Origin of the sequence: Varibaculum cambriense (genome assembly GCF_032557235.1) — a bacterium.
In the GTDB taxonomy this organism is placed as follows: Bacteria; Actinomycetota; Actinomycetes; order Actinomycetales; family Actinomycetaceae; genus Varibaculum; species Varibaculum cambriense_C.
Window position 1 is genome coordinate 173015 of the sequence record NZ_JAWGMB010000004.1, and the last position, 57477, is coordinate 230491.

Annotated in this window: 49 protein-coding genes, 1 tRNA gene, 1 other RNA gene and 1 pseudogene (1 of these 52 running past the window's edge); 26 read left to right on the plus strand and 26 right to left on the minus strand. The window is 51.8% G+C overall.

Annotation, left to right across the window (positions count from 1 at the left end; all coding sequences use genetic code 11):
- Together E6072_RS04855 and E6072_RS04860 are read left to right on the plus strand one after the other, a co-directional pair.
- A protein-coding gene (locus E6072_RS04855; RefSeq protein ID WP_316694146.1) for an NADPH-dependent oxidoreductase crosses the window boundary here: on the plus strand, positions 1–229 show its 3' portion. 533 nt of this gene lie to the left of the window's left edge; only the last 229 of its 762 coding nucleotides appear in the window; its start codon lies beyond the left edge, outside the window; it ends in the stop codon at positions 227–229.
- 93 nt (positions 230–322) lie between these two features.
- Positions 323–556 carry a hypothetical protein gene (locus E6072_RS04860; protein ID WP_278605452.1) on the plus strand — a complete coding sequence of 78 codons (234 nt, stop codon included), beginning with the start codon at positions 323–325 and terminating at the stop codon, positions 554–556.
- Positions 557–1421: 865 nt separating this feature from the next.
- Here E6072_RS04860 and E6072_RS04865 read toward each other — a convergent pair.
- The 4 genes from E6072_RS04865 to E6072_RS04880 all read right to left on the minus strand — a co-directional run bounded on the left by E6072_RS04865 (position 1422) and on the right by E6072_RS04880 (position 6722).
- Positions 1422–2015, minus strand: a complete 594-nt coding sequence (locus E6072_RS04865; protein ID WP_316694148.1) for a methylated-DNA--[protein]-cysteine S-methyltransferase — start codon at positions 2013–2015, stop codon at positions 1422–1424.
- 193 nt (positions 2016–2208) lie between these two features.
- Positions 2209–2388, minus strand: coding sequence for a hypothetical protein (locus tag E6072_RS04870; protein WP_288291823.1), 180 nt, complete (start codon positions 2386–2388; stop codon positions 2209–2211).
- A gap of 302 nt (positions 2389–2690) precedes the next feature.
- A complete protein-coding gene (locus E6072_RS04875; protein ID WP_316694150.1) occupies positions 2691–3194 on the minus strand; it encodes a hypothetical protein in 504 nt (167 codons plus the stop codon).
- A 519-nt stretch (positions 3195–3713) separates the two neighbouring features.
- Positions 3714–6722: an InlB B-repeat-containing protein gene (locus E6072_RS04880; protein WP_316694151.1), complete on the minus strand. Its 3009-nt coding sequence runs from the start codon at positions 6720–6722 to the stop codon at positions 3714–3716.
- A gap of 172 nt (positions 6723–6894) precedes the next feature.
- Here E6072_RS04880 and E6072_RS04885 point away from each other — a divergent pair, with 172 nt between their 5' ends.
- Together E6072_RS04885 and E6072_RS04890 are read left to right on the plus strand one after the other, a co-directional pair.
- Complete coding sequence (locus tag E6072_RS04885) at positions 6895–7125, plus strand: PTS glucose/sucrose transporter subunit IIB (protein WP_316694152.1); 231 nt, start codon at positions 6895–6897, stop codon at positions 7123–7125.
- Positions 7126–7138: 13 nt separating this feature from the next.
- Positions 7139–7879: an HAD family phosphatase gene (locus E6072_RS04890; RefSeq protein ID WP_316694153.1), complete on the plus strand. Its 741-nt coding sequence runs from the start codon at positions 7139–7141 to the stop codon at positions 7877–7879.
- A gap of 27 nt (positions 7880–7906) precedes the next feature.
- On the opposite strand, the gene malQ is transcribed toward E6072_RS04890, so the two are convergent.
- The 3 genes from malQ to E6072_RS04905 all read right to left on the minus strand — a co-directional run bounded on the left by malQ (position 7907) and on the right by E6072_RS04905 (position 12599).
- Complete coding sequence (gene malQ / locus E6072_RS04895) at positions 7907–10084, minus strand: 4-alpha-glucanotransferase (RefSeq protein ID WP_316694154.1); 2178 nt, start codon at positions 10082–10084, stop codon at positions 7907–7909.
- Positions 10085–10131: 47 nt separating this feature from the next.
- The gene (gene ettA / locus E6072_RS04900) at positions 10132–11814 is read right to left on the minus strand and encodes an energy-dependent translational throttle protein EttA (RefSeq protein WP_307737288.1); all 1683 of its coding nucleotides are present in this window, start codon (positions 11812–11814) and stop codon (positions 10132–10134) included.
- Positions 11815–11894: 80 nt separating this feature from the next.
- The gene (locus E6072_RS04905; protein ID WP_316694157.1) at positions 11895–12599 is read right to left on the minus strand and encodes a single-stranded DNA-binding protein; all 705 of its coding nucleotides are present in this window, start codon (positions 12597–12599) and stop codon (positions 11895–11897) included.
- Between the two features lie 156 nt (positions 12600–12755).
- Between E6072_RS04905 and E6072_RS04910 the strand changes: the two genes are divergently transcribed.
- Positions 12756–12831 (plus strand) — tRNA-Arg (locus E6072_RS04910).
- 104 nt (positions 12832–12935) lie between these two features.
- Here the strand turns inward: E6072_RS04910 and orn are convergent.
- Positions 12936–13562, minus strand: coding sequence for an oligoribonuclease (gene orn / locus E6072_RS04915; protein WP_316694159.1), 627 nt, complete (start codon positions 13560–13562; stop codon positions 12936–12938).
- Between the two features lie 105 nt (positions 13563–13667).
- On the opposite strand from orn, the gene ilvA reads away from it, so the two are divergent.
- The gene (ilvA, locus tag E6072_RS04920; protein ID WP_316694161.1) at positions 13668–14915 is read left to right on the plus strand and encodes a threonine ammonia-lyase IlvA; all 1248 of its coding nucleotides are present in this window, start codon (positions 13668–13670) and stop codon (positions 14913–14915) included.
- A gap of 167 nt (positions 14916–15082) precedes the next feature.
- Here the strand turns inward: ilvA and E6072_RS04925 are convergent, their stop codons facing one another.
- Positions 15083–18193, minus strand: a complete 3111-nt coding sequence (locus E6072_RS04925) for a UPF0182 family protein (protein WP_316694163.1) — start codon at positions 18191–18193, stop codon at positions 15083–15085.
- Between the two features lie 117 nt (positions 18194–18310).
- Here E6072_RS04925 and E6072_RS04930 point away from each other — a divergent pair, with 117 nt between their 5' ends.
- The gene (locus E6072_RS04930) at positions 18311–18919 is read left to right on the plus strand and encodes a PPA1309 family protein (protein WP_316694164.1); all 609 of its coding nucleotides are present in this window, start codon (positions 18311–18313) and stop codon (positions 18917–18919) included.
- Here E6072_RS04930 and E6072_RS04935 read toward each other — a convergent pair.
- Positions 18888–19979: a S16 family serine protease gene (locus E6072_RS04935; RefSeq protein WP_316694165.1), complete on the minus strand. Its 1092-nt coding sequence runs from the start codon at positions 19977–19979 to the stop codon at positions 18888–18890. The two genes, E6072_RS04930 and E6072_RS04935, sit on opposite strands and share 32 nt — an antisense overlap.
- 125 nt (positions 19980–20104) lie before the next feature.
- On the opposite strand from E6072_RS04935, the gene E6072_RS04940 reads away from it, so the two are divergent.
- Positions 20105–21730, plus strand: a complete 1626-nt coding sequence (locus E6072_RS04940) for a zinc-dependent metalloprotease (protein WP_316694167.1) — start codon at positions 20105–20107, stop codon at positions 21728–21730.
- Between the two features lie 74 nt (positions 21731–21804).
- Positions 21805–22746, plus strand: coding sequence for a hypothetical protein (locus E6072_RS04945; RefSeq protein ID WP_316694169.1), 942 nt, complete (start codon positions 21805–21807; stop codon positions 22744–22746).
- Here the strand turns inward: E6072_RS04945 and E6072_RS04950 are convergent.
- Both E6072_RS04950 and nudC read right to left on the minus strand, forming a co-directional pair.
- Positions 22743–24851 (minus strand): ATP-dependent DNA helicase UvrD2, encoded by a 2109-nt coding sequence (locus tag E6072_RS04950; RefSeq protein WP_316694171.1) that lies wholly within the window; start codon positions 24849–24851, stop codon positions 22743–22745. The genes E6072_RS04945 and E6072_RS04950 overlap by 4 nt on opposite strands.
- Positions 24799–25818 carry an NAD(+) diphosphatase gene (nudC, locus tag E6072_RS04955; protein WP_316694173.1) on the minus strand — a complete coding sequence of 340 codons (1020 nt, stop codon included), beginning with the start codon at positions 25816–25818 and terminating at the stop codon, positions 24799–24801. Before nudC ends, E6072_RS04950 begins: the two co-directional genes overlap by 53 nt.
- Before the next feature lie 270 nt (positions 25819–26088).
- Between nudC and rph the strand changes: the two genes are divergently transcribed.
- Together rph and rdgB are read left to right on the plus strand one after the other, a co-directional pair.
- Positions 26089–26823, plus strand: coding sequence for a ribonuclease PH (gene rph / locus E6072_RS04960; protein WP_316694175.1), 735 nt, complete (start codon positions 26089–26091; stop codon positions 26821–26823).
- The gene (gene rdgB / locus E6072_RS04965) at positions 26820–27479 is read left to right on the plus strand and encodes an RdgB/HAM1 family non-canonical purine NTP pyrophosphatase (RefSeq protein WP_316694176.1); all 660 of its coding nucleotides are present in this window, start codon (positions 26820–26822) and stop codon (positions 27477–27479) included. Before rph ends, rdgB begins: the two co-directional genes overlap by 4 nt.
- A 25-nt stretch (positions 27480–27504) precedes the next feature.
- Here the strand turns inward: rdgB and E6072_RS04970 are convergent, their stop codons facing one another.
- The 4 genes from E6072_RS04970 to E6072_RS04985 are packed head-to-tail and all read right to left on the minus strand — an operon-like array spanning position 27505 to position 29999.
- Complete coding sequence (locus E6072_RS04970) at positions 27505–28290, minus strand: MBL fold metallo-hydrolase (RefSeq protein ID WP_316694177.1); 786 nt, start codon at positions 28288–28290, stop codon at positions 27505–27507.
- Positions 28287–29102, minus strand: coding sequence for a glutamate racemase (gene murI, locus E6072_RS04975; RefSeq protein ID WP_316694178.1), 816 nt, complete (start codon positions 29100–29102; stop codon positions 28287–28289). The genes E6072_RS04970 and murI overlap by 4 nt, the downstream gene beginning before the upstream one ends.
- A 10-nt stretch (positions 29103–29112) precedes the next feature.
- Positions 29113–29706 carry a DUF2017 family protein gene (locus tag E6072_RS04980; RefSeq protein WP_316694181.1) on the minus strand — a complete coding sequence of 198 codons (594 nt, stop codon included), beginning with the start codon at positions 29704–29706 and terminating at the stop codon, positions 29113–29115.
- Positions 29703–29999, minus strand: a complete 297-nt coding sequence (locus E6072_RS04985; protein ID WP_316694182.1) for an ATP-dependent Clp protease adaptor ClpS — start codon at positions 29997–29999, stop codon at positions 29703–29705. The genes E6072_RS04980 and E6072_RS04985 overlap by 4 nt, the downstream gene beginning before the upstream one ends.
- A gap of 144 nt (positions 30000–30143) precedes the next feature.
- Here E6072_RS04985 and E6072_RS04990 point away from each other — a divergent pair, with 144 nt between their 5' ends.
- Positions 30144–31535: a nicotinate phosphoribosyltransferase gene (locus tag E6072_RS04990; protein WP_316694183.1), complete on the plus strand. Its 1392-nt coding sequence runs from the start codon at positions 30144–30146 to the stop codon at positions 31533–31535.
- Here the strand turns inward: E6072_RS04990 and E6072_RS04995 are convergent.
- Positions 31532–31837, minus strand: a complete 306-nt coding sequence (locus E6072_RS04995) for a DUF3039 domain-containing protein (protein WP_316694184.1) — start codon at positions 31835–31837, stop codon at positions 31532–31534. The two genes, E6072_RS04990 and E6072_RS04995, sit on opposite strands and share 4 nt — an antisense overlap.
- Positions 31838–31947: 110 nt before the next feature.
- The gene (locus tag E6072_RS05000; RefSeq protein WP_316694185.1) at positions 31948–33486 is read right to left on the minus strand and encodes an SLC13 family permease; all 1539 of its coding nucleotides are present in this window, start codon (positions 33484–33486) and stop codon (positions 31948–31950) included.
- A gap of 206 nt (positions 33487–33692) precedes the next feature.
- Between E6072_RS05000 and tcuA the strand changes: the two genes are divergently transcribed.
- The 4 genes from tcuA (at position 33693) to ssrA (ending at position 38076) form a co-directional block, all read left to right on the plus strand.
- The gene (tcuA, locus tag E6072_RS05005) at positions 33693–35114 is read left to right on the plus strand and encodes an FAD-dependent tricarballylate dehydrogenase TcuA (RefSeq protein WP_316694187.1); all 1422 of its coding nucleotides are present in this window, start codon (positions 33693–33695) and stop codon (positions 35112–35114) included.
- Positions 35104–36240, plus strand: coding sequence for a tricarballylate utilization 4Fe-4S protein TcuB (tcuB, locus tag E6072_RS05010; RefSeq protein WP_316694188.1), 1137 nt, complete (start codon positions 35104–35106; stop codon positions 36238–36240). The genes tcuA and tcuB overlap by 11 nt, the downstream gene beginning before the upstream one ends.
- Before the next feature lie 469 nt (positions 36241–36709).
- Positions 36710–37555: a sulfite exporter TauE/SafE family protein gene (locus E6072_RS05015; RefSeq protein WP_316694189.1), complete on the plus strand. Its 846-nt coding sequence runs from the start codon at positions 36710–36712 to the stop codon at positions 37553–37555.
- Between the two features lie 142 nt (positions 37556–37697).
- Positions 37698–38076, plus strand: a transfer-messenger RNA (tmRNA) gene (gene ssrA, locus E6072_RS05020).
- A 318-nt stretch (positions 38077–38394) separates the two neighbouring features.
- Here the strand turns inward: ssrA and arsA are convergent.
- Complete coding sequence (gene arsA / locus E6072_RS05025) at positions 38395–40161, minus strand: arsenical pump-driving ATPase (RefSeq protein ID WP_316694190.1); 1767 nt, start codon at positions 40159–40161, stop codon at positions 38395–38397.
- Positions 40161–40529 (minus strand): arsenite efflux transporter metallochaperone ArsD, encoded by a 369-nt coding sequence (gene arsD, locus E6072_RS05030; protein WP_316694192.1) that lies wholly within the window; start codon positions 40527–40529, stop codon positions 40161–40163. Before arsD ends, arsA begins: the two co-directional genes overlap by 1 nt.
- Before the next feature lie 91 nt (positions 40530–40620).
- On the opposite strand from arsD, the gene E6072_RS05035 reads away from it, so the two are divergent.
- Complete coding sequence (locus E6072_RS05035) at positions 40621–41367, plus strand: metalloregulator ArsR/SmtB family transcription factor (RefSeq protein WP_316694194.1); 747 nt, start codon at positions 40621–40623, stop codon at positions 41365–41367.
- Positions 41368–41749: 382 nt separating this feature from the next.
- Here E6072_RS05035 and E6072_RS05040 read toward each other — a convergent pair whose 3' ends face one another.
- From E6072_RS05040 to E6072_RS05050, 4 genes and pseudogenes are all read right to left on the minus strand, one after another.
- The gene (locus tag E6072_RS05040; RefSeq protein WP_316694196.1) at positions 41750–41956 is read right to left on the minus strand and encodes a transcriptional regulator; all 207 of its coding nucleotides are present in this window, start codon (positions 41954–41956) and stop codon (positions 41750–41752) included.
- A complete protein-coding gene (locus tag E6072_RS05045) occupies positions 41949–42137 on the minus strand; it encodes a hypothetical protein (RefSeq protein WP_316694197.1) in 189 nt (62 codons plus the stop codon). Before E6072_RS05045 ends, E6072_RS05040 begins: the two co-directional genes overlap by 8 nt.
- An 88-nt stretch (positions 42138–42225) precedes the next feature.
- A pseudogene (locus E6072_RS08855) lies at positions 42226–42321 on the minus strand (hypothetical protein); the annotation flags it as partial.
- Positions 42322–42603: 282 nt separating this feature from the next.
- The gene (locus tag E6072_RS05050) at positions 42604–43419 is read right to left on the minus strand and encodes a reverse transcriptase domain-containing protein (RefSeq protein ID WP_316694222.1); all 816 of its coding nucleotides are present in this window, start codon (positions 43417–43419) and stop codon (positions 42604–42606) included.
- A 153-nt stretch (positions 43420–43572) separates the two neighbouring features.
- Here E6072_RS05050 and E6072_RS05055 point away from each other — a divergent pair, with 153 nt between their 5' ends.
- Complete coding sequence (locus tag E6072_RS05055) at positions 43573–43809, plus strand: hypothetical protein (protein WP_316694198.1); 237 nt, start codon at positions 43573–43575, stop codon at positions 43807–43809.
- Positions 43810–43874: 65 nt separating this feature from the next.
- Here the strand turns inward: E6072_RS05055 and E6072_RS05060 are convergent, their stop codons facing one another.
- Entirely contained in the window at positions 43875–45029 is a 1155-nt protein-coding gene (locus E6072_RS05060; RefSeq protein ID WP_316694199.1) for a pyridoxal phosphate-dependent aminotransferase, read from the minus strand.
- A gap of 268 nt (positions 45030–45297) precedes the next feature.
- Here E6072_RS05060 and E6072_RS05065 point away from each other — a divergent pair, with 268 nt between their 5' ends.
- The 6 genes from E6072_RS05065 to treZ all read left to right on the plus strand — a co-directional run bounded on the left by E6072_RS05065 (position 45298) and on the right by treZ (position 53850).
- Positions 45298–46155, plus strand: a complete 858-nt coding sequence (locus E6072_RS05065) for an ADP-ribosylglycohydrolase family protein (protein WP_316694200.1) — start codon at positions 45298–45300, stop codon at positions 46153–46155.
- Between the two features lie 51 nt (positions 46156–46206).
- Positions 46207–46398: a hypothetical protein gene (locus E6072_RS05070; RefSeq protein ID WP_316694201.1), complete on the plus strand. Its 192-nt coding sequence runs from the start codon at positions 46207–46209 to the stop codon at positions 46396–46398.
- The gene (locus E6072_RS05075; protein ID WP_316694202.1) at positions 46383–47261 is read left to right on the plus strand and encodes a hypothetical protein; all 879 of its coding nucleotides are present in this window, start codon (positions 46383–46385) and stop codon (positions 47259–47261) included. The genes E6072_RS05070 and E6072_RS05075 overlap by 16 nt, the downstream gene beginning before the upstream one ends.
- 113 nt (positions 47262–47374) lie before the next feature.
- Positions 47375–49519: a glycogen debranching protein GlgX gene (gene glgX, locus E6072_RS05080; protein WP_316694204.1), complete on the plus strand. Its 2145-nt coding sequence runs from the start codon at positions 47375–47377 to the stop codon at positions 49517–49519.
- Between the two features lie 11 nt (positions 49520–49530).
- The gene (treY, locus tag E6072_RS05085; RefSeq protein ID WP_316694206.1) at positions 49531–52050 is read left to right on the plus strand and encodes a malto-oligosyltrehalose synthase; all 2520 of its coding nucleotides are present in this window, start codon (positions 49531–49533) and stop codon (positions 52048–52050) included.
- Entirely contained in the window at positions 52051–53850 is a 1800-nt protein-coding gene (gene treZ / locus E6072_RS05090; protein WP_316694209.1) for a malto-oligosyltrehalose trehalohydrolase, read from the plus strand.
- Positions 53851–53924: 74 nt separating this feature from the next.
- On the opposite strand, the gene E6072_RS05095 is transcribed toward treZ, so the two are convergent.
- Positions 53925–55172: a carboxylate--amine ligase gene (locus tag E6072_RS05095; RefSeq protein WP_316694211.1), complete on the minus strand. Its 1248-nt coding sequence runs from the start codon at positions 55170–55172 to the stop codon at positions 53925–53927.
- 314 nt (positions 55173–55486) lie between these two features.
- Here E6072_RS05095 and E6072_RS05100 point away from each other — a divergent pair, with 314 nt between their 5' ends.
- Together E6072_RS05100 and E6072_RS05105 are read left to right on the plus strand one after the other, a co-directional pair.
- Entirely contained in the window at positions 55487–56062 is a 576-nt protein-coding gene (locus E6072_RS05100) for a DUF3000 family protein (protein ID WP_316694213.1), read from the plus strand.
- The gene (locus tag E6072_RS05105; RefSeq protein ID WP_316694215.1) at positions 56059–57258 is read left to right on the plus strand and encodes an HRDC domain-containing protein; all 1200 of its coding nucleotides are present in this window, start codon (positions 56059–56061) and stop codon (positions 57256–57258) included. Before E6072_RS05100 ends, E6072_RS05105 begins: the two co-directional genes overlap by 4 nt.
- Positions 57259–57477: the final 219 nt, after the last annotated feature.

A 57477-nucleotide genomic window follows, 5' to 3' on the forward strand; every position in this document is an offset into this window, starting at 1 on the left:
GCGCATGTTTGAGGACATCTATCGCTGTTTTGAAGGCTCCTATCTGCAGGAGTTCGCGGATTATGACCAGGAAATGACTACCTACTATGACACTCGGGCACACGGCCAGCGCTCGGATACTTTCACCGATAGCCTCACCCGAATCATGCTACGGGACGCTCCCCTGCGCCGCGGAATGCTAAATGCGGTGCGCGCCCAGGGCTTCGACCTCGCCCTCCAGCCCCGCTAAAGTTTAAATCAGTGATAACGCGTTGCAATTGCAGAACTTCGATAGCAATATCGCGTACCGTTTAAGTCGCCACGTGGAAAAGGAAGGAAGCTCGTGTCCGAACCAGATAGATTTCAAGTAGAGCTTAGAGAATTTACCTTTGAGGTTGAAATATCCTCTCTTGGGTACTCTGTTTTTTGGCTAGATTGCCCTGACGAAACCTACCCCTCTGGCTATAGCGTATTTCAGGGCGGAAGCGAACATGTTTCAAGGAAACCAAATGCTCGTGAGGAGATTATTCGCGACATTGAAGATTGGCTTGAAACCGAGCTTAAAGATAGGTGTTAACCGCATCTGACATTAACTGTGCGAGACCAGCCTTTTCCCGGAAGATCGAATACGCCGTGCACATCGACATCTACCCAAGCGCGAAACTTGTTGAGCGCTACCCCACGGCAGGTGTAGCGCGCTGTGGCACGTTGCCCACGCCCACCCCCTGCTCTATATTTTCCCCTTCCGCGCTTTCCGACATCTACCCACCTTCCATTGATTCTTTTTTGAAGTTGAACAGAAATAGTGGCGATTGTGGCTCTACAGTTCCCTTTGGTCCACCAGCCATGAGCTTGAACCGCTCTAGGCCCTCCGGACGAGGATATATGCGGGTTGTCTACTCTTTGAGTAAAAACACAGGCACCTACTGCCGATTGAGGGGGCGCGGTTTCAACGGTCTCTTTATCATCCTCACGCTCAACAGCACTGGCGGAGTTAATAATGCCGAATGTCATACATGAGGCAATAAAGATTGTTAATGCTATATTAAAGAGTTTTTTCACATTACCCTCCGTTTCCACTTTCGGGCGATAGGTTCGAGTTCCCGATAGATCAAATACGGTTCACATCTATTTTTACATAGATACTCATTTCCTTCTTAAATAATGATCCTGCACATTATGAATATTTCAAATCACATAATCTCACGTATCCGCTATTGGTAGATTCCTGCTGAAAGTGTAAGGCTTCGACCTCGCCCTCCAGCCCCGCTAAAAGTTAGCCGCCAACCGCTACCGAGCATCTAAACAATCATCTACTCTAACTGTAACAATGTTAGAGTACGTTACAGTAGGCGTTCCAGCATCCCCGCTAAAGGCTAAATGTCGATAGTACCCGGGCTTGAAGTAGCTATGTTGGGCTGCCTGCGAGAGACCTGTTTTATTTAGGAACGAGGGCGCGGGTTTTTTGGTAGCGGCTCTTTCTTTGGTAGCGGCTTTCCCCTGGGCACAAATAGATTTTCCATATCAACTTTTTCTAGGGTTAGCAGCTGAATTTTTCGCTCCATGCCGGCGCCATAACCAGTGAGGTTACCGCCCGCACCGATTACCCGGTGACAAGGAACAATTAGCAGAATCGGATTTGCCCCTACTGCTCCCCCAACCGCCTGTGCCGACATGCGGGGAATCCCTCTCTCGCGCGCTATCTGGGCGGCGATCTCCCCATAAGTTATGGTTTCCCCGAACGGGATGGTGAGCATGATTTCGCAAACCCGTTTTTGAAAGTCCGAACCCGTAAGCTTTAGCTTTGGGGTAAACGAGGGCGCGCATCCTCGAAAATAGGTATCTAACCAGCGGCCGGTTTCTTGGAATATGGGCAAAGATTTTTCCTGAGGACGACTGCTCGCTATAGCTACCCCCGCAGCCTGTTGCGACGCCAGCCCCAGCCCGATCAGCGCGTTGCCATCGCTGGACATTACCAGCTCACCCAGCGGGGAATCATAAAACTGGATATAGGTCTCCGTATCCTGCTTCCTCAAAGCCCCTCCTATCGGTCTTGCCGTAGCCGCGCAGAAACCGCTCTCTTACAGTTAGATAAAATCTTCATTGTGAAGACCATAAAGCTAGGAAGAAACGCTCTGTTAGCGGTTATGTCCTGATTTTGACACAAACATGCGAAAGTATGTCCTTATTTTGACATAATTATGAGAAAGTATGTCCTTATTTTCGCATTTATTCGCCGCGGTTTAATAATCTTTGCGGGGATCCATAGTGGAAAACTTCGGTAAGCCCGTCGTCAACGTTTTCGTCTTCAACTTGTTTCGCCTCTGATTCAACCTCATCAAGAGTCATTCCAAATCGGGAATCTTCATCGCTACGGGAACCAGTAAATAGCTCGTCAGGTTTAGCCATTATTTCCTCCGTTGTAGATTCTGAATTTCCCGAGTAAATCTTCATGGTCGGCGGGGTCATAGCCTGGTAAATAAGCACCTCATTACCACTTTATATTGCAGCTGCGCAATCTCTGGCCGTAAAAGGGGTTTTAGAGAAAAGGGTGCTCCCGCCACCGTCTGTCAGGGCGCGGTGGCGGGAGCTGTAAGGGCGGGTGCCAAGCCAGAGCACCCAGGCTTCCAGCGCGGAAAAATGAGAAAAACGCTACTGGAAAGACTTTGCGCGACTCTACCTGCTCGCTTGCTGCGAGCAGGAGGCGAGAGTCAGGAATCTAGGCCTTCTGCTAGGTCACTGAGCGGATCGTAGCCTCCTTCGCAAACCTCGCGAGGACACCCCTGCCAGGTTTTGTAAAAGTAGCCGACAATATCGACTGCCACCGGGTAGGGGTAGGCTGCGGCGACTTCGCCATTTATCTTTTTCGCACTATAGGCCACGTGGTCATAGAAGAATTCGCAAACCTCCACGTAGTTCCACATCTTCTGGCATTCTGCACAGACTGCCAGATGCGGCACCAGATCATCTTCGTAGAAGCCCAGTTCTTCCAGGTCAATTACCGCATCGATGCGCTCTAGCTCGTGGTCTTCCCCGCAGTCACACCACTGGATACCGGTGCGTTCCATTTCCCAGGGATCGGCAAGTGAAGGTTCCTCTGCGGGGACTTCTAGCGGAGTAGGTGCCTGAGTGGGAGCCTCGGTAGCAAACAGATCGCGAGATGCCTCGGCGCGCGCGAGAATCTCAGTTACAGTGTTATTCGTATGAAAAGCCATGATGGCCTCCTAAAAATCGTAGTTCCCAACCCGGCATTCCCGAGAGGGCGAATCTTCCTTCGAGGGCACCGACTTACGATTGATCCGGTTGCCTGGAGACCTGTCGAAGGACATTTTGCTTAAAGCGTGGTCATCCATCTGGATTCAGGAATCACTGTACATGATGAATACTTTTTAAGCAAGTGTTTTTTGAAAATTCCCGAAAATTTGAAGCAATTTTAAGGTTTGACCAGCGTTAATAAAAAAATAAATAGTTTTTTTAGCGCGTCGATACCGCGTGTAAAACTTAAAAAATGAAAGATTCTAACCCGCATCCCTGCATATCCTTCTACCCTACGGTGCAGCTGTTGACCTAGGAAAGCCGCGGGATCAGCGGCGAGGGCGCAGATCAAAGCAATAGTAAGAGAGTACGGCACAAGGGCCAGTTTGCGCATAGGGCTATGGAAACTAAAGGCCGCTCATAAGCAGAATGCTTATGAGCGGCCTTTATAGTTATTTAGTTATCTTTTTTCGCTGGGATTAGCGCTGATTACGCCGCCTGCGGCTGATTACAAATAACCCGCCGGTTGCTAGCAGTAGCAGCGAGGCGTAGAGGGAATACATCCCATTAGCCCCGGTCTTTGACAGGTTCGCGCCTGCTGTTGGGTTCTGTTTCTGCGGTTTAGGCTGCGGTTTCGCCTGGTTTCCAGATTTGTCTTTGCCTGGAGTGGTCGAGGGCGGAACCGGCTTGTTCTTCCAGAGGGCTTTCACCGTTACATCACCATTAATGGTGATGCTGTCGCCCACCTTGTATGTTTTACCGTCGATTTGCCAGCCATTGAATTCCTTGCCGCTTGGCGGGGTAAAGCCGCTCGCAGGCAGCGGGAAAGTGCTGCCTTTCTTGACAGTCGCCTGGCCCATTTTTCCGCTTCCGCCATTCCCATCGAAAGAAACCTTGTATTCGGTAATTTTCTTCCAGATAGCTTTGATAACGGTATTCTTGTCAGCCTTGATCTTGGTTCCAGGCGCAACCTTCTCACCATTAACTTCCCAAGTATCAAACTCTTGAGTGTCATCCGGGGCGGTGAAAGCGTTAGGCAACACCGTGTAGTCACTGCCCTTATCAACAGTTGCAGCAGTCATGCTGCCGCCACCGCCGTTGCCATCGTAGGTGATGTTTACTTGGATCTTCTTCCAGACGGCTTTCACTTCGGTGTCCTTGTCAACGGTGATTTCGGTACCCGCAGGAACCTCTTTGCCGTCGACTTCCCAGGCTTTAAACTCGTGGTTTTCATCCGGAGCCTTGAAAGTACTTTCAAGCAGGGTATATTTACTGCCCTTCTTCATGGTCCTGCCCGTCATATCGCCACTTCCACCATTGGCGTCATAGGAAACCGTCACCTCGATGTCCTGCCAAATGGCTTTTATAGTGGTGTTTTCCTTAACCCGGATTTTATCTCCTGCTTTGGGCTCGGCAGTGCCAATCTGCCAAGTCCTAAACTTCTCGTTCTCGGGAGCCTTGAACGCATTTGCCAGAATCTCATACTCAGCGCCCTTATTTACGGTCTTGCCTTTGATTTCGCCGGTACCGCCGTTACGGTCGTAACTAACAGTGGCAGTTTCCAGCTTCTTGTTTACCGGATCTGAATCGAGCTTATCGGTATCTCCTTCGAGGCCGCCATTATCTTTTGCGATTGCCTTGATGGTTCCAGCGAGTTCGATCTTTTCCACACTCAGAGTGATCACACCGGATTCTTCATTAACACCCGGTCCGCTCCATTTATTGGTTTTCAAATCTCTCGTTGCAGTTATGGTTTTCGCGTTACCCGCAGCATCTTTATAGGTAATCGTGTAGGACGCCAAGTCGGTATCATCACCTGCTTTTTCATAGGCAGGCGGGGTAATAGTTACTTCACCTTTATCCGTATCTACCGCAATCGCAGGGGACTCTGGTGCGATATTCTTCACCAGATCTTTAGCCGGGATTTTAATTACGTTATTTTCTTTACCGCTCTGTAGTTTATAGGTTCCATCAGGATTTTTTTGATATACCGGTTCGTAGTTACTATCCCATTCAACTTCCACATCATTAGGACTGATTATTGTAACGTTTCCATCTTTATCAAATTCAATAAATGCAGGATCGTCAATAAAACCAGTTCCATCGGGGAGTTTAGACTTACCATTTACCGTATTGGCATCTCGAATAGCTTTATCGATGACGCTTTTATCTGCATCAGTTAGCTTTTTGGGATCTCGAACTTCTGTTTTTTTGGGGTTAGCCAGTTTAACAGTAGAGGTTCCACACGATACAAACTTGTTCTTTTCTTTTACAGAAACACCAACTATTTGATCTAGGGGGAGGCCATAAGCACTAGGAATGGGGTATGTGAACTCGCCGGTATCGCTATTTACAATTGCATCTACGGGGTCAGAAGAGTTTTTATCAGTAGTACATTTCTGCTTTTTATTTTCGTCTTCGTGACCAAAACCTGGGGTACCAACTTTAAGAATTATTTGAACCTTTATATCCCCAAAAGGTCCGTCTCCCTCAAGCTTCCCCTTAATTACATTGTCAACAACGGTAATATCGCTAATATTAGCGCCCCGTGAAGTGTCGGTTACTTGTTTTATTTCCAAATTTGGAGCAGGAATTTTATCCGTTTTTGACCCATCTTTATAAGTTACTTCATAATAAGCTGTTTTATCTCCCACTCCGCCGATAGAAAAATCAATCGTTTTAATATCTGCTGCTATTGCAGGATTTACTGCTTTCAACATTGCAGCAGCTTCAGCTTTTTCTTCATCATTAACTATGTTAGCTACCGTTTGCTCAATCCAAATTTCGCCTTCTGGCATAGTAAGTTTGATCTGGTCTGCCTTTGATGGCTCCGCATCAGCGGTTACTTCAGGAGATTTTACATTATTTAATTCCTGATAGGCAGTGACGGTGTCACCTTCTGCAACTTCAACACCCGCAGGCAATTCTACCGACCAAGTGCTCCCAGTTTTAGGGGTAACGGAAACAGTGGCTTTTACTGTACCATCCTTATCCTTTAGGGTCACATGTACAGTTGCTCTTAGAACCTTTCCATTAATTCTCTCCCGGTGTAATTTTTTGCCAGAAATAGTTTTGGCTTTGTAAAACACGTTATTAATTGTCGGTGCCTCTATATTTCCTTCACCTACACCCTGCCCAATAATCTCCGGGCTGATCTCTAGCCCATCGGCCGCCTGGGTATTCGCTTTGGCATCCGGCTTGTTTTCTGTTACTGCACTGGTTTTAGGCTCGGCAGGGTCTGCGGCGCTTGCTGGCTGCACATTAGCGCTTGGTTGCTCCGCCGGCGTCCCCTCCTGCAAATCCTCTGCCTGTACCAATGAAGGAGTCGATAGCATAAAACCCAAGGCACAAAATAGGGTGATAAGCACCGCTCTCTTAAGGAAATTGGCGGACTTGCGCACCGCGCCGCCAGATCCCTCCGTCAAAAAAGTGCCAGGTTCATTATTAAACATCAGCATAAGGCCTTCCCGTAATTTACTTTTACACATGGCTACTACCTAATAATCTTATGATTGTTATTGAAAATCCACTAGACACATATTTGTCGTTAGCACAGGTCAGAGCAATGCTCACCCAGATTCCCTCTAAGGTACTTACAGATTGATGGTAATCTCACTATTAATACAGTAGGGTTTTTATTTTTACAGCGGGGAGGAAACCGTGGAGCAGGCAGAGCAACTGGTAGCAGGGCTGGGGGGAGCCGAGAATATCACCGAGGTTGAAGCCTGCACCACCTGCCTGCGAGTAGCGGTAAAAGACCCACTAAAGGTAGACGAGGAAGCGTTAACTACCTGCGGAGCCTTTGGGATCGTAAAAATCGGTCATACTGTTCAGGTAGTCGTGGGACCGGTAGCCGATGAGCTAGCGGCCGACATTGAAAAACTGCGTTAAACAGCCAGACTTTATGTATCCTCTCGAAAGCGCTTGCGCCCCCAACTCCCCTAAAGCCTTAACCTCGTCCTCCCCCGTTGAGGACGCGCCAAGCCCTAACTCCTGCAAAAACAAATCTTTTAAGGGTCTACTGCTTGACCTAGACGGCACCCTAATCGACTCCGAACACACGCATCTAGCCGCCTATCGCAGAATGTTTACCGCCAAAGGATGGCAGATAGCAGCATCCGAAATGGAGATATTTAAAGGACGCCCCGGCCCGGAAGTATTCCAAAGCGAACCCGGCCCTTGGCGCGGCCTCGACCCCGAAAGACTGGGGGTAGAAGCCCGCTCCTATGTGGATATTCGCCGCGATCCCCCGCGGATCTTTGCTGGTGCCCGCGAAATCATGCAGTTAAAGCTGCCGAAATGTTTAGTTACTTCCGCCTGGAGGCAATGGGCGCAGTTAGCCGCGCGGCTACTAGAGGCCCCCGCTAACCTCAAAGTGATTAGCCAAGAAGATATTCGTGCCGGCAAACCCGACCCGGAACCCTACCTGGTGGGAGCACAAACCCTGAGGCTACCCGCGTCCTCCTGCATCGTCATCGAAGACACTACCAGCGGAGTTATCTCGGCGCGCGCAGCCGGAGCCGGCAGAATCTATGGGGTGGCTACCAGCCACAGTCCAACCGCATTAGCACAGGCCGGAGCCGACCTAGTAACCGACAGTTTGCAAGAACTCCTGCCCTACCTCGGCGAAGAAATCGCCTGCTAACTGCCCGGCGAACGTGGCCGGGACGCCCTAGCTAGGGTGAACTGCTTTCTCTAGCATCTCCAAGAGCTGATTAGCGAACTGGTCAGCGGTAACGTTCTCTAAGAACCGGGTGTTGCCCTCTTGATCACGCAGAGGAACACACCAATTGGGGTATTCAAACTTGGTGCCGGGTTGATTCTCGGTTAGCTGCTCTTGCACCGCATCTGCCAGGGTCAACACCACCAGCTGAGCGGGAGTAGCCGCTACATAGCGGTAGAGGGCGCGAATAATCTCGCCCATATCGTGTTCATCTTCGGCGAGACCCGCATATTCAACCAACGCGCGGCGCACTGCCCCAAAAACACGCTCTTGATTGGCTTCTGCTTCCTCACGAGTCGAATCCAAAAGATCCAAAGATTCTCGTATCCGCAGGTCCTCGCCGGTAAGGTAACCGGCCACCGGCGGCATATCGTGGGTATTCACCGCCGCCAATTGTTCGCGTCGGTAATCTTCCGGCGGTACCAAATGGTCGGGGGCATCGAATTCAAAGAAGAACACCCCGGTACCCAGAATCCCCCGGTAACGCAGGTAGTCGCGTACCCAAGGCTCTACGGTACCCAAATCTTCGCCCACTACCACTAGGTTATTTCGGTATGCCTCTAGCAGCAGTACTCCCACCATCGCTTGATGGTTATAGCGCACATAGGTGCCATCTTTCGGCAGCATTCCTTCGGGAATCCACCATAGGCGCAGCAACCCCATAATATGGTCAATGCGCAGCGCACCCCCCATTTTAGCGGCGGCCTCCACCGTGCGCCGCAGGGGCTCGTAGGCTTGCTGTTCCAGACGATCTGGGCGCCAAGGGGGCTGTGTCCAGTTCTGTCCCAACTGGTTATACATATCGGCGGGTGCTCCCACCGAGATCCCCTGCGCATAAACTTCCGGGTCGCTCCAGTGGTCGGCGCCCAATTGGTGTACCCCCACCGCCAGATCGTGCATGACCCCAATCTTCATACCCGCATCGGCAGCCACCTGGTGCGCCTGTCTAAGCTGACGATAACAAACCCACTGCAACCATTTAAAGAGATCGCGCCGCTGTAGCAGCTCTCCTCCGCATTTTTCAAACTGGGTAGTATCGGGGGTCTGCCACTTTTCGGGTAGCTCTAAACCATATTTTTCGGTTAAGGCACACCAGGTGGCAAACTGTTCCAAAGCCGGCCCTTGTTCCTCTAAGAACTCCTGATAGTCGGCTTCGCGTACCTTTGAGCGCGGAACCTCATAAATAATCTCGAGGGCGCGCAGTTTCTGTTTCCAGACCGGATCGCGTTTGATTAAATCGCCGCTAAAGAAATCAGCACCGGAACCGGAAACTCCCGGATGAGTTTCCGGCATCGCTTCGCTAAGCGAAGATTGCGCCTTGGCTTGCAGCTCCGCAATTGTTTTACGCTTCTTTTCAGAGAGTTTATGGTACTCTGCAATCGCATCGGGACGAATGTAGATCGGATTCCAAAAACGACGCGAACACGGCAAATACGGAGAATTCTCTAAGGGGAATAATACTTGCGAGGCATGTACCGGGTTAATCAGTAAGAAATCCGCCCCCTTGGAAGCCACCCATTTACAGATAGTAGCCAAATCTGCCGCATCCCCAATGCCCCAAGAATCATCAGAAGGGTTAGCGTAGAACTGGCTCATGACTCCCCAGGCACGTCCCCCACGCAGATTAGGCATCCCTAGCCGCGCCGGCGTTACCGCTACCGGACAGGTATAGGGGCGTTCATCCCCTTCCACTTTCGCGGTTAACCGATGCCACCCCAGAGGTTGCCCGGGGGGAATATTGAAAGTTGCTTCCCCAGTTAACACCCCGTTGATTTCCCGGGGCGCAACTAGCACATCCAGCTGGGGCAGATCCCAAGATCCGCCCTCCTCAAAATGCATAGTTACGGTTACCGCTTTACCATGCGGAACGTGTACCCGTACCCAATAGTTGTCATCGTTGCGGGTAACTATACATTCGGGCAGAACCCGCCGCCAGGGACGCTCCTCAATCATTTTTAGCGAGGCCGCCACTTGCGCAGGCGTATCCGCGTCAATATCCATCGCCTTGAGGACTGCACGTAAAGTGTCATCGGAAACTACGCGGTGGACTCCGGAGTAATCCCAGTAGTCAATCGCGACTCCACAGGCGCACGCCAGTTCTTGCAGCGGATCTCGGTTCTCGCTCATTTGCTGTCCCTGTTCTCCTAGGTGATTTATCGGCGACTTTACTTCCGCTAGGCGCGGCGCAAACGGCGGTGAGTTACTCGATGCGGTCGCGCTGCTTCCGCCCCTAGCCGATCAACTTTATTCTTTTCGTAGGATTCGAAGTTACCTTCGAACCAGTACCAGTTCGCAGGATTATCCTCAGTCCCCTCCCAGGCTAAAATATGCGTCGCTACTCGATCGAGGAACCAGCGGTCGTGGGTAATCACTACCGCACAACCCGGGAACTCTAGCAGCGCATTTTCCAAGCTGGCCAAGGTTTCCACATCAAGGTCGTTGGTAGGCTCATCCAGCAGCAGCAGGTTTCCGCCCTGCTTTAGGGTAAGCGCCAGGTTTAACCGGTTACGCTCCCCACCGGAGAGCACTCCGGCAGGTTTCTGCTGATCCGGGCCTTTAAAACCAAAGGATGCTACATAGGCACGCGAAGGAATCGTCACTCCCCCCACGTCCAAGAAATCCAGACCATCCGAGACGACTTCCCATAGGGTCTTATCAGGATCAATCCCCGCGCGGTTTTGATCCACGTAACTGACTTTTACGGTTTCACCAATATCAAGAGTTCCCGAATCGAGTTCCTCTAACCCCACAATCGTTTTGAACAAAGTGGTTTTACCCACCCCGTTCGGCCCAATAATCCCCACGATTCCATTCGGCGGCAGACTGAAAGACAGATCCTTGATCAACTCACGATCCCCAAAACCTTTACAGAGGTTCTCAGCGCGCAACACCACGGTTCCCAGACGGGGCCCGGGCGGAATCTGAATCTCTTCAAAGTCCAGTTTCTTGGTGCGCTTGGCCTCTGCCTGCATTTCCTCGTAGCGCTGCAAACGTGCCTTAGATTTAGCTTGCCGCCCCTTCGCTGAAGAACGCACCCACTGCAGTTCTTCTTTTAGACGCTTCGCTAGTTTCGCATCCTTGCGTCCCTGGATTTCCAGACGTTCCCGTTTCTTTTCCAGATAGGTAGAATAGTTACCTTCGTAAGGGTACAGACGCCCACGGTCAACTTCCGCTATCCATTCCGCCACGTGATCTAGGAAATAACGGTCGTGAGTAATCGCGATTACTGCTCCCTTATAAGAGTGCAGGTGCTTTTCTAGCCACAGGATGGATTCGGCATCCAAATGGTTAGTAGGTTCGTCAAGCAGTAGCAGGTCAGGGGCTTTTAATAGCAGCTGGCAGAGGGCAACCCGGCGGCGCTCCCCGCCCGAAAGCACCGAAACCGGAGTCTCCGGGGGTGGGCAGCGCAAGGCATCCATCGCCTGTTCTAGTTGAGAATCCACATCCCAACCATCGGCAGCGTCGATCTCGGTCTGCAGGGTGCCCATTTCTTCCATTAGGGCATCAAAATCTGCATCCGGGTCAGCCATCTGCGCGGAGATCTCATTGAAACGATCGAGTTTGGCCTTTAGCGGACCTACTCCTTGCTCCACGTTTTCCTTAACCGTGAGGTCATCATCCAATTCGGGCTCTTGCATCAAGATCCCTACGGTATAGCCGGGAGAAAGCCGCGCCTCCCCATTGGAAGGCTCATCTAGCCCCGCCATAATTTTGAGGATCGAGGATTTACCGGCACCGTTAGGACCGACCATGCCAATTTTGGCTCCCGGAAGGAAAGCCATAGTCACATCGTCCAAAATGACCTTGTCACCTAAAGATTTGCGGGTGTGGATCATTTGGTAAATGAATTCTGCCACTGCTGCCACTTTCTGCCAGACGGTATTGTTCTAATACCCAGAATAGTGGAGTTAAAAACGCAAAGCGAACCCCCGCGCGACTAGGCGGCCTCTCCGCTAAAAGTAGTCTCTAAAATATATTCCCCTTCCGAGTCAAGGGCATTTTCACCGGCGCTTTCTTCCGCGGGCGCGGGCGGGTTGCTCCCGTGGGTACTTTTTGTCTCCGCCTCGAGAATTTCCCCGGTGTTAGGATCAGCAATCACCTGATCACCAGCGGCTGGTGCCGGTTTTATTCCCGCAGGGTCTGCCCCTGTTGCTTCTGTTCCCGCGGGCTCTGCTGCCGGGGTGGTCTCAAACTCGCCCTCGGGATCAGCCAGGGAGCCTTCCCCTTCCTTACTGGGGGTAGCGAAATTCCCCCGTTTAGGAAGCGCGCCTACCATCCGCACAAAGTTAGACTCCCCCATAGTCAGGTCATGTCCCAGGGAAGATGCGGTTAACTCTAACCCATAGTGGGTAACCTGTTCCTTATCCTGCCATTTAGAGCGGATCAACCGCCCACAAACAATAATCGGATCCCCGACTCGAATCGAGCGGGACACATAGTGCGCGCCCCACCCCCAAACTTTTACCCGAACCGTAAGCGACTCCCCTTTTTGCCAGTTTCCTTGATTGTCACGTGAATACGGGGTGTGCATCACCCGGAAAGTACTCAGCGCCTTTTCGGGTTTAGTCGGGTCGGGACGATGAAAAGTAGGCGCGGTTGCTACCCAGCCGGTAAAAGTAACCTCTATATTTGCTTTGCTCATGATTCCTCCTAGTGTTGGTTACCTCACCATGTTGCAAAGCGGTAGCGGTTTTTTCTAATGATAAATCTTGGCTACCAGGAAAAAAGAGGATCACCTTGCCCTGGGGACAAGGAATTAGCACCCGCGAGATTTCTCGATAAACTAAAGGAACAACCAGCCCCCGTAGCTCAAAGGATAGAGCAAGGGCCTTCTAATCCCGAGGTTGCAGGTTCGATTCCTGTCGGGGGCGCCAAGCCGCAGGTAAACCTGGTTTACCTGCGGCATTTTTATCGGTTAAATCCCTGATCTCTAGACCTTGTAAGCATCTAACATCTGAGATTCATCACCCGAATCCGGCTAGGCACCCAGCCCTTGCGCCAAAACCTCTTTCGCGGCCTCCTCACATTCCTCGCTAGACGGCCCTTCCCCGGCCGGCCAGAGCACTTTGCGGTAGTAACGCAATTCCTGGATAGATTCACGAATGTCGGCGAGGGCGCGGTGTCCCCCATGTTTTTCGGGCGCATGGTAGAAAGCGCGCGGATACCAGCGTTTCGCCAGTTCTTTAACCGAAGAAACATCCACTAGCCGGTAATGCAGATGTGAGATTACCTGTGGCATTTCCTTTTCCAGGAACTGTTTATCAGTACCTACCGAATTCCCGGCTAATAATGCCTGTCCCTTTCCGGGAACGAAACGTTTAATGTAGTCCAAAACCTGTTTTTCGGCCTCCTCCAAATCGAGCGCCGCCGGAGTTTCTAATTCCGCTAACAAACCGGACTTAGTGTGCATCTCGCGCACAAAATCCCCCATATTATCTAAGGCGCCCTCCCTCGGATTAATCAGCAGATCGATCCCCTCGTCGACGATATTAGTTTGCCCATCGGTGATAATCACTGCCACCTCCACCAGGCAATCTTTGTCTAAATCGAGTCCGGTCATTTCGCAATCAATCCACACTAAAGGATCTTTCAGGTTATTAGTCATACCTTTAGCCTAATCCATCCAGATTTTGATGCCAGATAGCGAAAGCTAAAGACGCGGGCGAAGTAAATATCGATAGGTTATTAACGATCGATTATAGGAGGGACAATGAGCACAGTTACCGCGAAAGATATAGAGGTGGCTGCCGGGGTATTAGCCAAGGTAGCTACGAAAACTCCGCTACAAAAAAGCGATCGACTGAGCGCAGAGGTCGGCCGACCGGTTTATTTAAAGCGCGAAGATCTGCAGATTTGCCGCTCCTTTAAAGTGCGCGGCGCCTATGTGCGCATGGCAGCTATGGACGAGGACGAACGCAAAGCTGGAGTGGTGTGCGCTTCGGCGGGCAACCACGCCCAGGGAGTTGCCTATGCCTGTTCACACTTGGGAATAAAAGGCACGATTTTCTTGCCGGCCTCCACTCCGCGGCAAAAGCGCAAACGGATCGCCACTATCGGAGGTAAATGGGTAGAGCCGGTGATCGTGGCCGGGGACTTCGATGAAGCGAACCGGGTGGCAGCGGCGGCAGCTAAAGATGGCGGCAAAGTATATGTACACCCCTACGATGACCCCTACACTATAGCCGGTCAAGGAAGTATTGCAGTGGATTTAGACTCCCAGCTTCCAGACGATACCGATATGGTTTTAATTCCGGTGGGAGGTGGCGGTTTAATCGCCGGAATGGCGACTTGGCTCAAAGCCCACCGCCCTGGAATCCGGATTGTGGGGGTGGAATCTGGCGGCGCGGCCTCAATGAAAGCGGCGCTCGAGGCTGGAAATCCGGTTTCCCTAGATCGGGTAGATTCTTTCGTAGATGGCACCGCCGTAGGCAGAGCTGGAGATCTAACTTATCAGATTGTGCGGGAACTGGTGGATGACATCGTGGTGGTTCCCGAGGGCGCGGTTTGTACCGAAATGCTCGACCTCTACCATTCCGAGGGCGTTATTGCGGAACCAGCCGGGGCGCTCGCGTCGGCAGCGGCACGCAACTTCCTGCCGCAAATCCCCAACGGCTCCGTGGTCTGTCTGGTTTCTGGCGGAAATAATGACCTGTCGCGATACGCGGAGGTAACTGAGCGTTCCGGGCGTTACGAAGGTTTACGCCACTATTTCCTGGTGACTTTCAACCAAGAGCCGGGGGCTTTGCGCTCATTCCTAAATGACGTGCTCAGCGACGGTGAGGATATCATTTACTTCCAGTACACCAAGAAGAATAATCGGGATACCGGTCCGGCGCTGGTAGGGATTGAACTGCCAGATCCCAGTGATATTAAGGGGCTGCGCAGACGCATGGCGGCCTCTCCCCTGCAGGTACAAGAAATAGATCCTTCCTCCCAAATCTTCAAGATTTTGGTGTAGGAGGAAACCTGCTTGGGGTAGATTCCGCTAACTAACGGCGACTGCGGGGCTAAGCCCGGCAGTAACCCCGACTGCTAGCTACTACAACCCAATATTTAGGGGGCTAGGCTGCCAGTTTTACCTGGCGACCTAGCCCCCTAAGTTTATGACGCTTGCGCTGTTAGCGGTTACTTCGCGGTCTTGGCACCCTCTTCTTGAGCAGAGACTGCCCGAGAAATCGCGTCATTTAGAGACTTTTGGGCTTCACCATACTTCGTCCAGTCCCCAGCTTTCATCGCGCTATCTGCTTCCGCCATCGCTTTCTTGGCATCTTGCAACGCGGTGTTCAGCTTCTCTTGCGCACTGGGAGCTTTAGTAGTTGTTTCTCCCGCTTTACCTTTTGCGGCCGGAGCTTTCTTATTACCGTCATTGGAGGCAGTAACCGCCCCGGAATCTCCCCCGAACACCTGATCTAGGGCATCTTTCAAGGTAGGCGCAAACCCGACCTTATCACCAAAGCCAACCAATACGCTTCTCAGCTGTGGATACTGGGTGGTACCGGTGGATTGAACATAGACCGGCTGCACATAGAGCAGGCCACCACCTACCGGCAAAGTCAGTAGGTTACCTCGGATAACTCTAGAGCCTTGTTGATCCTGCAGGTTCAGTTCCCGGTTGACTTCGGGATCAGAGTTGAAGGTGTTTTGTACCTGTCCGGGTCCGGGAACAGTGGTGTCGGAAGGTAAAGCCAAAAGCCGCATCTTGCCGTACCCTTCGCGCACCTTGCCTTTCTCATTACCGGTTTCAGAATCTACAGCCAAGAATCCCGCCATGGCGGCGCGTCGACCTTCGCCACCGGGGATAAACACGGAAGTCAGGGAGAACTCGGCGCTCCCCTGATCGGTGTTTTTACCGGTGGGCATCTTCATCGTCAGGTAATAGGGAGGCTGCAGTTTGCCAGATCCCTCCAGGTCACGAGAAGTAGCCGTGGGGTCTTCAGATAGTTTCCACTGGTCACCACCGGTGTAGAACTCTGAAGGATTGGTGACGTGATAGTTAGCTAGCAAAGATCGCTGGGCTTTGAAGTAATCCTCGGGGTAACGTAAGTGACTCATCAAATCCCCGCTAATCTCAGATAGTGGCTTAATCTGACCGGGATAAATCTTTTGCCACGCTTTCAGGATCGGATCCTCTTTATCCCACTGGTACAGCTGCACTGAACCGTCATAGGCGTCCACTACGGCCTTAACTGAGTTACGCATATAGTTCACGTTATTTTGTACCGCGAACTGAGCGGTTTTAGCGGTGGCCGTATCGGCGGTAGCATCCGTGAGGTTAATATGCTGAGAATACGGATAAGAATCAGTGGTGGTGTAGGCATCAACAATCCACACCAGCCGTTTCTTCTCGCCCTTCTTGCCATCGATATTCACGATCGCAGGATATGCCCGTGAATCCAAGGTTAGGTAGGGCGCTACTTTAGCTACCCGCGTAGCCGGATCTCGGTCATAGAGAATCTGCGATTCGCTGTTGATCTGGTCAGAGAAGAATAGATCTGTTGAGCGGAATTTCAATGCAAAGAGCACTTTATTCAGGAAGTTTCCAACCTGAGGCCCGCCGTCACCATCGAAAGTGGTGTATACCTGTTTATTGTTCTTTGCGTCTTGGTAATCCAACTCTTTAGGATCCGCCCCCTTGGGCGCGCCTACAATTGAGTATTCGGGAGATGCTTGCGAGAAGTAGATCCGTTTCTCGTAATCGCCGATCTCACCTGACTCTTTATCGGAGAGCGAAGATTCCCAATAGGAAGGCAACCCTTCGGAGGTCACCTGGTTACCGTAGGCGGCTACTACCCCGAAACCGTGAGTGTAAACCGTGTGGTCATTTACCCAGTTGCGTTGAGACTGTGCCAACCCGTTCAAGTTAATATCGCGTACCGCAATCACGGTGTCACGCTTTTCCATTTTTCCGTCTTTATCCGGGAAATTATAGCGGTCAACCGCAAACTGATCCGGGAAAGAATAGTAAGGACGCGACTGTTTCATCTGCCGTACCGCCGGAGAAATAATTTCCGGATCTAACAGCCGGATCTGCTGAGTAGAGTCAGCATCCTGACGCAGCTGGTTAGCACTGGTTTCATTGGTGACCTGGTCGTAGGAAATCAAATCCAGATCCTTCATCCCGAAGGCATCCAAAGTGGCTTTGATATTACGGTCAATATATTGGCTTTCCAGCTCCCGTTCGTTGGGGCGCACCCGGAACTGTTGGATAATAAACGGATATCCCGCCCCAATCACCAGGGCAGATACCACGGTTACCGCAATGCCCGCGGCCGGCAGATACCATCCACCCCTAAAGGCGGCGAACACAAACAGTGCCGCCACAATCAAAGCGATAACTGCCAAAATCGTACGTGCCGGAATAATCGCATGCACATCGGTATACATAGCTCCATCGGTGGGCGAGTTCTGCCCATAAACCATAGTCCAGCGGTCGATGACGTAAGTTATGCCCACCATCACCGAAGAGATCGCCAGCAAGATACCCATATGAATACGGGCACCACGAGTAGCTTTAGCTTTGGGAGTTACTGTCATTGCCCCCAATAGGTAGTAGGAAATCAGACAGGCAACTAGCGAAACACCTAGCAGAGTCAGTAAAAAGGTGACCGCCATATCGATTAATGGCAAACGGAATACAAAGAAAGAAATATCAAAACCGAATTGGGGATCTTTCTTCCCGAAAGAACCCCCGGTAATCGCTACTAGTACTTGCCGCCAACTAGCCGCCATCCCGGTTGCCATAAATAGCGCAATCAAGGCCGGAATTCCTAAGAAAATACCGCGGTGATGCCGGGTAATAGTGGAGCGATATGACCGGATAGAAGAAGCAATAGTTCCCATTTCCGGGCGGTTACGGTAGGAAATCTGCAAGTTGACCGCCAAAATTGCCCATGCAATCAGGAAGGACACAATAAACATTCCCCCAGCGGCAATCCACTGGGTAAGCAGCACCCGCAGATACCCGGTCTGGCGATACCACAGGATTTCGGTCCACACTGCTGAAGCCACCAACAGCACAACCACTAATGCCGCGATTACGCCAATAGCGATACCCAGGGGTCCTGGTTTCTTAAACTTTATTTTCGGTAATGGCCTATTTCCATTGCCACCGGCTCCTCCAGAGCCACTGCGACCTTTTCCCCCGTCTCTACCGGATCCAAATCCACCGGGAAAGCCGGGAAAACCACCGCCTTTGCCTCCACCGAAGCCAAGATTTCCAAATAAATCGTTACTCACGAGCCCCTCCGGGTTCTATTAAACATCTGCTTAACGCATTCTTTCACGTTTGCGATTTTTACTCACCCCAGAAAAGTGGACTAGCCGTCACCTTGGCGAAGATGGCAACATAGCACCATGGACACTTCACCGGATTTATCTTCCGCGCAATTATCCCTGCGCTTAGCGGTTTCCTCCCTAGAAAAAGATGTAGCTCAGCTGGGATGGGATCAATCCCCGAGCCTATTTGCACTGGTACCTACCAAGACGATTTTCCCGCAATTAGAAGCGGAGATGGAAGCAGCCCAAGCAGAGCAACTGCGCGCAGCATTATCAGAAAATCCGCAGCACCTCACCGCCGTCCTCCAAGATCAACTGCCTCCCGCAGATCTAATGGATACTCTCGGGCATCTAGTTTTTGGCGAGGACGTGGCAGGAGTGGCAGTCGCGATGGAACGTTTTTTGGTTTCTCCCCAAGCCGATGCCGAAGCGCCTGAAGACCCGAAGGAGCGGGAGAAGTTCTTACTGGCGCATCCAACCCGCCAAGACGTGCGGATCGTAGCTGCCGCTACCCGTGACGGAAATACCTGGTGCGCTTCGAGGGCACGCAGCGAAGATAGCGACGCTATGGTGGCGCAAGGCGATAATATCGTGCCAGAACTACTAGAAGTATTAAAAGCGATGTTGGTTAGTGATGCCGAACTAGCGGAGCTAGTTAGCGAGCCGGGCAGCGCGGAAGATTCTTAAGATCATTGGCTGCGATTTGCATGCTAACTTTACGTGCCTGCTCTAGATCTTGCACCGGTACCGCCCGGATTCCTTCCATGGGTTTTACTTGCCCGCAATTGGCTCTCGGCAACAAAAACCAGTGGGCACCGTCCTCTTTCGCGCCTGCCATTTTTTGAGGGATCCCCGAGATTGCCAGCACCTGTCCGCCATAGGAAATCGCGCCGGTACCAGAGATCTTTTTCCCGCCGGTCAGCGACTGGGCGGTCATCCGGTCGATTATTCCTAGCGCAAACATGGTTCCCGCCGAGGGGCCTCCCACTTCCTGGAGAGCAATTTTAATATCTACCGGCAGTTTTGCTTGGGGATCTAGATAGATACCGAGTTGGGAGCCAGTGCGCCCATCGGTAGGTTTACGGGTTTTCCCACTAATCGAGAGATTTTTACCCGCACGCTGCACCTTAAACTCGAGAGAAGTTCCCGGCACTGCGCCCTCCAAAATATCAAAAAGCGTATTAGCCCGGTTCAACTCCTGAGTTTTTCCCTGGAAGGCGACCCCCTGCAAAATATCGTTCTTCTTAAGTTTTCCCCGAAAATCGGAGTCCTCTCCCACTCCGGTAACTTTAAACTTGGCTGGAACTTGGTAGCCTAACTCGCTAAGCGCTGCCACTTTGGCGCTCAGTTGGGAATCCTCCATTTGTGCCTGAGAAACCTGCTTTACCTGTTTGGCAGTTGCCCCCGCGGGATAAACCGCAGATTCGGGTAATACTTCACTATCTGATCGCATTTTCGCCAGCAGGACTTCCGCGTAGGTAACGTGGGTTTCCGGACCTCCCCGCAGGGAAACGGTTACCATCCGTAACTGACCTTTGGGGGGATAGCTTTTAGCCCCCGCAATTTTAATGATCTCCCCATGTCCGGACTGGGAGCCAAGAACGTTAAAAGTTGGGCCGGGAGATTCAATTACATAGGGCGCACGAATGGCAAAACCTAGAACCAAGAATCCGATAACGGACAGCGTCATCATGGCTTTTCCAATTCGTCCTTGCCGGCGCGACTTGTCAGAGCGTTTACTCGTCACCCTTCCTCCTTCCCTAAGCTTCAAAATCGGCTTTGCCCAAGGCGAAACTCTCTCGCGTGCCTAGTCCCCAGCTCACAATACCGATACTCTTAAGAACGTAGTCTATTTTAGGGGGTGCGCAGCACTTGAGCGAAGCTAATGGCCAGGAGCAGCGACCGGAATGGTTCCAAATCCTCAAGAACATGCTGGGAGAAGAGGCCGCTGAGGACGCCTTTCAGCAACTACAAGCAAATGGAATCGACCCCGAAAAGCTCGCCGGCACCGCGATGCCCTTTCCTTTCCCCGGCGGATCCAGCTTCGGAGCCAGCCAATTAAAGCATTTCTTTGCCCCTCGCAAAGAAGCCGTAAATTGGGATGCAGCGGTGGAAGTAGCCGCTTCCCGCCTCCCCAATTTTCCTCCCACTAGCGCAGCTCAGGCGCAGAAGGTACGCGAACAGCTTTCAGTTGCAGACTTGTGGCTAGACACGGTCACTACCTTAAGCCCAACCGCTAGTGAACGGGTGGCGTGGACGCCTCGAGAATGGATTCAAGCTACGGTTCCCGCTTGGCAGCGCCTGACCGAACCGGTGATTGCCAATGTGGTACGGGCATTTACCGAGGCCATCGCGGAACAATTTGAGCGGCAAGGAATTGATACCGAAGAGATGAAGGCTTCGGCCGCGATTCCGGGAATCGGACAAATTATCGGCCCTATGGATCCCAATTCTCTACTAAAGAACCTGGCAGCTGGGTTATTTGCCGTGCAGATTGGGCAAGCCATGGGACAGATAGCGCAAGTTGCTTTTGGCTCCACTGATATCGGTATTCCCTTGGCGAAAGAAAAAATCATGGGACTGGTGCCAGTAAATGTCACCAACTTTGCCCAGGATTTAGAGATTACCGAGGAAGAGGTCGGACAATATCTGGCGGTACGCGAGGCCGCCCATGCGCGTCTTTTCCATTCTGTTCCCTGGCTACGTCACAAGCTGTCGCGGTTGCTCGCCCGGTATGCGCAAGAAATCCGGATCGATCCGGAAGCTATCGACCAGTCAGTGCGGGATTTACAAGACCGTCTACAAGAACAATTGGGAGAACAAGAAGGCTTAGTCGGCCTACCATTGGGGAACTTTGATCCCGCCAATTTAGGGTTGGGTCTGCCGGTAGATATTTTTGCATCTGAAGAAACCGCAGCCCAGCGTCAAGCTATGGAGGATTTGCAAACCGTCTTGGCGCTAATCGAAGGGTGGGTGGATGAAGTTTCTACCCGAGCCTGTATGCCTAATCTTGCCCACGTCATTCAGTTACGGGAATTGCTGCGCAGGCGGCGGGCAACCACTTCCCCGATAGAGAAAGTCTTAAAACCGCTCATCGGGATGGAGCTGAGACCTAAGTACTCCCGGCAAGCAGCCTCACTGTGGTCACGGTTGCTAAATGAACAAGGAATGCGCCAGCGTGATCAAGTTTGGTCACATCCAGATATGATTCCAACTCTGCAAGATCTAACCGACCCCGAGAGCTTTATGAGCCAAAGCGGGAAGGAACCAGAAAAAGACCAGGTAGATCAAGATTTAGATTCTTTGCTGTCTGGTACTTTGGGATGGGCAAAAGGGTTAACCCCCGAGGTGGATTCTCAGGGCGATCAACTGATGGGTGGCAATCTCGACTCAGAAAAAGAACCAAAGGGATCCGCGGGGCATCAAAATGATGAGGATTCTGGCCGAGCAGATAGGGATGATGAAAACGATTCCCCATCGGCAGACACAGCTAAATAGTGTTTAATAATAGAATATCCACAGTTTTTAACTCACTCTAGCGTCACCCTTTTTCCTTCTGGAATGCTGGACGCATGAGATTGATTAACGGCTCGGTAATGCTGCTTCGTTCCGGCGGTCAGGCACAATTTGGCACTGGCGGGCGTAATGGTTTCTTAGTTAAGGGACTCAGCCCGGTTCATATCGCCATTCTCAAGTGGCTTTTTGAGAAACAAAGCTGGTACAACTCCCATTTAGAACGTCGCTTTCCGGAAAACAAGAAAGAAATCAAAGACATTCTCCACATACTCAAAGATGGAGGTCTAGCTGCCAAGCATCAGGTACCAGATGGTGATTGTGCTTGCGCCTATCACCTCTACGGCTCAGATAGCGCAATCAAGAGCCGCGAGCAGGCATTGGTGGGAGTAAGCGGACTGGGTCCTTTAGGAATTACCCTGACTAGAAAGCTGGTAGCATGCGGGATCCACTCGCTAATTCTACGTGATCAAAGCAAGGTAAAAACCCGTGATCTGTGTGTTTACAAAGATGACTATCTAGGAGCTATGCGTCAAGATGTGGCACCCTTAGTGTTGGGAGTAAACAAGCAGCTGCCCAATAAAGCGGTAACCATAGAAGTTGCCATCAGTTCCTACCTTACTAATCCTGCCTGGGCGAAGGCTTGCATTAACAGAGGAATCCCCCACTTGCCGATTATCAAACGGGAAACCGAGATTGAAGTTGGCCCTTTGTTTATTCCCGGGACTACCTGTTGCCTACACTGTCAGCATTTAGCCAAACGAGATGCCGATCCGGAGTGGCCGCAGATAGCTGCCCAATTAGCCTGCGCTGCTCCGGTAATGGCCGACACTGCTCTAAGCGAATATGCCAGTGCCTTTGCAGTGCGAGAAATATTGAACTATCTATCTGGGCTTCCGTTATCTCTAACCGGAGCATCTTGGGTTTTCAATCTCGCCGATCCCCTACCTCAGCTGAGGCAATGGCAACCCCACCCCCAGTGCGGTTGCGTGCGGGACTAGTCCAAAAGATTTTGCAACTGCTGGTGAGCAACCTGATCGGGATCCACCCCTCGCAAAATTCGTAGGACGTCCGCCCCGAACTGTTCTAACTTGACCGGACCGATCCCTCGCAGCAGCGACAACTGTTTTAGGGTTTGTGGCTTGGCAATGGCAATATCACGCAAAGTGGTATCCGAAAACACCGTATAGGCCGGTTTCCCCTGTCCTTGAGACACTAGTAATCTCCACTGGCGCAAACGTTCAAAGCGTTCTTGCTCTTCCTGACTGGCCTCTTTTAAAAATCGTTTAGTATCTTTACGACTGCTGGGGGTACGTACGGTTTTTACCGCGGTTTCTTCCCGCGGCCACACTGGAGAGAAAAATCGGGAACAGGCGCGGGTGGCCTTACGATCTAGCGAACGCTTCTGCGCATAGCTAACGAATAGTTCATCGCGCGCTCTGGTTACGGCTACATAAGACAGGCGGCGTTCTTCTGCCAGTTCTTTTCCTGATTTCGCTTGGGTGATCGGCAGCAGACCCTCGCTGGCACCCGCCAGGAAGACAGTTTTCCACTCTAGACCTTTGGCGGAATGGATAGACGCCAAAGTGACTCCTCCGCCAGACGGATCGAGCTGCGCCTCGGCAAGTTCTTGCCATTCTTGCACCAAAGAGGCCAGCGACAATCCCGCCGCCTCTTTGAGCTGTGCCTGCGCTACCAGGGTATTTAACGCCTCCCAACGGTCAAGCAGCGCGCCCTGAGTAGCAGGAGCTTGCGGCGACCACCCAAGAGGTCTAGCTAATTCCGCCACGATTTCTCCGAGGTTGCCTTGCGCTCCGCGACGGGCGATCAGACTGGCCTGTTTTAGGAGGGCGGAAACTTCGGGGCGTTTAAAGAATCCTTCTGTCCCGCGCACGCAATATTTCACATCCCTATGCGCCAAAGCCGCTTCAAACATGCTGGATTGGGCATTGGTACGAAATAGCACCGCAATGTCACTAGCAGGTGTGCCTGCTGCGATCCGTTCCTTAATCATTTTTGCGATCGCTGCCGCCTCGGCCTCATCGTCTGGGTAGCGATCGAAGTGTACCGCACTACCAGACTCGCGCATCGAGGTGAGCTTTACTGCCTGTTTTTTGGTTTCCTTATCCCGGTTAACCAGTCCGTTCGCCAGGGAGACGATCTGGGGGGTGGAGCGGTAATCTCGAGACAGAGTAACCGTGTGGGCACCGGGATATTCCTGCGCAAAGTTGACCAAGTATTCCGGAGTGGCTCCGGCAAAAGAATAAATGGTTTGGGCAGCATCCCCCACTACGCACAGATCACGGTTTGACTCCCCCAGCCACAGCTCTAATAGGTGTTTTTGTAGGGGAGAAATATCTTGATATTCATCGACCACGAAGAAGCGATATTGGGAGCGGATCTGCTGGGCAATATCAGGACGTTCCTCGATCATTCCGCAGGTCAAAGCCAGTACATCCTCGAAATCTATAACGGATCGTTCCTTTTTGGCCTCGCTATATCCGCGCAGAATATCAGCCATATCGTAGGTGGAGATCCCGGCCGGAGGTTGTATACCGGTGTTTTTTACCCAGTTTCCATAGTCCTCGGGAGCAACCATACTCACCGCGGCCATTTCAATCGCGGCACAATAATCGCGCACCGCCGCCCGTTCTTTAGGGAGCCCGAGCCGGGCAGCTACCGCCCCTACCAGCGAAGATTTATTCTCTATTAGTTTTGGTAACTGCCCACCGATGGCAGTGGGCCAAAAATATCTGAGCTGTCTCAAAGCAGCCGAGTGGAAAGTACGCGCTTGCACGCCCTGCACCCCCAGTAGCCGCAAACGCGACCCCATTTCTGCGGCTGCCCGCACCGTGAAAGTCACAGCTAGAACCGAATAGGGGTTATAGACCCCGGTTCGCACCCCATAGGCGATACGATAGGTAATCGCCCGAGTTTTACCGGTGCCCGCACCCGCCCTAATACATACTGGCCCCCGCAAAGCTCTGGCAGCTTTTGCCTGATCAGGGTCTAAATGTTTTAATAGTTCTTCTGCCTGCTCCACGTCAATCAGCTTATAGGTAGTTGTCTTGGGGACGAACAATTGGTGAGCCCAACCAGTTTTCAATCAAGTTTGAGGCGATTGTGGACGGCCCGGGAGGACTGATTTGCCTACTGGTCACTAACTCCATAAATTCTCCGCGAGTTACCCACAACGCGCGATCGATCTCGGTTTGATCCAAAATAAAATAGGGGGTGCGCGAGCGAGCAGAAAACCCTAACATTAGCGAACGCGGGTAAGGCCAAGGTTGAGAGGTCAGATAGCGCACTTCATCGACTTCCAGTCCCACCTCTTCTCCAACTTCCCGGTGAACCGCGCCCTCTAAAGATTCCCCGGCTTCTACATAGCCGGCAATCACCGAATAGAAGTTAGCCTCCCAAGCCGAGTTATGGGCCAGCAGCAACCGGTCGGCCTCATCATTTATAGCAACGATTACGGAAGGATCTTGGCGGGGGTAAACAATTTCTCCGCACCGGGAACAGTGAAGTTCCCAACCCGCGGCCGCGATTTCAAGCCGCGTAGCACAGCGCAAACAATAGTTAGTGTCCAAGTGCCACAGTCCCAGACAAGTCGCGTGGGTAGCAATGGCCGCATCTTGACCGTTTAAAAAGGCTCCCACTTGACGTAAGGGAATTAGTCGTAGAGATGCTTCCGTGTGTTCAGCAAGTCCTGCCAGTTCATGGTCATTAATAAACAGGGCAACTCGGCTGGTGGCACCGCTTCTGCCCAGGTACCAGGCTTTGCCTGCTTGGTAACGTTCGTCCCAGGACTGTATTTGTCCTAAAAACTGCCGCTCACCGCTAGAAAGACGGTATAGGCTTCCCGTCCCGAAAGGAGCGGAAACGTGGAAACGGGAGGCCGTTATTTCCGGAGCCACACTGACTCCGTCACTTAGCGGCAAGAGAACCCGACGCCGATCGGAGACCGCAAAAACTTCCGTCGCGCCCTCTCGCAGTAGGCTGGGTACATGCACGAACTGGCGGCAACCTGTATCCAGATCGATGCGGTAGCGCGAAAGAGCAGGACTATCCATAAACACTAACCTATCCGTTTTACCGGCTAGCGGCATCTGCAGGACGCGGAAATGTCGATTCTATATATTTCGGGAAGTCTATTGCTACGTGCCTAAAATAAGCCCCTCCAAGAAGGCAGCTATTGCCTCCCTTTCATCGAAAACATTGTCCGAAAAGTTGAAACTTGCCGCACTTTCCTCCCCTGGACTCTCAGCCAGGGGATAAATACCGGAGGTGCCCCGCATGAGTACAAATGATGACAAAAACCGCAGTCATCTATAATCGGAAACGTGAGTATAGAAAAGTTTGTACGCGCCGATGGACGCGCTTTTGACCAGATGCGACCGCTAACAATTACCCGTGGCTGGGCAAAACAGGCCGAAGGCTCCGTGCTGATTGACTGCGGAAATACCCGCGTCCTCTGCAATGCCTCGCTAACCCAGGGGGTGCCGCGCTGGCGGCAAGATTCCGGTCTGGGATGGGTGACTGCTGAGTATGCGATGCTGCCGCGCGCTACTTCCACACGTTCGGGACGCGAATCGGTACGGGGAAAAATCGGGGGGCGCACCCATGAGATTTCACGTTTAATTGGCCGCTCCCTGCGAGCCATAGTAGATATGAGTGCCCTAGGGGAAAACACAATTGTGCTGGACTGCGACGTGTTATCGGCTGATGGCGGTACCCGCACGACTTCGATTACCGGTGCCTATGTGGCTTTGGTGGATGCCATCAAAGTAGGACAAGAAAAAGGATGGATCCGTCCCGGCAAGGTGTTATCCGATTCGCTATGTGCGGTCTCGGTAGGATTTATTGAAGGAAACGCCCTGCTAGATCTGCCCTATGAAGAGGATTCGCGCGCGGATGTCGATATGAACATCGTGGCGACTGGCTCGGGAAAGTTCGTAGAAATCCAAGGAACTGCCGAGGGCGAATCCTATAATCGTTCCCAGTTGAACCAGCTCTTGGATCTGGCCGATAAAGGAATCCAAGAGATTTCCCGCATCCAAGCAGGGGCACTATCGTGAAAATACCTCCCGGCGCGCGTTTGATCCTCGCCACCCATAATCCCCATAAGGTACGCGAGCTTGCCGAGATTCTTTGTCCGTTAATCCCCGGTTTTTCTCCGGAAATGGTTGCGGGAGCCGGCGAGCTGGGAATCGAGGAACCGGTAGAGGACGGGGTAAGTTTCACTGAAAACGCACTGATAAAAGCCCGTCTAGTAGCACAGCGAACCGGCTTGCCGGCAGTTGCTGATGACTCGGGACTATGCGTAGATATTTTAGGGGGTGCTCCCGGAATTTTCTCGGCACGCTGGTGTGGGCATCATGGGGATGACCAAGCGAACCTAGAGTTACTGCTCAACCAGTTGGCGGACGTACCTGAAGAAAATCGTGGAGCCAGTTTTGTATGTGCGGCAGTGCTAGTCTCACCGGCTGGTTTAGAACGACACTGCCTCGGGAAAATGACTGGAAAGTTGCTTACTGCTCCCCGCGGTGAAAGCGGATTTGGCTACGACCCGATTTTTATAGCTGACAAGCAGCAGCTTTCGAATGCCGAACTAAGTCCGAGTGAAAAGAATGCTCTGTCGCATCGGGGCAAAGCCTTCCGCGCCCTCGCCCCGGCAATCGCGGCCACTATTGAACTAGGAGGAAACGTTACCCCTGCTCAAGCACGACCCTAACTAGATACGTCCTCCTTGGAGGATCCTAAAGCTCGAACCTCATCCCGGAGCGAGCAATTTCGAGATCTCCGCGCCAGGTAGTTTTTGCTTCCTTTAACGGCACTTCTGGGTCTGTCCAGGGCTGAATGTGGGTGAGCACCAGCTTGCTGGTACCCGAATTCTGAGCCACCCGGCCGGCACGATCCCCCGACATATGGATACCGCGAACCTCATCTTCCCTGGTAAAACCGCATTCAGACAGGAATAGATCCGAGTTGGTGGCGGCTTGTACCAGGGTGTCGCACTCATCAGAATCTCCCGAATAAGTGAAAACCGCCTGACCGTTCTTACCAGGACCGGTTACCCGGAAGGAAAAAGCCGGAACCGAGTGCCAAGCCGCGAAAGGCTTAATCTGCAAGGGGCCAACATTAAAGTCTCGTCCCTGCTTTATATGATGAAACTCGAATTCTGAGCTGAAGTCGTCGCGGGGACTAAACCCATCTAGGCCGCGCACTCGATCCTTTATGCCCTTGGGGGCATACACGGGAATCGGCCCTAGCTCTCCCCTGGGATGCCAACGCCTGTGTACCTGCATCGATACTATATCGGAGCAGTGATCCGCATGCAGGTGAGAGAGTACTACCGCGTCTAGTTTTGTCGGATCCGTGTAGTTCCAAATCTGCCCGAAAGAGCCGGGACCTAAATCAAAAACCACCGAATAGGTGTGGGGTAAACCTAGAGAGTCGGTTCCTTCTGCCTGTAAAAGATAGCAGGATGCCGGGGAGGCCGGGCCGGACATGGAACCGGTTACCCCTACCACTGTCAGGATCATCTGGTGATCTCCTCCTCTTTAATTCCATTAAAGTTAGCCCCCATAATTCGGGAGGCAAGGGCGATAAAACTCTTTTTAGTTTCGGTGCATATGAAGTGGTGATCTGCTTTTTGTGCCCCAAAGGGACGCAACATTTTTGCTTCTACCAGTTCGCCATAAACTTTTCTGGCAGCTGCTGAGGAAGAAGAGATCAAGGAGACGTTTTCTCCCATGAAATAGGAGATTGGCCCTTCTAGTAGTGGGTAGTGGGTACAACCGAGAACTAAAGTATCTACTCCTGCTTCTTTGAGAGAAGTTAGATATTCTTCCGTAATGTCAAACAGTTCCTGGGAGGCGGTAATACCTTCTTCTGCGAATTCAACGAAACGCGGGCAGGCTTGGGTGAAAACTTCCGCTCCCATTTTTGAAAGCTTCCTTTGATATACCCCGGAATCAATGGTTGCCCGGGTGCCGATGACTCCGATCTTGCCGTTACGTGAACGGGTAACCGCGTGTTCTACTGCGGGCTGTACCACTTCGACTACTGGAATCCCCTGCTCTTCTTGGTATCTAATCCGCGCCTGATCTAATACCGCACACGAGGCCGTATTACAGGCAATTACCAGCATTTTTACCCCGGATTCCACCAGAGAATCCATAATCGACAGGGAATAGCCCCGCACAGTTTCCAAATCTTTTTCCCCGTAGGGAGTGTGGGCAGTATCCCCCACATAACGAATCTCTTCGCGCGGCAACACATTTAGCACTGCGCGCGCGACCGTTAGTCCCCCAACTCCGGAGTCAAAAATCCCAATAGCGGCTTCATTAGTCACAAAAAATAGCCTAGCTAGGCCGCGGCCAGCAATCTATCGCCTGCAACAGTGAATCTTGCCACCCAGAGAGCCATTCATAAAACGATGACACCAGGACTTCTTCAAATTTTTCATCCCTTGATTTCGATGTCACCTGCGAAGATTCGGGAGAGCTGTGCTGTGTACCTTCATCGCTATCCCCCAGTTTAAGTTTGCCAGATATGGCCAGACGCACATCGTTGGTTCCGCTAAGCCAATCCCATTCTTGCCCGTTTTCGATCACGATCACCGGGCCGGTTTGTGATGACAACAAAGAGTAGAGGCGATCCAGGCGCTCAGCTTTCTGAGTACGTAACTGCGAATCAGTCAAGTCCCGCATAGTTTGCGCGGTTGCCTCATCGGCAGATCCGGGCGGGAGTAACCGATCCAAAGAGGCGTTTTCAAGATGCACATTGCTGCCGGGGATTTCTTCTTCGCCCTCCCCTAACATCGTGGTGATTTCAAAAGGCAATACCGGCGGATCAAGTAGGGTGCGCACTTCGCAAATGGCTTGCAGGAACAAGTCCCGTTCAACTGCCCCCATCTGGCATTCCCACCCCCCGGGAACGGGACGAAAGGTATTCATTGTTGATCCGGTCCGCCCAAGGTGGCGCGCAAACCATAACCGTGCAACGCCTGCACTAGAGCTTCCATTCGTTCGCGAGTACCGGCGGCGACTTCCGTTTGTCCCTGGCTAAAAATTTCTAGCCGGGTGCGTTTGGCTTTTTCCCGCGACATTGAAAACTGGTGAGCTAATACTCTTTCTACATATCGCGGCTGGTTAACTGGATCTCGCAAGATAGTAACCCGCCACTGCTTTAGGCGAGTACTGTCCGAGTACGGCGGAGTACCCGGGTCAGATACCAGATCATTAACCATACGTCCAGACTATTAGGAAGGCGCAGGGAATGGGGGGGTTTGAAAAAATAATTATATTTCTGCAGCCACAATCAAGCCCAGAACCTTGTTTTCGCCTCTAGGTCGAAAACTGGATTATAGCTGGTTTGTGAGTATGCTAAAACTATGAGTTCTTCAGTTACCACTTCTTTGTTAACCGATATGTACGAACTGACTATGGTGGATGCTGCCTTGCAGTCAGGAACCTGGGATCGGGGAGCTATCTTTGAGCTGTTCGGCCGGCGTCTACCCCCGGCACGTCGCTTTGGAGTGATGGCTGGCAATGCCCGCATTATTGAGGCTCTGGAACGTTTTGAGTTTTCAAGTGAAGAGATCGACTATTTGTCACGGGAAAAAATAGTTTCCGATGACTGTCTGGATTACCTAAAATCCTATAGATTCAAGGGAAGCATTCGCGGTTACACCGAAGGGGAATGCTATTTTGAATCCTCTCCCCTAATGCAGGTAGAAGGCACGTTTGCGGAGTGCGTTTTATTAGAGACCCTATTACTGTCAATCCTAAATCATGACTGCGCGGTAGCTAGCGCTGCCTCGCGAATGACTATCGCCGCTCACGGGAGGCCGTGTGTAGATATGGGAGCGAGGCGTACCCATGAACGCAGCGCAGTTTCAGCCGCCCGCGCCTCCTATATTGCCGGCTTCAGGGGTACTTCCTGCCTAGAAGCAGGTAAGCGCTATGGGATTCCCACCATCGGAACCGCCGCACACTCTTTTACTTTGATTCACGACTCCGAAGAAGACGCCTTCCGGGCGCAACTAGCAAACCTGGGGCCGGGCACCACTCTCTTGGTGGACACCTATGATGTTCCACGCGCGGTTAAACGCGGGGTTAAACTGGCGCGAGAAGCCGGAGGAGAACTAGGATGCGTCCGTTTGGACTCCGGAGACCTGGTGGCGGAGGCTTTTAAGGTACGCGCACTACTAGATTCTTTAGATGCCCAAAGTACCCAGATTACAGTCACCAACGACCTGGACGAATACGCGATTGCCGCCCTCGGGGCTGCTCCTGTTGATTCCTATGGGGTGGGCACCAAGATGGTGACTGGTTCAGGCATTCCGACGGCGGCTTTGGTTTACAAACTGGTGCAGCGGGTCAATGAGGACGGTTCCATTCATGATGTTGCCAAGCGTTCGACCTCTAAATCCACTTTGGGAGGACGCAAGTTTGCGGGGCGCGCCCGCGGTGAGGACGGATATGCCAACGCCGAATTGGTAGTGGTGGCCGATAACGCCGAGCAAGCTGAGGCCGAGCTTGCTCGCCGCAATGCCCGCCCGCTACTGGTAGACCTGGTTACTGACGGTGAGCCTAACCGGAGTTATATGGGTAAACAGGCGCTGCAGGATGCTCAAGACCATCATGTAAAGGCACGTAACGAGCTCCCCTACCAGGGATGGCGGTTGTCGGCAGGAGAAGCGGCAATCCCCACCGAGATTATTGATTTAACCGAGCGGGAGGACGAAGTAGAAGCCCCCACTAGCGCAGATCTGCGAGCCTAGCGGGAACTGGGACCGCGAAATGGCCAGTCGGGTCCGCCGGAAGCATCCATCTCTTTCTTAATCTCTACGCAGCGCGGACATATCGGGTGATTTCGCACCTCCCGGGTGGGAACCCAGACTTTACCGCAGAGGGCAACCACCGGTTGCCCGGTAAGCCTGGAGGTTGCCAGGCGATGGGCAGACACATAATGCGCATAACGATCCTTGTCCCCGGGCTCTTGCCGGTGAGTTTCCGGGCGTTCGAGTACTCCTACCCCACCCTCGGTCTGTCCGCTATCTGGATCCGATAAACCGTTACGCATTTCCATATCCCCAATCTTAACTACTCGCGGCCAAAAAATGTCGGTAGCTTTGGATTTAGGGCAGGCATAGCGGGATTATTTGCTGACTGCGAAAGATTCTTTCAGTTTTTTTAAGCAAAGAACAGTGATAGCAAGAAGGTGAAGATCAATCCCAGTACGGAAACGATAGTTTGCACCACCATATGAGTCTTAGTCGCCTGCCCCAAAGTCATTCCAAAGCACTCTTTCACAAACCAGAATCCGGAGTGGTTAACCCAGTTTAGTCCGATAGAGCCAGAACCGATGGCGATCACAATCAAAGACACATAGGGTGCAGAGTATCCGATCACTAGCGGAGCTAAAATCCCACTTGCCGAAACGATCCCTACGGTAGCTGAGCCGGTACAAAACGACAGCAGCAACCCGATTAACCAACCTAGAATTATCAAGTTCATATGAATAGATCCGGCAGCATTGGCGATTGCATCTCCCAGATCAGAATCCTTCAAGGCAGCATTGAATGCGCCCCCTCCCGCAACGATCATTACCACGGTTGCTACTGCAGCCAGAGATTTGGTTACCGATTCGCGCAGGCGATCCCCATCCCATTTCTCTTGGATCATAATCACCGCACCGGTAAACAACACCCCGATTAGCATCGCGATAATTGGCTGCCCTACTACTCCGGCGATTGTTTCAAAATGGCTTTTGGGAGCCACAATTTTCACCACTGCCTGAACCAGCATCAGCACCACTGGCAATAGCACGCAGCAAAAAGCCATCGGAGTGGAAATACCCGAGCTACTAGGCGGGCTAGTCAAACCAGTTTTTGCAGTAGCAGTAGTTTGCGACCAAGCCCCAGGGCGCTGGGTGGGAGCCTCTTTAGGAGCGCCAAAAGCACCAGGGGTTTCGGTGTGATCGCGGGCAAGCTCAGCAAAAGATCCACTTTCCTTATAGATTCTTTCCGCTTCCTCATAGGTGGTGCCAGCGTATTGGGTAACTAGAGAAGGAGGTGGCTCTAACTTGATCCGGGGAGCGATGAAATTTCCGTATATAGGACCGGCCAGGATTACGGTAGGAACCGCACACAGCAGACCTAAAAGAATCGTCAATCCCATATCGGCATTAAGAGCCTGCACCCCGATAATAGGACCCGGATGCGGGGGAACCATACCATGTAGACAACACAGAGCGGCGATTGCTGGAATCAATGTACGTAAGTACCACTGCTGTGGCCGGCCGGCTCGTACCTCCAGCCGCAGTGCTACCGCGTAGATAACTGGCATTAAAACTACCAGCCCTACCTCGAAAAACATAGGAATCCCCAGGATGAAGGCTACTGCGGTTATCACCCAGGGGGCTGCTTTCGGGGAGGCATGATCGAGGACGAAGTCTGCGATATTTGAAACTGCCCCCGAATCCGCGAGCAGTTTACCGAGCATTGCTCCCAGGAAAACCAAGATCCCGGTATTCCCCAGTATCTTCCCGGATCCCGCCATTAGGGTTTCTGGAATCTCTGATATGGGCTCTCCCGCAGCGAGGGCAGTTAGGAAAGCGACTATGTACAGAGCAAGGAAGGGGTGCATCTTGGTTCGCCAGTTAATCAAAACTACTAAGAGAACTATGGCACCAAATAGAACCCCTAAAAGGTAAATTGTGTGTCCATCCATACCGGGAGTATAGACGCTATTTCCAAACATGAAGTATAATTATGAAATGTATCACACTAATTAGATGTGTAGACAATTCTGAAGATAGCGTGAACAGCAGATTTACGTACATTAAAGAATTAACCAACCTTCTTTGCGTGAACTTTACGGTACTTAGGTCACAAAAAGTGTTAATCTCCGTTTGTTAGCCAACTGGGAGATATAACATGCAGGAACCTAACGTAAACGATCTGCTCACCCAACCTTGGGATGTGATTGTAATCGGAGGCGGAAACGCCGCTGTCGTCTCCGCCATGTCCGCCCAAGACCAAGGGGCAAAAGTTCTGATTTTAGAGCGAGCAAACCAAGTTTTCCGGGGTGGAAATTCCCGGCATACCCGCAATATCCGTTGTATTCATGATGCCGATTTCCCCTATAACACCGGTGCTTACACTAAAGAGGAGCTTTGGAAAGACCTCTGCTCAGTCGGCACCGGCCCTTCCGATGAGGAAATCGCTGCCCTAACCGTGGAAGAGACCCGGACGGTACCCGCCTGGATGATGGATCATGGCGCTCTCTTCCAGCCACCTTTGGTGGGAACTTTGCACCTAGGGCGCACCAATACTTTCTTTCTGGGTGGAGGGAAAGCACTGATAAATAACTATTATCGATCGTTGCGCTCGCGTGGTATTCCAGTACTCTATGAATCCAGCGTGGAACATATGGACTTTGACGGTAACACCTGCACCGGCTTGACCGTGATGCATAAGGGTAAAAGCTACCAGGTAAAGGCCAAGTCTTATGTGTGTGCCGCCGGTGGGTTCGAAGCGAATGTTGACTGGTTAGCCAAGTACTGGGGACCAGCGGCTTATAACTACCATATCCGTGGGCCTAAAACTAATGACGGCACCATCTTGCGATTGCTACTGGATGCGGGAGCCGACCGCGCAGGACAGCCCAAAGGGTTCCACGCAGTAGCAGTCGATGCTCGCAGCCCCATGTTTGATGGCGGGATTGCTACCCGCTTGGACTGCATTCCCTTCGGAATGGTACTCAACCGCGACTACCAGCGTTTTTACAACGAGGGAGAAGAAATCTGGCCGAAACGCTACGCCATTTGGGGACGTAATATCGCCCAGCAACCAGATCAGGTTGCCTACGCCTTTTGGGACTCCAAAGCCAAGGGACTCTTCATGCCCCCGATGTATGGGGTTTTCAAAGCCGAAACAATCGCCGAAGTCGCCGAACAGATGGGGCTGGAAGGTACCCGCGCCGAGGAAGCCGTTCGCCGCTTTAACAGCGCTATCTCCCCGGATGCTAACCAGCGTTTTGACCCCACTCGAAAAGATGGGGTGGGTACCAGCGGGCTAGACCCGGAGAAAACCAACTGGGCTCGCGCCCTCGACACTGGCCCGTTCTACGGAATCAAAATGGCACCAGGAATTACATTCACCTATATGGGGGTAAAAGTTAACACCCATGGCCGGATCCAAATGACCGATGGAGGGCAGTTCACCAACCTGTTTGCGGCCGGTGAAATCATGTCCGGAAATGTACTTTCCAGTGGTTATATGGCAGGTTTCGGAATGGCGATTGGAACCGTATGGGGACGGATCTCAGGTAGGGAGGCAGCACAAAATGACAACTAGTGAAGTTGATACCGCTAAAGGCGGAGCAATTTTTACTGAAGGACGTCGGCAACTGGCAATTTGTAACGCCTGCCGTTATTGCGCAGGCTATTGTCCAGTCTGGCCAGCAATGGAGCGTCATCCTTCGCCCTCCCGTGAAGAAATGGAGCAGCTGGCGAACCTATGCCACGACTGCCGAGACTGCTACACCGCCTGCATGTACACTCCCCCGCACGAGTTTGCGCTTAATCCCCCAAAGCTATTTGCTGAAATACGTGAAGAAACCTATGACCGCTATATTTTCCCTTTCAAGCTTCCACGAGCGATCTCCGGAATACGCGGTCTGGTTCTCATTTTCATTTTGTGCTTGCTGTCTCTGTTTGGCATTGGGTACTTCTTTGGTACCGAAAACTGGCTGACTACCTCCAGTGGACAAATCTATGACGTGTTTGGGCACGTGGCTTTAGTACTGGTCATGTCGGCATGTTTGATTTACGGTTTAGTGGTAACCACCGTGGGAACGGTAAAGTTCTGGCACGCTATCCGCAGTGAGGGTTCTAGTCTCTTCAACTTTTCTAACTGGAGAAAGACTGTTAGCGATATTTTAGTGTTGCGCCACATGAGTGGCGGACAGGAAGGATGCTCCTATGTAGGCGGAGAGCCTTCCAGCAAACGCAAAGTAGGACACCAGCTACTCATGTACGGCTTCATAGGTACTTTCCTAGCTACAGTTTGTGCCGCGTTCATGCAGTACGTACTGGGAATGATGCCGCCCTATTCTCTATTATCGGTTCCGGTGATTTTAGGATCAGTCGGAGGCCTTGCGGCATTGATTGGTTCCATCATATTAATGGCACTAAAGCCAAAAACTGATCGCAAAGAAACTACCGAACGCATGTGGCAAGCTGACCATTCGCTACTGGGCGGACTGATGGCGCTGATGCTAAGTGGGTTCTTGGTGACAGTATTCAGGGGTGGAGCCGTATTTCCCTCCGTGTTAGTTTTGCATATTGCGATGGTGGCAACCGCTTTCTTAGTGTTCCCCCGTACCAAGTTTGTACACCTGTTCTTCCGCGCTATCTCTATTTATCAAGATAACTTGGAAGTGCGTGCGCATATGCAAGCCTTACAAGCTAAGAACGGGTAAGCCCCCAGCTCCTGACGTTTTTTGAGTAGTAGCTCCGGGCTAATACATTTTCGGAAAGCTTGCAGGATTCAAAGGTTTCGTGGGCGAGGACGTCGCTCAAATTGCTAGGCAGACCTCAGGGTTGTTTGGTAGGCTCACGAGAGAGTGTTCCCGATGATACCTTCACCACAGATCCTCCAGGAAGGGTGTGCGAGCTTGTACACAGCATGAGCGCACGCGTCTAAACCGCTATAGAAGCGCCGCAGGTTTTGTTCCATTTGAGTGGAGGGGAAGGTCTGGGTTGTGTCTACATAGTTTGACTAGGATGCGAAGGATTGTGATGAAGGGCAAATGCCCGATAACTACCCGGAAAGCAAGTAGGGAAGATACCCGTCCTGATTTGGTAAGGCGTGACTTTAGAGCGCCAGCTCCGAATCGTTTGTGGCTAGCAGACATTATGGAAAGAATCATTGATTAAAGGAAGAAGACAATGAGCCTACTTTTGCCGATAGTAGTTGGAATCTGCGTAGGCATTATCGTCGGTCTGCTTGGGGCAGGAGGAGGAATCCTCTCGGTTCCCATCCTGGTTTATCTGCTGGGACAGTCTCCTCATAATGCCGCCGCTGGTTCGCTATTGATTGTGGGAGCGACCTCCCTAATAGCCCTGGTAGGCAGACGTAAAGAAGTTCATTGGAAACAAGGAGCAGCATTTGGGGCGCTTTCAATTACGGGATCTTTTATCGGGTCGTTCCTAAACTCTCTGGTCTCACCGAGTCTATTAATGTATCTGTTTTCAGCCCTACTTGTAATAGTTGCCGGATTAATGTTCCGCAAGGCAGCTAAAGAAAAAAATGCGGCCGGTGAGAAACCCCGAACGATGACCCCCGATACGGATGAGAATGAGCAACTTAGTAATAAAAATACCCGAGGAAATGAAAACTCCCAGAGGGCGAATTCTCGCCTACATCACTGGATTACCATTATTATTGCAGCCGTCCTGATCGGGGTTTTAACCGGATTTTTCGGGGTAGGAGGAGGATTTGCGGTAGTACCTGCCCTCACTCTGATAATGCATTTCGACATGAAAGAGGCATCGGCCACTTCCCTATTGGTGATGGTGATTGCTTCCCTGGCAGGACTAGCTGCCAGAATGGATACCGCTATCCAGATTGATTATCTGAACGTACTGCCGTTCGCCTTCGCCTCAATGATTGGAGGTCCGATCGGCGCGAGCTTAACCCGTAAAACCAAATCCACCACTTTAACATTCCTGTTTGCCATATTGTTGCTGCTAGTAGCTGTTTACACGCTGAGCGCCACGTTACTAGGGGCGTAAAACCACTCAGTTGTTCGATTGGCTCTAAGCCTTATTTCTCGTGTCACATTTCGCTTGACTAAAAACTGCTTTACAGAAATAATGATCAGAGCATTCACACTGGGTGTTTAACAATTGAAGTTGGGTGTTTATTAATTTAATAGGGGTCGATCGGTTTCGACAGCTGGTATTGGTTGCAGAGAAGCGTGCCGAGAATGTGAAGTCATCTCGCTAACGTCCTTCACAAAACAATAAGTGCTAAACATAACCGCACTGACTTCGCTCTAGCTGCTTAAGCAGAGCCTTTAAAAGTCCGTCAGCTCCGGGGGTGCTTCTACCTCGGTTCCTGGCGTCGTTTTTCAGGAGCCACCGGCTGCAGTTTTCGTCAATGGGATTGCAGCGACACTTTACAGTGACTGAGCCTATAGAATCTCTAGTTTGCCGAGTAGATTCAGGCTGAGAAAAAGCTCAGGCAAACTGCGCACGGAGAAGAATGCAGGAGTACCAGTTGGACCGGGGTTCGATTCCCCGCGGCTCCACTATGACGAACTCGAACGGCAAGCAAGTTTGCTTGTTAGTGAGAGTGAGGAAATAGTGCGTAATCCCGTCAGGGATTACCAGCACCATGATTGCAGGTCTCAGGTTTATCCTGGGGCCTGCATATATTTTGAGCCCGGGAATCGAACCCGTGAGGGCTCAGTGGCGTGAGGATCTGGATGACCCGTGCATATCGCCTGGTTACAATAACAAGGATTCAAGCCATCCAAGTCTCAGAATAAAAACGGCAACCTCGTCTGTCCTACCATTTAAAACTGGCGGACGAGACGAGGTGACCTATACGACTTAGCTTCGCTAAATCGCTATTCCCGTAGTTCATGGTCGAGCATGACGGGCAGTTGAACCACTTGTACCCCTGCCTGATCAGCGACCGAGTTAATTATCTCCTGTTGCGCATTGGCTCGTCGTAGCAGGAACGGCGATGACGTTTCGGTTGCCGGGAGTGACTGGTTGATCACCCATGCCCACGGCTCAATACCTGCTCGCGACAGGTCCGCGGCGAGGGATTGTGCCTCGAGCATTGGCGTGGTTTCTGGCAGTGTCACGAGGATTGGCCGGGTCACTTCCGTATCTTGCAGGCGTTGGAGCGTGGTGGCGGAATCGTCACGTCCGGATTGGCGCATGAGTTCGCGGTGGTAGGACCCAGTGGCGTCCAGTAATAGCAGAGTGTGTCCGGTGGGGGCGGTATCGAGGACGACCCACTGGTTTTGGACCGTTGCTACGACCTCAGAAAATGCTTTGAAAACGGCCACTTCTTCCGTACATGGAGAGCGCAGGTCTTCCTCCAACTGTGCGTACCCTTCGGCATCGAGAGAAGCGCCTTTGGTGGCGAGCACTTCTTCACGGTAGCTAGCCGTCACCGCGTCAGGATCGATAGATGACACCGTCAAACCTTTGATGCGATCTTCGAGGGAAACATCGAGGTGGTTCGCAGGATCCGTGGTGGACAGATGCACTGGCTTGCCGCACTTAGCGAGCTCCAATGCCAGCATTTGCGCCACGGTGGTTTTCCCAACCCCACCTTTGCCCATACACAAGACGAGTTTCGGTTTTCCCTCTGCTAGCTCATCCACCAGATGGGATAAACCGACGTGCAGCTCGGAATTAGACTGCGCAGGGCTCGGCTCTAATACGTGACCCGAGCTCGAAGTTGCGTCGCCGTAAGCCTCGCCCAGATGTAACAGACCATCTACCCCCATCACCGGGTTAGCATTCAACTCGATCCGTACCGTTGGAACACTATTGATCGCGCTCAGCTGTGTATTCGTGGCAAGGCCATCTAGTAGTGCCTGTTCCCGGACATAAATAGACTCCGAAAGCTGATCGGTAGCGGCGCTCACTGGCAGGATCCCGTTGATCACCAACAGTGCGGGTTTGATTCCCATCTCAAGGAGTTCACCGGTGGAACGGTTAGCTTCTTGCAGGGTCGAGATTTGCGCCCTGGCCACCAGCACCAATGAAGTTTGTGCCGGGTCAGACAGAGCTGCGACCGCCTCATGATAGGTTTGCCGGTTCTTCTCTAACCCCGACATCGGCCCCAGACACGAGGCGTCACCCGCGCCTTTATCAATGAAACTAGACCAATCACCGGGTAAGGACAGTAACCGCAGGGTGTGTCCGGTCGGGGCGGTATCGAAAATGATGTGGTCATAGTGGCCAGTAATGTCTTCGTTGGTTAGATAGTCTACGAATCGATTAAAACTAGCGACTTCAACCGTACAGGAACCGGACAAGGTTTCTTCGGTTGTTGCTAACACCTCGGGTGGCAGCAAGCCGCGAACCGGACCCAGGATAGATTCCCGATACCGATCCGCTTCTGCCTCCGGATCAATCTCTACCGCATCAAAACTGATAGCACCGGGCACCAGGTCGGTTAGCTCTGCTCCGCCCGATCCGATCTGACGGCCGAATACCTGCCCAATATTCGAGGCTGGATCAGTTGATACTAGCAGTACTCGCTTACCTTCACCTGCCGCGCGGGTAGCTAAAGAGCAAGCAACCGTAGTCTTTCCAACTCCGCCTTTACCGGTGAAAAACGCAAACTTGGTGCTCAGTTCAGGAAGGGACATTAGCAGCACCCACTTCCGCCGCAACAACCAGACTCAACTACGGGCAAAGTTGTCTTTTCCTCCGGGGATGCCCCCGCGAATTGACGGAGCTGATCGACTTTGGGATAGGAACCAGTCGCGACGATAGTGCCATCAACCACAGTAACTGGTAGGCCGTCTGTGCCGGCTACCTCAACATATGCGCGAACTGGCTCGCAAGTCGCAAAATCAGCCGGGGCAGACGCCAAATTATGCCTGGTGACGGTAATTCCCTCTTTATCCAGGCCGGTCAGCGCCGCGTTGAAATCAACGAGAGCCTGATCTACGTCGGTTCCGCAGACTCCAGAAGAACAGCACAAAGCCGGTTCATAGATATCGATTTGACGCACAGTTAACTCCTTACATTTCGATGATTGTCGAATCGACACAAACTCTATCACACGTTTCGATGGGTGTCGAAACGTGTGATAGAGTTTTGGTATGAACAGCCAACACGCTCCGAATTGCTGCCCCGCACCTGCAATCGCCGGCGAAGGTCAATGTCAGGACGCGGCAGATATTTTTGCGGCACTCAGTGATGTCACGCGGCTGCAACTGGCTCTATTCATATACCGCTGTTCACCGAACCCGGTGTGCGCATGCTCGTTTCCTGAGGTTTTTAACATCAGTCGGTCAACCATTTCGCACCATCTCACCAGGATGGTAAATGCTGGCATATTAGGCCGTGAACAGCAGGGTAAGTGGGCCTACTATTCGATCGCTCCGGATTTTGATACTCGACTCCTTGACGTTGTCGCTAAACACATGCCTCAACAACCCACAAGCCGAAAGGGAGCCACCGAGACCAGAATCCTTTTTGCCTGCAGACAAAACGCTGGTCGCTCACAAATGGCAGCTGCCATTGCGCAAAAACTAGCCAGCTCTGACGTGACCATCATGAGTGCGGGCACCGAACCGGCCAAGGAAGTACACCCCGAGGTGCGCGACACCCTCGCCGAAATAGGGTTAGAGCCGTTTGCGCAGCCAGAAAAACTTGATCCGGCGAAAGTGAAGATGGCAGATTGGGTAATCACGATGGGATGTGGCGAATCATGCCCAATTTTTCCCGGAACCCACTATGAAGACTGGGAGGTCGCTGATCCGTCGGGGAAACCTGTAGAGGTCGTACGCGAAATCCGCGACGAAATTACCAAGCGCGTAAGAGAGCTACTAACCCGAATCGCTTAACGAAATATCGCTTCACATCCAAGCAATACCGAAACATCATCAGTCGGAAAACGACGGCGCGACCAGCCCAAGCCATTGGAATGAAGCCAACACTAGGAATTTGCACCCGCCCAGAGCCTGATATCAAAATGAACGTCTAAGCAACCACTAGGACGCTCATTTTGATACAAAGTGAGCGTCCTATTTTGTTTTTCCTCTCCTCGAACGTATCAGTTGGGCATCAATATCGCTTTTTCGTTGTTCTCTTGGCCCAAAAATCACCCGCTTTTATTACTGATTAACAGCATCGCTCGGGTAGATATCAACTCCAACACATCCTAGGGAAGAAAAACATGCTGAACCGTCACCCGGAGGGAGTGGTTTCGTATACCCAAAACGCTATCTATCGACTATGGTTGCCCTTCCCAGGACGCCCCCCATCCCATTTAACAATTGTTTCCTTACGCCAGCCTGCAACCGCCCGGTCGTCAAGACCAACCACCGCGTCAGGCTTAGGAAGCATCCCCTTAGCTTTATAAGATGCCGCCGTCCCCTTAGTGACACCGATTAGGCACGCCACATCACGCAACGCTAAAAAAGTCTCACTCACCGCCTTCACCTCCAGCGTTCAGATCATATAGACATACCCCCATAGCGATAACCCAAATAACCCACATGGTTACCGTCTTCCAAGTGGCAGCCTGCAGGTCAGTGATGGCTAAGTTAGCACCACCAATGGCGATAAGACACCCCAGGGTTCCGAGATGCCCCTTAAACTTTTTCCGGTTCATGGCTCTTTAGCGGTGTTGACTGGTAGAATCTGACCAAGACAGGATCGACGTAGGTATGTGCTATTTAGACCCTGCCAGACCTTCCCGGCTACTTTTCGTCTTGATGGAAGTGATCCCACAAGGCAAGTAGCAGACCGGCTAGGGCTAGTAGGTTTCCCAGGTCAGTTTTATCTGTAGTCCTGCAACCGCACCCTCCTTTCGTTTTCTGGTTTCCCCTAACCGAGACTTAACTTACCATTATACGGTATACGTTTAGCATACTGAAAACACTATTAGTAGAACCAGAACAACAAGCACAGGCAATAGATACCAAGCCAATCCATCTGGCGCGGGAAGGTCGCGAACGCGGGCTGAGCGTTCGCCTGTGCCAATAGGATTTTCGCGGTTATTGTAAAAATTATCGAGCTTCTACCAAAAACGGGATTACGGGTAGTGGTCGCACTGAGATTCGGAAAGCAATGCGGAATTATCGCGTTACTTCACCAGTCAACAATGCCTTTCGCAAGTTTGTTTCGCGTGTTTCCCCGTACCAATACTCAATTCCTTTCGCAAAAGCGATTAATCCTTGCAGATGGTTTAGGAAACTCAATACTGGGGGCGGGTTGCCTTTAGTGTGCGCCACGTGCTGCTGAATCCCAAATTTAGCAATTCCACGTATGTGGTAGTCAATATTTTTCTTAAACGCGGTGTCCAGACGGACACTGTCGTCCACTTGCAGACCTAATATCAGCTTCTTAGACTCGGGCGGCACTACCCTAGTTTTGCCTTGGTTTATCCGAAAACCCTGTTTTAGTACGACCCGATTAACGTCGCGGATGATTAAACCGGCGAAGCCGCGGTCAAAATGTTCATGGTCAGGTCGCGGGGAGAAAAACAAGTCATCACAATATCGGGAATATTTTAGACCGTTATACAGCGCTAAAGACGCAAGCTCTTTATCAAGTTCACCAGCGCAAATATTGGCGATAATCCCGGATATGGGGGCTCCTTGCGGAAGCACGCCGCGAATGATCTTCCCCGCACTGTCTCGATACCTGGGGTAGGGGCAATCGCTGCTATCTATTGATATTTCGAGCTTCGTGTAGTTGCGCGCCGCTGGGGTTATTTCGAACTTTTCATTATATAGCGCCTGAATATTGCGTCTTAGGTTTTTATCGGGGAGGAAAGTTGTCAGACGCGCTAGCTCAAAAGCGACAAGTTTTTTATATCCAATCGCTCTAAAGAGTTCATATACCCGAGCCTCATTTGTAACGATACCGGGCGGAAATCTTAGTCGGAAGATATCTTGCGCAACTCTTTTCGCAGATTTACGGTAGTTGCGCTTGCTTTACGGGCAAGGGCGAGGGTAATAAGCTAGCAAACGCAGCGATAAGTCCGTATCTAGCTAAAAACCTACTCAGGGTAAAACCGCACCCGATGTTAAGGAGCAGCACCAATGATGGGGTACCTAGATGCCTGGGACATGGTTCTTGCCACCATCAGCAAGGCGGGTCACACTGACCTGCTAGAAAATCTTAAAGAGCTCGAAATCCAGGATGGCCCCGATCTTGATCTGGCACTTGATTGGGCAAGTGCCGCAGGTATCCCCCTATCTGATGAAATAGAGAAAACAGCTCGGGAATTAGTTGCTGGCGGAGATCTGGAACCAGAGGCTCTAGAAGCATTCGAGTAACGACAAACCAACCTATTGGCGCCTTCCCAACTGCCCCTAGGAGGACGACAAACCTGGTTGCCACCTCAGCTTAAAGCGGTAATAGTACGTAATACTTTGGCCGCATTTTCGCGGAAAGAATCTGTCTCTAACAGCAGAGACAGGCTGATAGTGCCAGAGAAGGGCAAATCAAAAAAGTAGCCGGGCTGGCAGTAAATCCCAAAGTCTTGCAAGAGTTTTTCAATCAGCTCGTCCTCGTCAATATGGGAAGGGAAACGCAACAGTACGTTCCAGCCTCCCTGCGGCGCCATTACCGTAACCGGGCTGGCCGGATCCTCCCCTACCAAACCTTGCAAGACGTCCAAGTTAGCGGCGCACCGCCCGCGAGTTCGCGCCGATTGCGACGGTATTTGCTCCAAGAAGCCCGGCAGCTGCGCGGCCAAAATATCACTAAAGGGCAAGAACGCATCCGCAATGATATCTAAACGGGCTTTCGCCTCTGCTACTAGCGACTCTGGCCCCGAAACCTCCAGCCAAGCGATCTTCACCCCAGGCGCACACAAATTTTTCGATAATCCATCGAGGGCGAAGGTGAGTATGTCGGGGCAACCGGCCAGGCGGGCGCGAGATTGCGGGGCAGCTGGCAAGGGGAAGTTATAGAACACTTCATCCGCTATCAGGGGCAGATTATGGGATCCGCAGTAATCCATTAAGAGCTGGCACTCTCCCCCATCTAAATAGGCACCGGTGGGGTTCCCCGGATTGATGACCACCAGGGCTCGCGGACGCCCGGCTTCGTTAACAGTCGGCAGCGAGAGCGGATCCAGTTCCCAGTTTCGTCCTAACCAAACAAAGCTATAGGAAGTCACCTGCACATTTTCTAAGCTAGCTAAGGTCTCTATCAACGGATATCCCGGAGTAGGCGCCAAGACTGCCTCACCGGGATCACACAGTAGTTTCATTAGCCAGCTGTAGCCTTGCGAAGTGGAACTCAGCAGATACAAGTTATCGGGGTCAACCTCGCGCTCGTCCCGCTGGGAAAGATAATCGGCGAGGGCGCGGCGGGCTTCACTCTGGCCGCGCGGATCAGCCTGGTAGGGACTGCCAGATTCCCCCAGCTCATGCCGAGTGGGATTCGAGTCAGAGATATTTACCAGCTGCTGCCCCTGCGCGCGCCGTTTCCCAGCCGCCAAGGTTATGGCGTTGGGCTGAGAAAGGCTAACTCGCTGTGAAAAATGCATCGCCCCTACTCTATGACGGCGAGATGCTCCGGTGCATCGCCACTAAAATTTCCGTCTTTACCCGCTCGAGCAAATGAAAAACCCCGGGAGAGAGCATCCTCTAAACAGCCCGCTTAACCCAGCGGATATAGCCAAGCGCTAAGCATAGTAAGCATGACCTTCCATCTAGCTTTCGAATTAACAGAAAACCGGAAGTTTACTGCCGGTATCTGAAACAGGAGCACATAATGGTAAAAGCAACAGTAATTCATTTACGGGAGGAGCAGTTATGATCGGCGCGATTATCGGGGATGTTATCGGCTCAACCCGGGAGTTCTCACCGGTAGCTCGCCGAGATTTTGAGCTATTTCCCTATGGCTCTAACTACACCGATGACTCTTTAATGACTATTGCTCAGGGAATGGCATTTTTAAGGTGGCTAAACCTCAAAGATTCCGAACGTACTGAGCAGCGTCTTACCCAGCTCCTGGTGCAACGTATGCAGGAAATGGGGCGGCGTTTTCCCGAGCCGATGGGCTCCTACGGAGGGCGTTTTGCAGCTTGGCTAAGTGAAGATAGCCCGCACCCCTATAATTCCTGGGGAAACGGCAGCGCCATGCGGGTATCGGCAGCCGCCGAATCAGCCAATAGCCTGGCGGAAGCCCTCAAATTTGCAGAAATAAGTGCGGCAGTCACCCACAATCACCCCGAAGGCATTAAAGGCGCAAAGGCGGTGGCGGCGGCAATCTACTTAGCGCGCAATAGCCGTAGCAAGCGGGAAATCGAATACTACATTTCAGAGAATTTCTATCCTCTTGAGCAATCGCTCGCCGAAATTAAGGCTAACTATCACTTTGATGAATCCTGCCAAGGTACGGTACCCCAAGCTATCCGGGCATTTACGGAATCGATTAGTTTCGAGGACGCTATTCGCAACACCATTTGGTTAGGGGGTGATGCGGACACGATGGGGGCAATCACCGGCGCTATCGCCTGGGCATATTATTCCACCCGGTACGGGATTGATGAACGCATGAAATTTATGGCGCAATCAGCACTCCGATATTTGCCCGAAGACTTGCATGCGTATGTTGCCTCGTATGAAGCAAGGTTTGATACCAGTTTCGAGTGGCCGGATAACCGCTGACTCAAGGACGTTAAGCGTGATGAGCCAGTTGATTATGTATGCACCGAATCTTTGTGGAAGTTATTGCTAGAAAAAGACAGCTACGATGCGGTGCTACATAGCAATGTAGAAGAGCTCTTCGAGGTAGGCGAGCCTGGGTGCGCGCTAATGCTGATTCTTTCTGCCCTCAAAGAGCAACGGATAAAAATCCCTCGCGACCTGGTGGCCGAACTTTGGGAAGGTGTCGATTGCCTGGACGATTAGATGGTTTGGAACCTCCGGAAGGAATGGAAATACCCTTTGCACAGGCACTAGCTACTATTGGTGAACAAATAGCAGATGATCCCAATCTCGTCTTACATGACTACGGCTACGATATGGGTTCGGTCTGGGTTCCGGTAATCGAAGATAGGCGCCTCCCCTTTACCTATCCCCATATTTTTTACGGCGGCGACCTCAGTTGGATAAGAACCTGCGAGTTCCTGGTAGTTGAAAAATACTATGGTGCCGTGCAAAAAGTTAATCTGAACTTTTATGATTTTATCCATGCAATTTGGGTGGGAAACTGGCCGAAAGATGCTGCGTCTACCCGAGTAAAAACCCTAGAAGTATTTAAAGATGACCGGAACTGGAAAAATAGACGCCAGGCAGTGACAAGATTTCGCGACCGGCTGCTAGCCGGGGGGTTTGGTGAGTTGCATTCCCGGCAACGGGAAGATGACGGTTCTCTATTGATCTTTCCCCCTAAAGATTCTCTGTGGCTTTATCAGGGAGTAGTCGATGCTCTCGATTTTCTAGCAGATGAATTAGACGCAGATGACGAAGAGTATTTCCAAGAAGCTTTACGAGGAAAGAAAGTACCCGTGGAAGAAGCTGACGTCGATTGGCTATTTTCGAAGCTATTAGCTTTATGGAATCTGGAAAGAATCCAGGAGGGAGTAATCGCTGATGCTGCCCGTAGCGGGGAGCTACGGGCATTGATTGAAAAGGTTCTCGATTTTTTCAATGCCCGCAAAGATAAAGATAAACGGGGAAGTATTGAAGATTTTCTGAAAGATCCGGCGCTGGGATTGCAGGAAATTATCGATTTGGACAGCGATTTCACCGGTCTGGAAGAAAACTCCTAACGGATAGCGGCAAAAGTTGAAAACCGGTTGCCTCCGCTGTGCTATCTACCTCCATCTTTGCTATTCAGCTGTAACTAAGTGCTAAATGGCGCATTTTGTGACAACCTAGAAGCATGGAAATTTGGCCAGGAAAACCGTATCCGCTCGGGGCGACCTATGACGGAGCTGGGGTAAACTTCGCAGTTTTTAGCGAGGTAGCAACCAAAGTTTATCTTTGTTTAATTGCAGAAGATGGTAGCGAAGAGCGTATTGAGCTCCGCGAAGTAGACCACCATGTATGGCATTGCTATATTCCGGGACTGCGTGATGAGCAGCGTTATGGTTTCCGGGTAGAAGGCCCTTACGATCCGGAACAAGGACACCGCTGTGATATTAACAAGTTCCTCCTGGATCCTTATGCGAAGGCCACCGATGGCACTGTGGGAGCCAAGCAGTCACTATATTCCTATGACTGGAACGATCCCAGCCAGCCTAACCATGATGATTCCTTACCCGATATGGCGGTTTCAGTCGTAACTACCCCTTATTTCGATTGGGGAAATGACCGTCCTCCGGGACACGAGCTTCACAAGTTAGTAATTTACGAGGCACATGTAAAAGGCTTCACCAAATTAAATGAACAGATCCCCGAGAAAGAACGCGGCACCTATGCGGGAATCGCCAACCCGGTGACTATCGAATACCTGAAGGAATTGGGAGTAAATGCCATTGAACTGATGCCGGTGCACCAGTTCGTAAACGATTCCACCCTGCAAGAACGTGGTCTGTCGAACTATTGGGGGTATAACACTATTAGCTTTTTTGCTCCCCATGCCCAATATCGCTCTCAAGACGTGGTTGATGGACAAGTTCAAGAGTTCAAACAAATGGTGAAAAATCTGCATCAGGCAGGGATCGAAGTAATCCTGGATGTGGTCTATAACCACACCGCTGAAGGCAACCATATGGGTCCGACTCTATCCTTCAAGGGGCTAGATAACGCCTCCTATTACCGCCTGGTAGAGGACGATAAGGCGCACTATTTCGACACTACTGGAACCGGGAACTCGCTTCTCATGCGCTCACCGGCGGTGCTGCAACTGATTATGGATTCTTTGCGGTATTGGGCAATCGAGATGCACGTAGATGGTTTCCGTTTCGACCTCGCCTCTACCTTGGCGCGTGAGCTTCACGATGTAGATAAGCTTTCCGCATTTTTCGATATCATCCACCAAGATCCGGTTCTTTCCCAGCTGAAACTGATTGCCGAGCCTTGGGACGTGGGTGATGGCGGCTACCAGGTGGGGGGTTTCCCCTCCATGTGGAGTGAATGGAACGGCAAATACCGCGACACTGTTCGCGATTTTTGGCGCGGAAACTACGCTACCCTACCCGAGTTTGCCTCCCGTTTTTGCGGCAGCGCAGACCTCTATGAACAAAGTGGCCGCCGCCCGAATGCCTCTATCAACTTTGTTACTGCCCATGACGGCTTCACTATGAATGACCTGGTTTCTTATAACGAGAAACACAATGAAGCCAATGGCGAGGAGGGAGGCGACGGGGAATCCCACAACCGCTCCTGGAATTGCGGGGTGGAAGGCCCCACCGATGACCCGGTGATTCAAAAGCTGCGTTCGCGCCAGCACCGGAACTTCCTAACCACCCTATTCCTATCCCAGGGGGTTCCGATGCTACTAATGGGAGACGAGGTTGCCCGCACCCAGCAGGGAAACAACAACACCTATTGTCAAGATAATGAACTTTCCTGGATGGATTGGTCTTTCGAGGACGCCGAAGAGGACGACTACCGCCTCCGCCTCCTAGAGTTCACCAAACATCTGATTAAGTTCCGTAATGATCACCCCGTATTCCATCGTCGTCGTTTCTTTGCCGGCGCGCCTTCGCGCGGCGGGCAGTCCGATCTGGGCGAGATCAACTGGTTTGCTCCCAATGGACAAAAGATGACCGAAGAAGCCTGGAGCAACGAAGAAGCACGCTCCCTGATGATTTTCTTAAACGGGGAAGCGATTCGCGAACCTGATTCCCGCGGGCAACGCATCGTTGACGATTCTTTCTTGCTGCTCTTCAATGCCGACCCCGATCCCCGCACCTTCCAGATACCGGAAGGGCACGGCTCCGGCTGGAAAATCGCGATCTCCACTATGGAAGACCTTCCCGGAAGCGATACCGAAGAGGAAATCGAATATGGAGCTAGTGACCAACTCGAGCTGTTAGACCGCTCGGTAGTGGTACTTATCCGCGAAGTAGTGGAGGAATAAGGAGAACCTCGATGAACAGTCAGCATCCCCACCTGCCCGCTCAGGGAAAACATGTCCCTATCAGCACTTATCGTCTGCAGCTGAGTGAGGATTTTACCTTTAAAGATGCACGCGAACACCTGGGATACTGGCGAAACCTGGGAATCACCGATCTATTCCTCTCCCCCATTTTGCAAGCGGTTCCCGGATCCATGCATGGCTATGACGTAGTAGACCACACCCATATTTCTAAAGAACTGGGTGGGCGCGCCCAGTTTGAAGAACTCGCTGATGCTGCCCACCAAGAAGGATTAGGACTGGTAGTCGACCTGGTTCCTAACCATATGGCGGTACCGACTCCGGTATGGATTAACCGCCCTATGTGGTCAGTGCTCAAGAGGGGGAAAGAATCCCCCTATGCTCACTGGTTCGATATCGATATTGATCAACCGATTCTGATGCCCGTCCTCGGAAAACGAATCGGGCAAGTATTAGCCGACCAAGAGCTCAAGCTAGAGCAGATGATAATTCCTACCGAGCCCGAACGCGGCGAGCAATGGATTCTGCGCTACTATGACCATTATTTCCCAGTGGCTGTCGGTACCGAGTCCCTGCCACTAGAAGTACTGGTAGAGCGACAACACTACCGCCTGGCACATTGGAAAGTAGCTGATGAAGAGCTTAACTATCGCCGGTTCTTCGATGTCGATACCCTAGCGGCACTGCGGGTGGAAGAACGCGACGTGTTTGACTCTACCCACGCCTTACTCCTAGAACTGTTCAACGCCGGCTATATCGATGCTTTCCGGGTTGACCATCCCGACGGATTAGCCGACCCGGCAGGCTATTTCCACTGGCTATCTGAAGCCACCGGGGGCGCTTGGATTGCGGCAGAAAAGATCCTGGAGGACGCCGAACGGCTACCTAGCGACTGGCCTATTGCCGGCACTACCGGTTACGACACCTCCTGGCGGCTAACCGCCCTGCAAGTAGATCCGCGAGCATCCTTGCCGCTGGGAACCCTAATGCAGACTTTAACGGCAGATTCGCCCTCGTCCTATCCGCAAATGCAGCGCGAAGCCAAAGCCCAGATTATCGATACCTCCCTGGCTGCGGAAGTCCGCCGGATCGGACAGTTAGTATGGAAAATCTGTCAAAATGATTTTCGTTTGCGCGATTACACCTTCCGCTCCCTGGTTGATTGTTTGCGAGAACTGATTATCGAAATGCCTTGCTACCGTGCCTATGTGACGGTAGGGAATCCGGCCCCCGCACTCTCCAGAGAAATCGTAGCGGCAGCAGCGAGGCGAGCACTACGCAACCTGAATCCCGAACATGCTGACACCATGGCGGTGGTAGTTGCCTTGGTACTTGGGGATGAAACCGGATCTGCGGCTTTGAAAGTAAGCGACCTGGATCGGCAAGAATTCTTGGTGCGTTTCCAACAGGTCTGCGGAGCAGTCATGGCCAAAGGAGTAGAAGACACTACTTTCTATCGCTGGACTCACCTACTGTGCCTAAATGAAGTAGGTTCTAACCCGCAAGCTTTCGGAATTTCTGCCGATAATCTGCATCTATTTGCGCGCGATATTCAAACTAACTGGCCAGCTACCATGACCACTAACTCTACCCACGACACTAAACGCTGTGAGGACGTGCGGATGCGCCTGGCCATTATCAGCCAGTACCCGACGCTTTGGGCACAAATTGTTTCCGACCTGCGAGATGCCACTCAACCTTACCGTCCTAACGATCTGGATGGCCGCAGCGAAAACATGCTGTGGCAAACCCTGATCGGCACTTGGGATGACAACGGACCGATCTCTTCTGAGCGGCTGCGCCAATATTTAGTAAAGGCGATTAGGGAACAAAAATCTTGGACGACCTGGACTGCTCCGGATGAGACCCGAGAAAACGAGCTCCTCGATTATGCCGACCAAATTATATGCGACCCCCAGGTAGCTGATATTGTTTCTCGCTGGCACGGCGAAACCGGGCTAGCTACCCGCTACACCATCGTGGCTAATAAGGCTTTACAACTAACCATGCCGGGGGTGGCGGACGTTTATCAAGGTTCAGAAATCACCCAAACATCGTTGGTGGATCCCGATAATCGTCGCCCCGTTGATTTCACTGCGCTAGCGCAAAGACTTTCCCATCTGGATCAAGAAGGCTTAGATCAGGCGGCAGACTCAGCGCTAGATGATTTGAAACTCAACCTTACGGCAGCAATCTTGCGGCTACGGCGCCGCCGCCCCGAGTGCTTCGTATCTGCTACCGCCACCTATGAGGCGCTCGCCCTCTCTACTGGTTACGCGGTAGCGTTTGCGCGCGGGACTGCACGTGAAGGTGCGCAAATCGTAACTATTGCCCGGCGTCTTTCCGGAGTACTCTCCCGATATCAGGGAGATTTCCGCAGCGAACATACCGTGGTTCTACCGGAAGGATCCTGGAAAGATATTTGCTCAAATGAAGTTTTCCCTGGGGGAATGCAAAGCTTGGAAGAGCTGCTATTTAAACGAGGCGCACGGATACTGGAGCGGGTGGAATAAATGGATTTAACCCCTTCGGATCTAGATTATGAAGGCTTGCCACCCTGGGAGCTTATAGCCGGATGCGGACGAGTACCGCTGTGGGCACCGAATAAAAAGCAGGTAAACCTGATGGTAGGATCCCCAGAGAATCCGCGAAAAACCGCGATGGTGCAATACGGCTCCTGGTGGCTCGCTCCACGCCCGCTCCCCAACGGCACTACCTATGCTTTTGAAGTAGACGGAAATGGCCCCTTCCCGGATCCCCGGGCGCGCACCTATGTTCCGGGCAGTGAACTGTGGGTGCAGACTGCCGATATTTCCGCTATTAAACATACCTCGAGCTGGCAACCCGATGGAAAACTTTTGGGTAAGGTCTGGTATGAGCTGCATATCGGAACTTTCACCGCCCAGGGAACTCTGCGGGCAGCTACAGAAAAACTCCCCTATCTCGCAGATTTGGGAGTCGAAGTAATCGAACTGATGCCGATCGCGGTGTTCCCTGGCCAGCGAGGTTGGGGCTACGACGGGGTTGGCCTGTACGCCCTCTTCAATCCCTACGGTACCCCGGAAGATTTGGTGGCTTTTATTGATGAGGCTCATAAGCTTGGAATCGCAGTTGCCCAAGACTTAGTCTTAAATCATTTGGGTTCCTCCGGAAATTATTTAAGTCAGTTTGCTCCTTATTTTTCGAGCCGCCACGAAACTCCCTGGGGTGATGGCTACAACTTAGACGGCTCTGATTCTGGCCCGGTAAGGGATTTCTTAATTGGGGCAGCGCTAGCTTTACTGGCTGATTACGGGTTTGACGGTCTGCGGCTAGATGCAGTCCACGAAATCCAAGATGATTCTGAACTGCATCTTTTAGCGGAGCTTTCCCAAGAAGTTCACAACCTTTCGGAAAAGCTAGGCAGGCCGCTAACTTTGGTGGCCGAATCTGACCTCAACGATGCCCGCATGGTTAGCCCGGTTGATCAGGGCGGTTACGGCATGGACGGCCAATGGGATGACGACATTCACCACGGCATTCATGTAGCTTTTACCGGAGAAACCCAAGGATACTACGAAGATTTTGCTGATCCCGCGGCTCTAAGCAAGATATATTCACAAGTGTTTTACCATAACGGCACTTACTCGAGTTTCCGAGGGAAAAACTGGGGGGCTCCAGTTCCGGCAGATATGGAACGTAACCGTTTCTTTGGTTTTGCTTCCAACCACGACCAGGTGGGCAATCGCGCTTTAGGGGATCGTCCCAGCGAGAAACTCTCCCCCGGGTTACTGGCTGGTCAAGCGGCTTTGATTCTAGCCTCCCCGTTTACGCCGATGCTGTTTCAAGGAGAAGAATGGGGCAGCCGTTCGCGCTTCCAATTCTTCACTGACTATGCGGATGAAGGCATTGGGAAAGCGGTAGATGAGGGACGCAAACGCGAGTTTGCCTCCCATGATTGGGAAAAAATTTATGATGGTGAAGTGGAAGTGCCCTCCCCGCAAGCTCTCTCTACTTTCCTTGACTCTAAGCTGGCGTGGTCCGAACTTTCTGAGGTCGAGCATAAAAAGATGCTCACCTGGTATAGACGCTTGATCGCGCTGCGCCACGAAGGAGTGTTTGCGGATTTTATTTCTTTGGAGCGCCAGCAGCAGCTACTGGTATTGAAGACAGAGCGCGCTCAGGTAGTAGTAAACCTACATCACAGCTGCGTTGATATCAGCGATTTAGTCGCGCAGCTGCCGCAAGGTGACTTTTTCTCCTTCACAAACGGGAAACTGGATAATCCTCCCGCGGAAATCCTAAGTGAAGACACCCTACTAGTAGTTGCTTAGCGCACTACTAGTTCCTAGTGCTTGAGGATCTCTCTCGGATTCCCTAAGTACTGCGGCCGGCAGTAGCAACCAAGCTAGGGCTGCGTTAAGGCAGCAGTATCTAGGGAGCGGGTTTCCCCCTGCTGGAATTTAGCGACCGGATAGTTGCGATGGTACTTTCTCCAATGATTCTCCCGGGCAATCATCACGTAAGCGAATCGTTTTAGGCCACGCAGACTAAAGCCGAAATCCGCCGGATAGAACAACGGATCATGATTTTTCTTCTGCCGGTACAAGGTCCTGATCTTCTTACCCATCTGTTTATCTACATACCGCAGCACTAGCCGTTTGGGCAGAATCGAATAGTAGACGCGCTTTCCTAAACGTTGCGGGGATACCTTTTTCCCTTCGACTACGTCCTCGACAAAAAACCTCATAGGATTCATCCCCGCAGAGGTGTTGTAGTAGGAGTTCCGTCCGATGCGGGGATTAACCTCGAAGCAATAAGCAATCCCCGTGCGCGAATCTACCTTAAAGTCAAAGTTGGCGAAGCCGTGCCAGCCCACTCCCTTTAGGAAGCTACTTACCTGCTCATAGAGGCGCGGATAGGGTTCGGTAATCATCGCCACCGGGTTACCGAGAGCAGTCGGCGAATGGTCTTCTAGTAGCACCTGGGCAGATCCCAGCATAGTTACCCGCAAGTTTTGATCAACGTAGGCAGTTACCGAGAGATTGAAGCTGTCGTTGCCTTCCACCCGGGGCTGCAGCACGAAGCGGCGGGCATGCGGATTATTGTGAGTGTGTTGATAAAGATTAGCTAGTAAGTTGTGCGCTTCTTCTTTAGTGGAAACCGTATAGACTTTCGCTTTGCCCGGCCATTTAAGGCGCTCGTAGCCAGCGCTGGTAGCCGGTTTAATAATCCAAGGGAAAGGCTCATTTACCTGTTCAAGTTTAGCTAGTTCGTCCTCTAGAGAACCAGAAAAATCAATTTCTAAAGTTTTGGGAACATTCAAGCCATGCTGGGCAGCTAGCAGCGGAAACTTTACTTTATCGGAGGTATCCTCAATAACCTGCAAGGAGGGGAAGGCGAACGCATAATACTTCCGTAGCTCTTCCCCGCGGCGCATAATATCACGCACATTGGAATCCATATTGGCAATTAACAGCAGCTTCTTTCCTGGATACTCTTTTTGCAGCTCGGGAGCAAGTGCTAGCAATCCATCAATCAACGGCATATCCGAGTCTGGATTGGGCAGCGCATGGGCGTCGACTAGGCGAGTATCAATAATGCTAGACGCCATTATTGGCCCCAGAACCTGCAGGGTGAGCAGCGTTGGTTTCACCTTCCATTTTTCATGAAAAGATCGCGCTAAAGCGTACGCTCCGATATCGGTCCCTGGGATAACCGGTTGAAACGCTATATCCTGTTTTTCTACCACAGTGCCTCCCTAAGATTTGAGCCACTCAATGCTATCAAATCTTGCTCATTGCCCCGGAAGGCACCCGAATCCTACTGCCAAGAAGCTGCTTATCCAATTGCACTATCGGGTCAAGAAACCAACTGTCCCAACCGGGAAATTGGCATGTTTACAGCTAGGTCGGTTGATTATCGGCGTGGCAGTGGCTTTAGCAGAGGTTTCCTGCTTACGCTGAAATAGTGAATCAGAAGACGCCTGCAGAGTTTACCGATGCTCTACTCACTTTGCGCCATGCCGCCTATGATTCTCACGTTACGGTCAGCGAAATTTCTGCTCCCCATGGAATCGCTCCTTTTTCTGCGGCGATTCGCATGGACTGTGGCTCCTTGGAGGGTAACTCCCACAGCGGCGGATCCGGGCGGCTCGTGATTCTTTATGACCCCCAGGAACAACCCGGGTGGCAAGGACGTTTTCGTCTAGTGACGATGCTAGGGGCACACGTGGATGTAGATCTAGTGACTGAACCACTGGCTGACCAGGTTTGTTGGTCCTGGTTCACCGATTTTTTGACCCAGACAGATGCCAGTTTTTTCCAGGCTGCCGGATCAGTTACCCGCTCCCATTCGGCCAGCTTTGGAGAGTTAGAAAAACGCTCTGAATCTGCAGAAATGGAGCTGCGTGCCTCCTGGACCCCCCTAGAAAATGACCTGGCGCCCCACGCGGGGGCAATCTCGCGGCTATTAGCGATGATGTCGGGATACTCCGTGGAAGTTAGCGCCGGAATATCTCGACTGGGACAGGTAAAGCTGGTATGAGCGAAACCCTTTACCGTCCCCGCCTCGGGTCGGTTCCCCTAACCGATAACCAGCAGCAATACCGCCACTGCTTGCGAGAATACCGCACCCCCGGACAGTACGTGGCTTTTGATACTGAACGCGCCAGCGGTATCCGCTACCAGGACAAGGCCTATTTGATTCAGGCTAAAGGGCAGAACGCTCCCCTGGTTTTACTTGATCCTCTGGTACTTGATGACCTATCGGATTTAAGTGAGGCCTGCAAAAACAGTACCTGGGTGCTGCACGCTGCCAAAGAAGATTTAGAGTGCATGGAGTGGGCAGGTTTAGTGGCACCGCATCTATTCGATACTCAAATCGCAGCGAAGCTATTGGGGTATGAACACGTGGGATTGGGGGCAGTTACCGAGGAAGTTCTGGGGGTAAAACTAGCCAAGAACCATACTCGGGAAAACTGGTCATTGCGTCCCCTCAAACAATCATGGCTTGATTATGCTGCCCTGGATGTGGAATACCTGGTGGAGCTGGCTTTAGCGCTCAAAGAGCGTTTGGAAGCAGCAGGTCGTTTACCTTGGGCGCAACAAGAGTTTTCCTATACATTAACCAACTACCATCGTCCGCGTAGTAGCGAACCTTGGCGGCATATAAAAGGTGCTGGTAAAGCCCGTTCTCCTCGCCAGCTCGGCTTGCTGCGGGAGCTTTTCAATAGGCGCGATGAAATTGCGCGGGATGCAGATTTAGCACCCCATCGGGTTCTACCTAACCGCGATCTCATAGATTTGGTCTTGCAGCCTCCGCGTAGCTACCAGGAGCTGTCTCAGCGCCCCTTCATGAAGCGCCGACAGCTGCGCCGTCATGCACGCCTTTGGTGGCAGGCAATAAAAAAGGTACGCAACCTAGAAAAAGACCTGTTACCGAAAAGGCAATCCGCCCGGAAACTTCACGAAATAACCTCGCTAGCAACCTGGGAAAAAATTAATTCATCCCGCGCTGAACTGTACCGCTTACTTAAAGAGGACGTATCCACCTGGGCACAGGAAAATCAGGTATGGACAGAATGCGCGCTTTCTCCTAGCGCCATCCGGCAGGTAGCTGCCTATTGGGAAAAATCAGATGATACCGCAACCCTATTGGAAGCAGCTACTGCGAGAAGCTGGCAAAAAGAGATCTTCTTCCCCCGCCTTGAGGAAATCTGCGCTCATTGGACTAAAGAGTAACAAGTTAAAACTTATGGTAGCCGGAAATAATCCCCATTCCCCGGCTAGCTGCATTGAAGTTGCTTAAAAAATATAGAAAGGCAGGGCACAAAAACTGTAACCAGCTTCTGTACCCTGCCTTTTAATGTGGTTGTGGTGGTTTCTTACTCTCCCGCGCTCGTTGGGGCGTAGTACCATCAGCGTTGCCTAGCTTAGCTTCCAGGTTCGGGATGGGACTGG

What these genes read in the sequence shown, in the direction of transcription:
- E6072_RS04870 (WP_288291823.1), bottom strand. Translation starts at nt 2,388, where the DNA reads ATGGCTAAACCTGACGAGCTATTTACTGGTTCCCGTAGCGATGAAGAT.
- E6072_RS04875 (WP_316694150.1), bottom strand. Translation starts at nt 3,194, where the DNA reads ATGGCTTTTCATACGAATAACACTGTAACTGAGATTCTCGCGCGCGCC.
- E6072_RS04880 (WP_316694151.1), bottom strand. Translation starts at nt 6,722, where the DNA reads ATGTGTAAAAGTAAATTACGGGAAGGCCTTATGCTGATGTTTAATAAT.
- E6072_RS04890 (WP_316694153.1), top strand. Translation starts at nt 7,139, where the DNA reads ATGTATCCTCTCGAAAGCGCTTGCGCCCCCAACTCCCCTAAAGCCTTA.
- malQ (WP_316694154.1), bottom strand. Translation starts at nt 10,084, where the DNA reads ATGAGCGAGAACCGAGATCCGCTGCAAGAACTGGCGTGCGCCTGTGGA.
- E6072_RS04905 (WP_316694157.1), bottom strand. Translation starts at nt 12,599, where the DNA reads ATGAGCAAAGCAAATATAGAGGTTACTTTTACCGGCTGGGTAGCAACC.
- orn (WP_316694159.1), bottom strand. Translation starts at nt 13,562, where the DNA reads ATGACTAATAACCTGAAAGATCCTTTAGTGTGGATTGATTGCGAAATG.
- ilvA (WP_316694161.1), top strand. Translation starts at nt 13,668, where the DNA reads ATGAGCACAGTTACCGCGAAAGATATAGAGGTGGCTGCCGGGGTATTA.
- E6072_RS04930 (WP_316694164.1), top strand. Translation starts at nt 18,311, where the DNA reads ATGGACACTTCACCGGATTTATCTTCCGCGCAATTATCCCTGCGCTTA.
- E6072_RS04945 (WP_316694169.1), top strand. Translation starts at nt 21,805, where the DNA reads ATGAGATTGATTAACGGCTCGGTAATGCTGCTTCGTTCCGGCGGTCAG.
- nudC (WP_316694173.1), bottom strand. Translation starts at nt 25,818, where the DNA reads ATGGATAGTCCTGCTCTTTCGCGCTACCGCATCGATCTGGATACAGGT.
- E6072_RS04970 (WP_316694177.1), bottom strand. Translation starts at nt 28,290, where the DNA reads ATGATCCTGACAGTGGTAGGGGTAACCGGTTCCATGTCCGGCCCGGCC.
- E6072_RS04980 (WP_316694181.1), bottom strand. Translation starts at nt 29,706, where the DNA reads ATGAATACCTTTCGTCCCGTTCCCGGGGGGTGGGAATGCCAGATGGGG.
- E6072_RS04985 (WP_316694182.1), bottom strand. Translation starts at nt 29,999, where the DNA reads ATGGTTAATGATCTGGTATCTGACCCGGGTACTCCGCCGTACTCGGAC.
- E6072_RS04990 (WP_316694183.1), top strand. Translation starts at nt 30,144, where the DNA reads ATGAGTTCTTCAGTTACCACTTCTTTGTTAACCGATATGTACGAACTG.
- E6072_RS04995 (WP_316694184.1), bottom strand. Translation starts at nt 31,837, where the DNA reads ATGCGTAACGGTTTATCGGATCCAGATAGCGGACAGACCGAGGGTGGG.
- E6072_RS05000 (WP_316694185.1), bottom strand. Translation starts at nt 33,486, where the DNA reads ATGGATGGACACACAATTTACCTTTTAGGGGTTCTATTTGGTGCCATA.
- tcuA (WP_316694187.1), top strand. Translation starts at nt 33,693, where the DNA reads ATGCAGGAACCTAACGTAAACGATCTGCTCACCCAACCTTGGGATGTG.
- tcuB (WP_316694188.1), top strand. Translation starts at nt 35,104, where the DNA reads ATGACAACTAGTGAAGTTGATACCGCTAAAGGCGGAGCAATTTTTACT.
- E6072_RS05015 (WP_316694189.1), top strand. Translation starts at nt 36,710, where the DNA reads ATGAGCCTACTTTTGCCGATAGTAGTTGGAATCTGCGTAGGCATTATC.
- arsA (WP_316694190.1), bottom strand. Translation starts at nt 40,161, where the DNA reads ATGTCCCTTCCTGAACTGAGCACCAAGTTTGCGTTTTTCACCGGTAAA.
- E6072_RS05035 (WP_316694194.1), top strand. Translation starts at nt 40,621, where the DNA reads ATGAACAGCCAACACGCTCCGAATTGCTGCCCCGCACCTGCAATCGCC.
- E6072_RS05045 (WP_316694197.1), bottom strand. Translation starts at nt 42,137, where the DNA reads ATGAACCGGAAAAAGTTTAAGGGGCATCTCGGAACCCTGGGGTGTCTT.
- E6072_RS05055 (WP_316694198.1), top strand. Translation starts at nt 43,573, where the DNA reads ATGATGGGGTACCTAGATGCCTGGGACATGGTTCTTGCCACCATCAGC.
- E6072_RS05060 (WP_316694199.1), bottom strand. Translation starts at nt 45,029, where the DNA reads ATGCATTTTTCACAGCGAGTTAGCCTTTCTCAGCCCAACGCCATAACC.
- E6072_RS05065 (WP_316694200.1), top strand. Translation starts at nt 45,298, where the DNA reads ATGATCGGCGCGATTATCGGGGATGTTATCGGCTCAACCCGGGAGTTC.
- glgX (WP_316694204.1), top strand. Translation starts at nt 47,375, where the DNA reads ATGGAAATTTGGCCAGGAAAACCGTATCCGCTCGGGGCGACCTATGAC.
- treY (WP_316694206.1), top strand. Translation starts at nt 49,531, where the DNA reads ATGAACAGTCAGCATCCCCACCTGCCCGCTCAGGGAAAACATGTCCCT.
- treZ (WP_316694209.1), top strand. Translation starts at nt 52,051, where the DNA reads ATGGATTTAACCCCTTCGGATCTAGATTATGAAGGCTTGCCACCCTGG.
- E6072_RS05105 (WP_316694215.1), top strand. Translation starts at nt 56,059, where the DNA reads ATGAGCGAAACCCTTTACCGTCCCCGCCTCGGGTCGGTTCCCCTAACC.